The 56400-nt window shown below is 63.3% G+C and carries 55 protein-coding genes, 2 pseudogenes and 1 riboswitch (1 of these 58 only partly in view); of the genes and pseudogenes, 30 read left to right on the plus strand and 27 right to left on the minus strand.

Annotation, left to right across the window (positions count from 1 at the left end):
- Positions 1 to 67: 67 nt before the first annotated feature.
- From nhaD to gph, 7 genes and pseudogenes are all read right to left on the minus strand, one after another.
- Complete coding sequence (nhaD, locus tag OZ411_RS26375) at positions 68 to 1348, minus strand: sodium:proton antiporter NhaD (protein ID WP_282530304.1); 1281 nt, start codon at positions 1346 to 1348, stop codon at positions 68 to 70.
- A 42-nt stretch (positions 1349 to 1390) separates the two neighbouring features.
- Positions 1391 to 3046 (minus strand): TRAP transporter large permease subunit, encoded by a 1656-nt coding sequence (locus OZ411_RS26380; RefSeq protein ID WP_282530305.1) that lies wholly within the window; start codon positions 3044 to 3046, stop codon positions 1391 to 1393.
- Positions 3047 to 3072: 26 nt separating this feature from the next.
- On the minus strand, positions 3073 to 3654 hold the full coding sequence (locus tag OZ411_RS26385; RefSeq protein WP_130578955.1) for a TRAP transporter small permease subunit: 582 nt from the start codon (positions 3652 to 3654) through the stop codon (positions 3073 to 3075).
- A gap of 247 nt (positions 3655 to 3901) precedes the next feature.
- A pseudogene (locus OZ411_RS26390) lies at positions 3902 to 4918 on the minus strand (TRAP transporter large permease subunit); the annotation flags it as partial.
- A 204-nt stretch (positions 4919 to 5122) separates the two neighbouring features.
- Entirely contained in the window at positions 5123 to 6157 is a 1035-nt protein-coding gene (gene moaA, locus OZ411_RS26395; RefSeq protein ID WP_282530306.1) for a GTP 3',8-cyclase MoaA, read from the minus strand.
- 131 nt (positions 6158 to 6288) lie between these two features.
- A complete protein-coding gene (locus OZ411_RS26400; RefSeq protein ID WP_282530307.1) occupies positions 6289 to 6762 on the minus strand; it encodes a hypothetical protein in 474 nt (157 codons plus the stop codon).
- A gap of 151 nt (positions 6763 to 6913) precedes the next feature.
- Positions 6914 to 7600: a phosphoglycolate phosphatase gene (gph, locus tag OZ411_RS26405; protein ID WP_282530308.1), complete on the minus strand. Its 687-nt coding sequence runs from the start codon at positions 7598 to 7600 to the stop codon at positions 6914 to 6916.
- A gap of 81 nt (positions 7601 to 7681) precedes the next feature.
- Between gph and OZ411_RS26410 the strand changes: the two genes are divergently transcribed.
- The 6 genes from OZ411_RS26410 to OZ411_RS26435 all read left to right on the plus strand — a co-directional run bounded on the left by OZ411_RS26410 (position 7682) and on the right by OZ411_RS26435 (position 12118).
- Positions 7682 to 8515, plus strand: coding sequence for an SDR family NAD(P)-dependent oxidoreductase (locus tag OZ411_RS26410; protein WP_282530309.1), 834 nt, complete (start codon positions 7682 to 7684; stop codon positions 8513 to 8515).
- 251 nt (positions 8516 to 8766) lie between these two features.
- Positions 8767 to 9459, plus strand: coding sequence for a ribose-5-phosphate isomerase RpiA (gene rpiA, locus OZ411_RS26415; RefSeq protein WP_282530310.1), 693 nt, complete (start codon positions 8767 to 8769; stop codon positions 9457 to 9459).
- A gap of 25 nt (positions 9460 to 9484) precedes the next feature.
- Positions 9485 to 10027, plus strand: coding sequence for a DUF2059 domain-containing protein (locus OZ411_RS26420; RefSeq protein WP_130578961.1), 543 nt, complete (start codon positions 9485 to 9487; stop codon positions 10025 to 10027).
- A gap of 24 nt (positions 10028 to 10051) precedes the next feature.
- Positions 10052 to 11437, plus strand: coding sequence for a glutathione-disulfide reductase (gene gor / locus OZ411_RS26425; protein ID WP_282530311.1), 1386 nt, complete (start codon positions 10052 to 10054; stop codon positions 11435 to 11437).
- An 80-nt stretch (positions 11438 to 11517) separates the two neighbouring features.
- Positions 11518 to 11796, plus strand: coding sequence for a type II toxin-antitoxin system RelE/ParE family toxin (locus OZ411_RS26430; RefSeq protein ID WP_282530312.1), 279 nt, complete (start codon positions 11518 to 11520; stop codon positions 11794 to 11796).
- A 10-nt stretch (positions 11797 to 11806) separates the two neighbouring features.
- Positions 11807 to 12118: a HigA family addiction module antitoxin gene (locus OZ411_RS26435; protein WP_282530313.1), complete on the plus strand. Its 312-nt coding sequence runs from the start codon at positions 11807 to 11809 to the stop codon at positions 12116 to 12118.
- 28 nt (positions 12119 to 12146) lie between these two features.
- On the opposite strand, the gene crcB is transcribed toward OZ411_RS26435, so the two are convergent.
- The 3 genes from crcB to OZ411_RS26450 all read right to left on the minus strand — a co-directional run bounded on the left by crcB (position 12147) and on the right by OZ411_RS26450 (position 14396).
- Positions 12147 to 12527 (minus strand): fluoride efflux transporter CrcB, encoded by a 381-nt coding sequence (gene crcB / locus OZ411_RS26440; RefSeq protein WP_130578965.1) that lies wholly within the window; start codon positions 12525 to 12527, stop codon positions 12147 to 12149.
- 12 nt (positions 12528 to 12539) lie between these two features.
- Positions 12540 to 12728: a hypothetical protein gene (locus OZ411_RS26445; RefSeq protein ID WP_282530314.1), complete on the minus strand. Its 189-nt coding sequence runs from the start codon at positions 12726 to 12728 to the stop codon at positions 12540 to 12542.
- A gap of 124 nt (positions 12729 to 12852) precedes the next feature.
- A riboswitch (Fluoride riboswitch) is annotated at positions 12853 to 12916 on the minus strand.
- A 55-nt stretch (positions 12917 to 12971) separates the two neighbouring features.
- Positions 12972 to 14396: a methyl-accepting chemotaxis protein gene (locus OZ411_RS26450; protein WP_282530353.1), complete on the minus strand. Its 1425-nt coding sequence runs from the start codon at positions 14394 to 14396 to the stop codon at positions 12972 to 12974.
- Positions 14397 to 14767: 371 nt separating this feature from the next.
- Between OZ411_RS26450 and OZ411_RS26455 the strand changes: the two genes are divergently transcribed.
- Positions 14768 to 15172 carry a four-helix bundle copper-binding protein gene (locus OZ411_RS26455; RefSeq protein ID WP_282530315.1) on the plus strand — a complete coding sequence of 135 codons (405 nt, stop codon included), beginning with the start codon at positions 14768 to 14770 and terminating at the stop codon, positions 15170 to 15172.
- Between the two features lie 409 nt (positions 15173 to 15581).
- On the opposite strand, the gene OZ411_RS26460 is transcribed toward OZ411_RS26455, so the two are convergent.
- Positions 15582 to 16340: a Crp/Fnr family transcriptional regulator gene (locus OZ411_RS26460; protein WP_282530316.1), complete on the minus strand. Its 759-nt coding sequence runs from the start codon at positions 16338 to 16340 to the stop codon at positions 15582 to 15584.
- Between the two features lie 477 nt (positions 16341 to 16817).
- Between OZ411_RS26460 and OZ411_RS26465 the strand changes: the two genes are divergently transcribed.
- A complete protein-coding gene (locus OZ411_RS26465; protein ID WP_282530317.1) occupies positions 16818 to 17246 on the plus strand; it encodes a hypothetical protein in 429 nt (142 codons plus the stop codon).
- Positions 17247 to 18099: 853 nt separating this feature from the next.
- On the opposite strand, the gene OZ411_RS26470 is transcribed toward OZ411_RS26465, so the two are convergent.
- Positions 18100 to 19005, minus strand: a complete 906-nt coding sequence (locus tag OZ411_RS26470) for an alpha/beta fold hydrolase (protein WP_282530318.1) — start codon at positions 19003 to 19005, stop codon at positions 18100 to 18102.
- A gap of 171 nt (positions 19006 to 19176) precedes the next feature.
- Here OZ411_RS26470 and OZ411_RS26475 point away from each other — a divergent pair, with 171 nt between their 5' ends.
- The 3 genes from OZ411_RS26475 to OZ411_RS26485 are packed head-to-tail and all read left to right on the plus strand — an operon-like array spanning position 19177 to position 22719.
- Entirely contained in the window at positions 19177 to 20565 is a 1389-nt protein-coding gene (locus OZ411_RS26475) for a 3-deoxy-7-phosphoheptulonate synthase class II (protein WP_282530319.1), read from the plus strand.
- A 3-nt stretch (positions 20566 to 20568) separates the two neighbouring features.
- Positions 20569 to 20922 carry a diacylglycerol kinase gene (locus OZ411_RS26480; protein WP_130581873.1) on the plus strand — a complete coding sequence of 118 codons (354 nt, stop codon included), beginning with the start codon at positions 20569 to 20571 and terminating at the stop codon, positions 20920 to 20922.
- 45 nt (positions 20923 to 20967) lie between these two features.
- Positions 20968 to 22719 (plus strand): NAD+ synthase, encoded by a 1752-nt coding sequence (locus tag OZ411_RS26485; RefSeq protein WP_282530320.1) that lies wholly within the window; start codon positions 20968 to 20970, stop codon positions 22717 to 22719.
- Here OZ411_RS26485 and OZ411_RS26490 read toward each other — a convergent pair whose 3' ends face one another.
- Together OZ411_RS26490 and OZ411_RS26495 are read right to left on the minus strand one after the other, a co-directional pair.
- A complete protein-coding gene (locus OZ411_RS26490; protein ID WP_282530321.1) occupies positions 22720 to 23895 on the minus strand; it encodes a DUF2865 domain-containing protein in 1176 nt (391 codons plus the stop codon).
- A gap of 159 nt (positions 23896 to 24054) precedes the next feature.
- Entirely contained in the window at positions 24055 to 24360 is a 306-nt protein-coding gene (locus OZ411_RS26495; RefSeq protein WP_130581876.1) for a hypothetical protein, read from the minus strand.
- Between the two features lie 290 nt (positions 24361 to 24650).
- Between OZ411_RS26495 and cysS the strand changes: the two genes are divergently transcribed.
- The 4 genes from cysS (at position 24651) to OZ411_RS26515 (ending at position 28685) form a co-directional block, all read left to right on the plus strand.
- Complete coding sequence (cysS, locus tag OZ411_RS26500) at positions 24651 to 26063, plus strand: cysteine--tRNA ligase (RefSeq protein ID WP_282530322.1); 1413 nt, start codon at positions 24651 to 24653, stop codon at positions 26061 to 26063.
- Positions 26063 to 26575, plus strand: coding sequence for a GNAT family N-acetyltransferase (locus OZ411_RS26505; protein ID WP_282530323.1), 513 nt, complete (start codon positions 26063 to 26065; stop codon positions 26573 to 26575). The genes cysS and OZ411_RS26505 overlap by 1 nt, the downstream gene beginning before the upstream one ends.
- Positions 26572 to 28170, plus strand: a complete 1599-nt coding sequence (cimA, locus tag OZ411_RS26510) for a citramalate synthase (protein WP_282530324.1) — start codon at positions 26572 to 26574, stop codon at positions 28168 to 28170. The genes OZ411_RS26505 and cimA overlap by 4 nt, the downstream gene beginning before the upstream one ends.
- Before the next feature lie 137 nt (positions 28171 to 28307).
- On the plus strand, positions 28308 to 28685 hold the full coding sequence (locus OZ411_RS26515) for a VOC family protein (RefSeq protein ID WP_282530325.1): 378 nt from the start codon (positions 28308 to 28310) through the stop codon (positions 28683 to 28685).
- 4 nt (positions 28686 to 28689) lie between these two features.
- Here the strand turns inward: OZ411_RS26515 and OZ411_RS26520 are convergent, their stop codons facing one another.
- Entirely contained in the window at positions 28690 to 29295 is a 606-nt protein-coding gene (locus OZ411_RS26520) for a TIGR00730 family Rossman fold protein (RefSeq protein ID WP_165421379.1), read from the minus strand.
- 230 nt (positions 29296 to 29525) lie between these two features.
- On the opposite strand from OZ411_RS26520, the gene OZ411_RS26525 reads away from it, so the two are divergent.
- The 4 genes from OZ411_RS26525 to OZ411_RS26540 all read left to right on the plus strand — a co-directional run bounded on the left by OZ411_RS26525 (position 29526) and on the right by OZ411_RS26540 (position 34211).
- On the plus strand, positions 29526 to 31499 hold the full coding sequence (locus OZ411_RS26525) for an ABC transporter ATP-binding protein/permease (RefSeq protein WP_282530326.1): 1974 nt from the start codon (positions 29526 to 29528) through the stop codon (positions 31497 to 31499).
- Between the two features lie 150 nt (positions 31500 to 31649).
- Positions 31650 to 32348 (plus strand): phosphatidylserine decarboxylase, encoded by a 699-nt coding sequence (locus OZ411_RS26530; RefSeq protein ID WP_130581882.1) that lies wholly within the window; start codon positions 31650 to 31652, stop codon positions 32346 to 32348.
- Positions 32349 to 32428: 80 nt separating this feature from the next.
- The gene (pssA, locus tag OZ411_RS26535) at positions 32429 to 33307 is read left to right on the plus strand and encodes a CDP-diacylglycerol--serine O-phosphatidyltransferase (RefSeq protein WP_282530327.1); all 879 of its coding nucleotides are present in this window, start codon (positions 32429 to 32431) and stop codon (positions 33305 to 33307) included.
- 184 nt (positions 33308 to 33491) lie between these two features.
- The gene (locus OZ411_RS26540) at positions 33492 to 34211 is read left to right on the plus strand and encodes an RraA family protein (protein ID WP_282530328.1); all 720 of its coding nucleotides are present in this window, start codon (positions 33492 to 33494) and stop codon (positions 34209 to 34211) included.
- 27 nt (positions 34212 to 34238) lie between these two features.
- Here OZ411_RS26540 and OZ411_RS26545 read toward each other — a convergent pair whose 3' ends face one another.
- Entirely contained in the window at positions 34239 to 34865 is a 627-nt protein-coding gene (locus OZ411_RS26545) for a TerC family protein (protein WP_282530329.1), read from the minus strand.
- Between the two features lie 200 nt (positions 34866 to 35065).
- A complete protein-coding gene (locus OZ411_RS26550) occupies positions 35066 to 35419 on the minus strand; it encodes a hypothetical protein (protein ID WP_245476419.1) in 354 nt (117 codons plus the stop codon).
- A 192-nt stretch (positions 35420 to 35611) separates the two neighbouring features.
- On the opposite strand from OZ411_RS26550, the gene OZ411_RS26555 reads away from it, so the two are divergent.
- From OZ411_RS26555 to OZ411_RS26590, 8 genes are all read left to right on the plus strand, one after another.
- On the plus strand, positions 35612 to 36442 hold the full coding sequence (locus OZ411_RS26555) for an SDR family NAD(P)-dependent oxidoreductase (protein WP_165421256.1): 831 nt from the start codon (positions 35612 to 35614) through the stop codon (positions 36440 to 36442).
- Between the two features lie 207 nt (positions 36443 to 36649).
- Positions 36650 to 37423, plus strand: coding sequence for a MotA/TolQ/ExbB proton channel family protein (locus OZ411_RS26560; protein ID WP_130580623.1), 774 nt, complete (start codon positions 36650 to 36652; stop codon positions 37421 to 37423).
- Positions 37424 to 37457: 34 nt separating this feature from the next.
- The gene (locus tag OZ411_RS26565; RefSeq protein ID WP_130580624.1) at positions 37458 to 38288 is read left to right on the plus strand and encodes a flagellar motor protein MotB; all 831 of its coding nucleotides are present in this window, start codon (positions 37458 to 37460) and stop codon (positions 38286 to 38288) included.
- A gap of 140 nt (positions 38289 to 38428) precedes the next feature.
- Positions 38429 to 40327 (plus strand): potassium transporter Kup, encoded by a 1899-nt coding sequence (locus tag OZ411_RS26570; RefSeq protein WP_282530330.1) that lies wholly within the window; start codon positions 38429 to 38431, stop codon positions 40325 to 40327.
- Positions 40328 to 40475: 148 nt separating this feature from the next.
- Positions 40476 to 42401 carry a potassium transporter Kup gene (locus OZ411_RS26575; RefSeq protein WP_282530331.1) on the plus strand — a complete coding sequence of 642 codons (1926 nt, stop codon included), beginning with the start codon at positions 40476 to 40478 and terminating at the stop codon, positions 42399 to 42401.
- A gap of 112 nt (positions 42402 to 42513) precedes the next feature.
- Positions 42514 to 42843: a rhodanese-like domain-containing protein gene (locus OZ411_RS26580; protein WP_282530332.1), complete on the plus strand. Its 330-nt coding sequence runs from the start codon at positions 42514 to 42516 to the stop codon at positions 42841 to 42843.
- A 7-nt stretch (positions 42844 to 42850) separates the two neighbouring features.
- A complete protein-coding gene (locus OZ411_RS26585) occupies positions 42851 to 44020 on the plus strand; it encodes an aminotransferase (RefSeq protein WP_282530333.1) in 1170 nt (389 codons plus the stop codon).
- Positions 44021 to 44024: 4 nt separating this feature from the next.
- Positions 44025 to 45134: a polyamine ABC transporter substrate-binding protein gene (locus tag OZ411_RS26590; protein ID WP_282530334.1), complete on the plus strand. Its 1110-nt coding sequence runs from the start codon at positions 44025 to 44027 to the stop codon at positions 45132 to 45134.
- 124 nt (positions 45135 to 45258) lie between these two features.
- Here the strand turns inward: OZ411_RS26590 and OZ411_RS26595 are convergent, their stop codons facing one another.
- The 6 genes from OZ411_RS26595 to OZ411_RS26620 form a co-directional block, all read right to left on the minus strand.
- Positions 45259 to 46194: a lipid A biosynthesis lauroyl acyltransferase gene (locus OZ411_RS26595; protein ID WP_282530335.1), complete on the minus strand. Its 936-nt coding sequence runs from the start codon at positions 46192 to 46194 to the stop codon at positions 45259 to 45261.
- Between the two features lie 74 nt (positions 46195 to 46268).
- Positions 46269 to 47546 carry a beta-ketoacyl-ACP synthase gene (locus OZ411_RS26600; protein WP_130580630.1) on the minus strand — a complete coding sequence of 426 codons (1278 nt, stop codon included), beginning with the start codon at positions 47544 to 47546 and terminating at the stop codon, positions 46269 to 46271.
- 31 nt (positions 47547 to 47577) lie between these two features.
- The gene (locus OZ411_RS26605; RefSeq protein WP_130580631.1) at positions 47578 to 48765 is read right to left on the minus strand and encodes a beta-ketoacyl-ACP synthase; all 1188 of its coding nucleotides are present in this window, start codon (positions 48763 to 48765) and stop codon (positions 47578 to 47580) included.
- A complete protein-coding gene (locus OZ411_RS26610; RefSeq protein WP_282530336.1) occupies positions 48758 to 49231 on the minus strand; it encodes a 3-hydroxyacyl-ACP dehydratase FabZ family protein in 474 nt (157 codons plus the stop codon). The genes OZ411_RS26605 and OZ411_RS26610 overlap by 8 nt, the downstream gene beginning before the upstream one ends.
- An 11-nt stretch (positions 49232 to 49242) precedes the next feature.
- A complete protein-coding gene (locus OZ411_RS26615; protein WP_027583603.1) occupies positions 49243 to 49548 on the minus strand; it encodes an acyl carrier protein in 306 nt (101 codons plus the stop codon).
- A gap of 194 nt (positions 49549 to 49742) precedes the next feature.
- A complete protein-coding gene (locus OZ411_RS26620; protein WP_282530337.1) occupies positions 49743 to 50084 on the minus strand; it encodes a hypothetical protein in 342 nt (113 codons plus the stop codon).
- A gap of 296 nt (positions 50085 to 50380) precedes the next feature.
- Between OZ411_RS26620 and OZ411_RS26625 the strand changes: the two genes are divergently transcribed.
- Entirely contained in the window at positions 50381 to 51007 is a 627-nt protein-coding gene (locus OZ411_RS26625) for a ParB-like protein (protein WP_130580634.1), read from the plus strand.
- Between the two features lie 96 nt (positions 51008 to 51103).
- Here the strand turns inward: OZ411_RS26625 and OZ411_RS26630 are convergent, their stop codons facing one another.
- The 4 genes from OZ411_RS26630 to OZ411_RS26645 form a co-directional block, all read right to left on the minus strand.
- Positions 51104 to 51595 carry an MgtC/SapB family protein gene (locus OZ411_RS26630; protein WP_282530338.1) on the minus strand — a complete coding sequence of 164 codons (492 nt, stop codon included), beginning with the start codon at positions 51593 to 51595 and terminating at the stop codon, positions 51104 to 51106.
- A gap of 21 nt (positions 51596 to 51616) precedes the next feature.
- Entirely contained in the window at positions 51617 to 52195 is a 579-nt protein-coding gene (locus tag OZ411_RS26635; protein WP_282530339.1) for a peroxidase-related enzyme, read from the minus strand.
- Between the two features lie 85 nt (positions 52196 to 52280).
- Entirely contained in the window at positions 52281 to 54017 is a 1737-nt protein-coding gene (locus OZ411_RS26640; RefSeq protein ID WP_130580637.1) for an ATP-binding protein, read from the minus strand.
- A gap of 306 nt (positions 54018 to 54323) precedes the next feature.
- Positions 54324 to 54752: an SRPBCC family protein gene (locus tag OZ411_RS26645; RefSeq protein ID WP_130583388.1), complete on the minus strand. Its 429-nt coding sequence runs from the start codon at positions 54750 to 54752 to the stop codon at positions 54324 to 54326.
- 261 nt (positions 54753 to 55013) lie between these two features.
- Between OZ411_RS26645 and OZ411_RS26650 the strand changes: the two are divergent.
- Positions 55014 to 55969 (plus strand): annotated as a pseudogene (locus OZ411_RS26650) (catechol 2,3-dioxygenase).
- Positions 55970 to 56001: 32 nt separating this feature from the next.
- On the plus strand, positions 56002 to 56400 hold the beginning of the coding sequence (locus tag OZ411_RS26655; RefSeq protein WP_282530340.1) for a cytochrome P450. Its footprint extends 810 nt past the window's final position; the window shows 399 of its 1209 coding nt (coding positions 1–399); its start codon is at positions 56002 to 56004; the stop codon falls past the right edge of the window.

A 56400-nucleotide genomic window follows, 5' to 3' on the forward strand; every position in this document is an offset into this window, starting at 1 on the left:
CGAATCGTTCCATCCAAAGCTTGAATCACAGCCAAGCACGAATGAGAATCCTGAATCCCAACAGACCCTAGTGCAGCAGCCTGTACTGGATGATGTAGGCGGCGGCGCCGGCGAGATAGCCGAGCAAGGCAAGGCCGCTGATGCGTCGGACGTACCAGAAGAACTGGATCTTCTCCAAGCCCATCGCGGCAACGCCTGCCGCCGAGCCGATGATCAGGATCGATCCACCGGTGCCGGCGCAGTAAGCGATGAACTCCCACAGGAAACTGTCGGCCGGATACTGCGTCAGGCTGTACATGCCCATCGTCGCCGCCACCAGCGGCACGTTATCGACGACGGCGCTGACCAACCCGAGCGCAATGACAATGATGTCCTGGCGCCCGATCTTCGCCGCCAGCCAGTTGGCCAGCATCTCGAGAACGTGAGTGTGCTCGAGCGCCGCGACCGCCAGCAGGATCCCCACGAAGAAGACGATCGAGCTCATGTCGATCCGCGTCAGCGCGTGGACCAGGGTGAGATGTCGCTTTTCGTCTTCCTCCTTGTGCCGATGGATCAATTCACCGACCATCCAGAGGATGCCGAGGCCGAACAGGATGCCCATGAACGGCGGCAGGTGCGTCGCGGTCTTGAACACGGGCACCGCGATCAGGGTACCGAGGCCGAGATAGAACATCATATTGCGCTCGAAGATGCTGGTTGCCGAGCTTTCGCGGTCCTGCTCACGGAGCGCCGGGATCTCCTTGCCTCTTAACAGGTAGCCGACGACGAGGAGGGGCACGACCAGGTTGATCAGCGAGGCCAGGAAAACCCCTTCGATGATCGAGAGCGGCGTGATCTGTCCGCCGATCCACAGCATCGTGGTGGTCACGTCGCCGATCGCCGACCAGGCGCCGCCGGCATTGGCCGCGATCACGATCACGGACGCGAAGAACAGCCGGTCGCTCGCGCTGTCGAGCAGCTTGCGCATCAGCGATATCATCACGATCGTGGTCGTCAGGTTGTCCAGGATCGCGCTTAGGAAAAAGGTCACGAAACCGATCAGCCACATCAGGGTGACTTGCTTCCTGGTGCGGATCAGCGAGGTGATGACCTCAAAGCCGTTGTGGGCATCGATCACCTCGACGATCGTCATCGCGCCGATCAGGAAGAAGACGATCTGGGCGGTCGCGGAGACGGACTCGTTGAGCTGCTTGTCGATCAGCCCCGGGTCTCCGCTCGCGACGGCATAGACCGTCCAGAGCATTCCCGCGCCGAGCAAGGCCGAGGCCGACTTGTTGATGCCGATCGGATGCTCCAGCGCAATCGCGGCGTAAGCGATGACGAAAATCGCGATGATTGCGGCTAGCAAAACCTGCCCCTGTGAACCCGCAAGGCCGAAAGCAGTTCTTGATCAATTCTTGGGCTGTCCGAAATCCAGCGGCGGCAGCTCGATCTCCGGAACCTCGATCTTGACGGAGTTCGGATCGACGGTCGAAATGGAGCCCTTGTAGTGCATCACCATCGACGGGAACAGGATGACCAGCCCGACCATGATGATCTGGATCACGACGAACGGCACCGCCCCCCAATAGATCTGGCCCGTCGTCACCGGCTCCATGCGCTTGCCGGTGACGCGATCGATAAAGGATTCCTTCGGAGCCACCGAGCGCAGATAGAACAGGGCGAAGCCGAACGGCGGATGCATGAACGAGGTCTGCATGTTGACGCCGAGGATCACGCCGAACCAGATCAGGTCGATGCCGAGCTTCTCGGCCGCGGGCCCGAGCAGCGGGATCACGATGAAGGCGAGTTCGAAGAAATCGAGGAAGAAGGCGAGGACGAAGACGATCGCATTGACGACGATCAGGAAGCCGACCTGGCCGCCGGGAAGCGAGGTCAGGAGATGCTCGACCCATACATGGCCGTTGACGCCATAGAAGGTCAGCGAGAAGACGCGGGCGCCGACAAGGATGAATACCACGAAGGCCGACAGTTTCGCAGTCGATTCCACAGCCTGCCGGATCAGATCCCAGCTCAGCCGGCGCTTGGTGGCGCCGAGAATGATCGCGCCCGCGGCGCCCATAGCGCCGCCTTCGGTCGGCGTGGCAAGGCCGATGAAGATGGTGCCGAGCACCAGGAAGATCAGGAACAGTGGCGGCACCATTACGAACGTGGTTTGCTGTGCCATCGCCGAGAGGAAGCGGAAGCCTGTGAGCTTGTCGATGATCCAGTTAAGGACGGCGACGAAGAACGCGAACAGGATGCCGAAGAGCATGCTGAGCACGACGTAGTCGGCGCCGCTTACGGCGGAGCCCCGCATCATGAACCAACCGAACACGGAGCTCGCAATGAACAGCGCGCCGAGCGACCACAGCCCGCGGCTGCCATTCTTTTCGCGGAAGCCGATGGCTTCTGGAGGAAGGCCGGGTACCGCCTTGGGGAACAGCAGCGTGACCAGGAAGGCGTAGCCGGCATAAAGGCCGGCAAGCACGAGGCCCGGAATGAACGCGCCTTCGTACATGTCGCCGACCGACTTGCCGAGCTGGTCGGCCATCACGATCAGCACCAGGGAAGGCGGAATGATCTGGGCCAGGGTGCCGGAAGCGGCGATGATGCCGGTGGCCATGCGACGGTCGTAGCCGTAGCGGAGCATGATCGGCAGCGAGATCAGGCCCATCGAGATCACGGATGCGGCGACGACGCCGGTCGTGGCGGCGAGCAGCGCGCCGACGAAAACGACGGCGTAGGCGAGGCCGCCGCGAATGGTGCCGAACAGTTGGCCGATGGTGTCGAGCAGATCCTCGGCCATGCCGGAGCGTTCGAGGACAAGCCCCATGAAGGTGAAGAAGGGGATCGCCAATAGCGTGTCGTTGTTCATCACCCCGTAGACGCGTTCGGGCAGCGCCTGCAGGAAGTCGGGGTGGAATTGTCCAAGCTCGATTCCAACGACGGCGAAGATCAGCCCGACGGCGCCGAGCGAAAACGCGGCGGGATAGCCGAGCAGAAGCGTGATAACCAGCGCCGCGAACATGATCGGCGCCATATTGTCGATAAGAAAAGCTGTCATCCAAATTTCCCCGCGATCGCCTGCGATCAGCGCTTTTCGATCGCCTCAACGAGGTGTTCGACTTCGGCCTCGATGGCATTCACCTGCGTGTCGTGCGGATCCGGAATGAGGCCGCGCATCACGGCGATGCGCTTGATCAGTTCGGATATTCCCTGGACAAATAGATAAGCGAATCCGATGACGATCAGCGACTTGGCCGGCCATTGCGGCAGACCGCCGGCATTGCCGGATTGCTCGTTGAGCTCGTAGGACCGCACGAAGAACGGGCCGCCGGTGATGATCATGACGATGCAGAGCGGCAGCAGGAAGAACGCGTGACCGATGACGTCGATGATGTTGCGTACCTTCTTGGGCAGCGCGTTGTTGACGATATCGATTCGGATGTGTTCGTTGTCGAGCAAGGTCCAGGGGGCGCACAACAGGAATACGACGCTGAACAACACCCATTGAAGCTCAAGCCAGGAGTTGGACGACATATCGAGCGTCTTGCGGACGATGGCGTTGACAGCCGAGATGATGACCGCGACCAGGATCAGCCATGCCAGGCGCTTGCCGGTCCAGCGTGTGAACGCGTCAATGCCACGGCTCAATTTCAAGAGCGATTGCAACCGATGATCCTCCCCGCTTCGGACCCCTGCCGTCTTGACTGCGCCCACCGGGCGCAGTGGCTTATCCAGCCAAGCTAGCATGAAGCCCGCCGCACCAAACCAGCGGGCAGAGCCGGCGTCAATCGGAAGTTTGTTGATATTGAAGGGGAATTGGCGGTGCGGTAGGCCGAGCGCCCGTCCTGCGCCAGCCACTTTTAGCAAAGGGGGATTCGAGAAAGAACTTGGCCGGATCGGTCCGACCGTCCGGTTATTGCTTCGGTGTAGGACTGAATTCCAGCGGCGGCAGGTCGATCTGCGGCACCTCGATCTTCACCTTGTTCAGGTCGACGTCGAGGGGCTCGTGAGCAGGGCCGTCACCGTGATCGGGAAGGCGATCACCAGCGCGACCATGATCGCCTGCAATCCGATCCAGGGCATCGCGCCCTAATAGAAGTCGGAGCTCTTCACTTCCTTCGGCGCTACGCCGCGCAAGTAGAACAGCGCGAATCCGAACGGCGGGTGCAGGAACGACGTCTGCATGTTCGCGCAGAGCATGACGCCGAACCAGATCAGCGCCGCGTCGGGGCCGACGACCGGCGCCAGGATCTTCTGCGCGACCGGCGCGATCATCGGCAGGATGACGAAAGCGATCTCGAAGAAGTCGAGGAAGAAGGCCAGGAAGAAAATGAAGAGGTTGATGAAGATCAGGAAGCCCCAGACGCCGCCGAGCAGCGATGTCAGATGGTGCTCGAGCCAGACGTCGCCGGAGACGCCGAGGCACACGACCGAGAAGCAGGTCGAGCCGATCAGAATGAAGGTGACCATGCAGGTGATGCGCATGATCGTCTCATAGCCCTGCTTGATCAGGTCGCGCAGGTCGGGAATGCGCACCGCCTCGAGGCAGATCCAGACCACCGCAAGGTAGGTGATGGCGAACATGATCTTGAAGATCAGGTTCTCGCTGTAGAGGATCGCGACGATGGTGCCGATGCCAGCGGCAACGACGCCGGCTTCGGTCGGCGTCGCAAGCCCCATCATCATGGTGCCGAGCACGACGAAGATCAGCACCGCCGACGGGATGAGGCCGAGCAGGCACTTCTTCCACAATGCCCAGCCGGTCAGCGTGCGCGCTTCCTTCGGCACTGCCGGCACGTGGCTCGGCTTGATGATGCCAAGCAGGAAGGTGTAGCCGGCGAACAGCAGGATCTGGAAGATCGACGGCCCCCCAGGCGCCGAGATACATGTCGCCGACCGATTTGCCGAGCTGGTCGGCAAGCACGATCAGAGGAATCCGAACGAAAGCCCGACTGCGGCCAGCGTGAACGCCACGGGGTAGTGAAAGCTGCCAGTCCATTTCAGCGCGGATTGATAGCGTCAATCGGAAAATGGGCAAATTGACGCGGGGACCAAGCCGCTGCGTGGGCTTGGTGAATCGCGGAGCGATTGGCGCTTGGAGGAGGCCGGTCGGGGCGAGGTGAGGGCGGCGGCCTCAGCCGCCGGTGACGCTCATATGCCGGCTGACGCTGGGGCGGTTGTGGCGGCGGTCGATGATGAAATCATGCCCCTTCGGCTTCAAGCCGATGGCGCGGTCGATCGCGGCGGACAACAGCTCGTTGTCTGTCGACGCCCGCAGCGGTTTGCGCAAATCGGAGGCATCCTCGTGGCCCAGGCAGGTGTGCAGCGTGCCGGTGCAGGTGATGCGCACGCGGTTGCAGGATTCGCAGAAATTGTGGGTCATCGGCGTGATGAGGCCGAGCTTGCCGCCGGTCTCGCTGACCCGGACATAGCGGGCAGGGCCGCCGGTGCTCTCGTCGAGATCGGTCAGCGTGAACTGCTTTTCCAGCCGGGCGCGGACAAGCGATAGCGGCACATACTGATCGATACGGCCGGCGCCGATGTCGCCCATCGGCATCACCTCGATCAAGGTCAGCGCCATGCCCTTGCCGTGCGCCCACTCCATCAGCGAGGGGATCTCGTCCTCGTTCATATTCTTCAACGCCACCGCGTTGATCTTGACCGCAAGCCCTGCGGCCCGTGCCGCCTCGATGCCGGCCAGCACCTTGTCGATGTCGCCCCAGCGGGTGATGGCGCGGAATTTGTCGGCATCGAGCGTGTCGAGCGAGACGTTGATGCGGCGCACGCCGCAATCGGCGAGTTCGCCGGCGAAGCGCGCGAGCTGCGAGGCGTTGGTGGTCAGCGTCAATTCATCGAGCGCGCCGCTCGCAAGATGCCGCGACAGCGAGCGCACCAGCGTCATCACGTTGCGCCGCACCAGGGGCTCGCCGCCGGTGAGGCGGAGCTTGCGCACGCCCTTGGCGATGAAGGCCGAGCAGAGCCGGTCGAGCTCTTCCAGTGTCAGGAGATCGGCTTTCGGCAGAAAGGTCATGTCTTCCGACATGCAGTAGAAGCAGCGCAAGTCACAGCGGTCGGTGACGGAGACGCGCAGGTAGCGGATCGTCCGGCCGAACGGATCGGTCATCGGACGGAACAGGGATTCGGATGGAGGAAGCGAAATCGCGCTCATTCACACGCCTTGCCAACGCCTTGCTCGACGGAGCCGGACGAAAAGGAAGTGACGCTCCGCCAGCACAATCTAGGCAGCTTGTTACCGTCCGACAATGCGCTCCGTCAAACAGTGCAGTGCGAACGTGCAAATCAGCGCTGCACCGGCGCGTTCGGGTCGGGGAAGGCCGAGCCATTGGCCGCGGCGGCCGGTTCGGCCGCAGGTGCTGCCGCAGCGGCTGGCTTCGGCCGCTTCGGCCGCGGCTTGCGCGCCCTGGGCGGCGGAGCCGTGGGCTTCAGTTCCGCAACCACGGGATTTGGATCGACGACGGTCGATGCCGCAGTGGTGAGGTCGCCGGGGTTGCGGACCACCGTGACCGGAACCGTGGCCGATTCATACTTCGGCAGGTTGAAGGTGACGGAGAAGCCGCTGTCGGGCGCTGCCACCGAGACGGTGCAGGGCGTTTTGCAGCCCGGTCCGACCGAGGTCACCGCATCCGCGCCCGGAGGCGTCGATTCGAGCTGAACCTGGACCGGCGCAGGCGCCGACTTGAACGAATCCCAAGAAAAAGACGAACAGCCCGCCAGGCTTGCCCCGGCGACGGCAATCGCGATGACACGACGCATAATTGATCCACCTAACTGTGGCTGAGAGCCACAATCCCCGGGCGGACCATAGGAGGGTGGGCACTGCGGCGCAACGGCGCAGGGCGAATTCGCTAGGCGATGGTTAATAAGGACGCGTGGCGTTGCAAAAAAGCAACGTTAGCTCAGTAGGTTACGAGATATTCACGGTCTTGGCGAGGCTGTCGACAGCCGCCGGCAGCTCCCGCATATGGCCGATCAGCCGATCCGGCTTCAATTCGGCGATAGGTATCTCGGTATAGCCGAATTCAACCCCAATCACCGGGATACCGGCTCGTCGGGCGACCCCGACATCCGGCCCGCCATCGCCGACCATGATTGCGGAGGATAACTGTCCCTCCGCCCGCGCCACCGTTTGCCGGAGGATCGCCGGATCCGGTTTCGAGATCCCAAAGGTGTCAGCCCCGCAGATCGCCGCAAACCGGCCGCTCAGGCCGAGCTGATCGAGCAGGAGCTTTGACAGGAATTCGAGCTTGTTGGTGCAGACCGCGAAGCGGAACCCCTGCACGGCGAGCTCGTCCAGCGCGGTTTCCAGGCCTTCGAACGGGCGCGATTCGTTGGCGATATGGGCGGCGTAATAGTCGATGAAATCCTTGGTCAGCCGGCTGATGTCGTCGGTGCTAGCGTGGCGGCCCTCGAGCTCGAGCGCGCGCTCGATCAATCTGCGTGCGCCGCCGCCGATCATGGTCCGCGCCGATTGCAGCGGCACCGGGGCCAAGCCCTCGCGGTCCAGCACGTAATTGAGCGCGCTGATCAGGTCGGGCGCGGTATCGACGAGGGTACCGTCGAGATCGAAAACGACAATGCCGGGAGAGTTCATCCTCCTTTGGCTATCGTTTCCGGCGCCGTCATGCAAGAGAAGAGGGCGGACTTCGCTGTGAGCGTGATGGGAGGGCGTTCCATGCGTGAACTTGCCGGCAGAACAGCCTTTGTCACGGGAGGGGCCAGCGGCATCGGCCTTGCGCTCAGTCGTGCGTTCGCAGAGGCCGGCATGAAGGTGATGCTCGCCGATATCGAGGCGGACGCGCTGGAGCGCGCCGTCAAAAGTCTGGCTGAGTTTGGCCCGAGCATCAGAGGCACGATCTGCGATGTCGCCGATCCCGCAAGCGTCGAGGACGCCGCGGGCGCCACGTTCGATGCCTTCGGCAATGTCCACATTCTCTGCAACAATGCCGGCGTCGCCGCCGGCGGCGGCATCGACACTATCTCGCTCGAGAGCTGGCGCTGGGTGATCGATGTCAATCTGATGGGCGTCGTGCATGGCATCGCAAGCTTCCTGCCGCATATGCGCAAGCACGGCGAGGGCGGACACATCGTCAACACCGCCTCGATGGCCGGGATGAACGGGGGGCTCGGCTTCAGCCCTTACTCGGCGACGAAATTCGCGGTCGTCAGCATGTCGGAAGGACTGGCCCTGCGGCTCAAGCCGCTTGGTATCGGCGTCAGCGTGCTGTGCCCGAGCTTCGTGCGGACCCGGATCGGCGAGAGCGGACGTAACCGCCCTCCGCGCTACGGTTCGTCACCCGCGCTTGATCCCGCGAGCCCGGCGGCCGCCATGGTCGCGGAGATCGCGCGGCAATTGGAGGCGGGCATCGATCCGGCCGATGTTGCCGCACGCGTGCTTGCCGCCATACGGGAAGATCGCCTCTATGTATTTACCCATCCCGGCATGCGGGCCGAGGTCGAGGCACGGTTTGCCGCGATCCTGGCCGCGATGGACGAGGTCTCAAGTTAATCTTTCGGTTGAGGACGAAGCATCTCGTCGCCGGAAGAAAGCGTGGAAAAACAGCACGCTGGCGGTCGATTCTGATCGAATATTAAAACTGCATTCCGCCGCCGTATAAGGCGCTATTGGCGCTGTCCCTGCGCGCAAAAGGCGGCTAGATATGCGCCGCCGGAGCGGGGATGGGGCCGCTCCCAAGCCTTACGAACTGATCCCGCGAACTAGCCCCGAGAACAAGTCCTGGGAAATCGTCGCACGTGGACATGGACGGATTGAAACGACAGGCCGCTGCGCGCGCCCTGCAAGAAGTGCGCGACGGCATGAAGCTCGGGCTCGGCACCGGGTCGACCGCCAAGCATTTCGTCGACCTGCTCGGCGAGAAGGTGCGGGCCGGCATGAAGGTCGTGGGCGTGCCGACCTCGGAGGCGACCCGCGCGCAGGCGGAAGCCTGCGGCATTGCGCTCGCCACGCTGGACGAGATCGACCATCTCGATCTCACGGTCGACGGCGCCGACGAAGTCGATCCCGCGCTCAACCTGATCAAGGGCGGCGGTGGCGCGCTGCTCCGCGAGAAGATCGTGGCGGCCGCATCCGATCGCATGGTCGTGATCGCCGATGAGAGCAAATGGGTCGATCCGCTCGGCCGTTTCCCGCTGCCGATCGAGGTGATCCCATTTGGGCTCGCGGCGACCAAGGCGGCGATCGCCAAAGCCTTTGTGGAGGCCGGCGTTGCCGGCGAGATGGTGCTGCGGACGGCCAAGGACGGCCACGTTTTTGTCACCGATGGCGGCCACTGGATTGTCGACGCCCATCTGGGACGGATAGGGGATGCGCCGCGCCTGGCGGGACTGCTGAGCGTGATCCCGGGCGTTGTCGAGCACGGGTTGTTCATCGGTCTCGCCGGCACGGTCGTGCTGGCGGGCGCGCAGGGAATTCGCGTTGTTGAACGGCGCTGACGCCGTAAATTCTGGGAGAATTAGAATGACGAGCTTTGTACGGATTTTGTCGGCCACGGGCCTCGGATTGGCTGTGGCCCTGACCGCCGTATCGGTGAGCGCGCAGCAGAAGGCGCCGGCTCCCGCGGCGGCGCCCACGCTGAAGGAAGGCTCGCCCGCGGCGATCGCCGCCGCCAAGGAAATCCTCAAGATGAAGAACGCGAGCGCGATGTACGCCAACGCCGTTCCCAACATCGTGCTGCAGACCAAGGAAAGCCTGGTGCAGTCGAACCTCAACTACCAGAAGGACCTCAACGAGGTTGCCACCATCGTCGCCAAGAACCTGGCCGGCCGCGAACAGGAGATCGGCGACGGCATGGCCAAGGTCTATGCCAACGAATTCACCGAGCAGGAACTGAAGGACCTCGTCACCTTCTACAAATCGCCGTTGGGCCAGAAGCTGCTCGCCAGCGAGCCCCGGGCAATCCAGTTCTCGATGTCCTATATGAACCAGTGGGCGCAGCAGTTCGCCGAGATTGTGAACGCCCAGTTCCGGGCCGAGATGCGCAAGCGCGGCAAGGAGATCTGATTTTCTGGTTTAGGACACAGCGCCATGGCTGAATACGACGTCGATCTGTTCGTCATCGGGGGCGGTTCGGGCGGGGTTCGCGCCGCCCGTATCGCCGCCGGCCATGGCGCCAAGGTAATGGTCGCCGAAGAGTACCGGATGGGCGGTACCTGCGTGATCCGCGGCTGCGTGCCGAAAAAGCTGTTCGTGATCGGCTCGCACGTCCAGCAGGAGATCGAGGACGCCGCCGGCTTCGGCTGGAGCATCCCGCAAGCCTCGTTCGACTGGCCGACGCTCGTCGCCAACAAGGACAAGGAAATTGCGCGGCTCGAGGCGGCCTATACGACCAATGTCGAAAAATCCGGCGCGCATATCGTCAAGACGCGGGCCGTCTTCGAGGACGCGCACACACTCCGTCTTTCGACCGGCGAGACGGTCAAGGCCAAGTACGTGCTGATCGCGACCGGCGGCGCGCCCAACCATGGGCCCGTGATTCCCGGTATCGAGCACGTGATCTCCTCCAACGAGGCATTCCACCTCGCCGAATTGCCGAGGCGCATCGTGATCCAGGGCGGCGGCTACATCGCGCTGGAATTCGCCGGCATCTTCGCCGGCTTCGGCTCCGACGTCACCGTGATCTACCGCGGTGACAATATCCTGCGCGGCTTCGACGAGGACGTCCGAGAGCATGTGCGTGCCGAGATGGAGAAGCGAGGCATCACCATCCTGACCGGCTGCACCGTCACCAAGGTCGACCGTCACGGCAAGGAATTCACCACGCATCTGTCCAACGGCTCGAGCCTTGCCTCCGAGAAGGTGATGTTCGCGATCGGCCGGCATCCGAATGTCGCCAATCTCGGCCTGGAGAAGGCCGGCGTCGCCATCAATCCGGACAATGGCGGCATTGCGGTCGATGCCTGGTCGAAAAGCTCGGTGTCGAACATCTACGCCATCGGCGACGTCACCCATCGCCATAACCTGACGCCGGTCGCAATCCGCGAGGGCCACGCCTTTGCCGACACCGTGTTCGGCAAGCGCCCGGTCATGGTCGATCACACCAGCATTCCGACCGCGGTGTTCTCGCAGCCGGAGGTCGGCACCGTGGGCCTGACGGAGGCTGAGGCGCGCGCGCAGTTCAGCCACGTCGACATCTACAAGACCAGTTTCCGCCCGATCAAGGCGACGATGTCCGGTCGCGATACCCGCGTGCTGATGAAACTCGTGGTCGACGGCGTGAGCGACCGCGTGCTCGGCTGTCACATCGTCGGCGATTGCGCCGCCGAGACCATCCAGGTGGTCGCGATCGCGGTGAAGATGAAAGCGACCAAGGCCGATTTCGACGCGACCTTCGCGCTACACCCCACCGCCGCCGAAGAACTCGTGACCATGCGCACCCCGACCGCGCGCTATGTAAGGCAAGCCGCGGAGTAGCGAAGACCCGTAGGGGCGCCGGGCGCTCCTGGTGTAAAGCATCACTTGACATATGTAAGCTATTACCTTACATCATCGCCATGATCCGCTCGTTCCGGGACAAGGCTCTCGAACGGTTTTTCGCGACCGGGGACGGGCGTCGGCTCAGCGTGCAGAACTCGAAGCGGGTGGCCAATATTCTGCGGGCGCTGGACGATGCGTCGCGGCCCGAAGACATGAATTTGCCGGGGTTCCGCTTTCATGCCCTCGTCGGCCGCGAAAAAGGTCGCTACGCTGTGAACGCGAGCGGAAACTGGCGTATCACGTTCGGCTGGATCGAAGGCGATGCCGTCGACGTCGATCTGGAAGACTATCATTGAGGACAAGTTCATGGCCAGGAAGCTTCCGAAACGAGGTTTACCGCCGATGCATCCGGGCGAACTTCTTCGCGAGGAGATTTTGCCCGCTATCGGTCGGCCCAAGACGGAGATCGCCAAGCTGCTGGGGGTTTCGCGCCAGACGCTTTACGATGTGCTTACGGAAAAGCAGCCGGTGACGCCGATCATGGCGTTGCGACTTGGGAAGCTGTGCGGGAACGGTCCCGATCTCTGGCTCAATTTGCAGAAGCGCTACGATTTGCATCAGGCGCAGCAAGAGCTTGGCGAGAGGATCAAGAATATCCCGACACTGGAAGTTGCCTGAATCGGGGCTTGGCAGTGAAACCAGCCCATCACTGCACAAGACTGCGCACAGCCCATAACCCCACGAACAGCGCGCCGACCGAGCAGGCGAACGACACTGCCACATAGAGCAGCGTCAGGCCGAGCTCGCCGCGTTCATAGAGCAGGGCTGTATCGAGCGAGAACGAGGAGAAGGTGGTGAAGCCGCCGAGGATGCCCGTGGTCAGGAATAGACGCCAGGTCTGGGCGGCTTCCCCTCGGAAGGCGAAATAGCCCGCAAGCAAACCCATCACCAGCGAGCCTACGACGTTGACCGTCAGCGTCCCGTACGGGAAGCCGGTCCCGAACGTGCGGGCGGTGGAGAGATTGACGCCGTGACGCAAGGCGCCGCCAATTCCGGCGCCGACGAAAACCAGAACGTAACCGAGCATATCACCTACTTTCTATTCGTTTGGATGCATGGAGATTTCGGCAAGCGCCGTCGCAACGCCGAGGACCGGCAAGGCGATGACGAGTTCGGCCGCAGCACCGAAGACGAAGGCAAGGATCGAGGCTGCTGACACGGCGCAGAGCAGGGCGCGCGCGAAGCGGTCACCACCGATCAGGCACAGCAGGACGCGCAGCCGCGTCATCGGCTGCCTCTGCGATATGCGCGTTGCTTTGGTTGCATCGCCGCCTCTTTCCTTTTCGAGGCAGCAAAAAACCCGCTGTCAGCGGGTTAGATCCATGCTCCCGCCGCAGCGAGGCTTGCCGCCTCACTCAGCAGGAGTCATTAGCCCACGACGGGCGGGTATCGGGGGACTCCATCCCCATCTGCAGTTGCAGGCTAACACATGATCGACGCCGGTCAAGGAAGCTTGGTCTGGCTCGCCCGGCTACATCGCGCGCACGCTGGCGAGGAACTTGTCGACTTCGATTTCCAGATCGGAGGCGTTTTTTGCGAGGCTTCCCGAGGCGGCGAGCACGTTGCTGGCGGCCTGGCTGGTGTCGCCGATGGCGCGATTGGTTCCGCTGATGTTGGTGGTGACTTCCTTGGTCGCGGCGGCTTGCTCCTCCACGGCGCTCGCAATCGCGGTGCTGATCTCGTTGATCTCTGTGATGGTCTGCGAGATCGCCTTGAGCGCGGCGGCGGTGTCGCCGGTGGCCGCCTGCATCTCCTGGATCTGCGTGGCAATGTCCTCGGTTGCCTTCGCGGTTTGGCCGGCGAGCGCCTTCACCTCCGAGGCCACCACGGCGAATCCTCTGCCCGCGTCGCCGGCACGGGCCGATTCGATGGTCGCGTTCAGGGCGAGGAGGTTGGTCTGGCCGGCGATCTGGCTGATCAAGGCGACGACATCGCCGATCCGCTGCGCGACGGTCACAAGTCCCGTGACCAGCCTGTCCGATTTCTCGGCCTCTTCAACGGCCGCCTTGGCCACGCGGCTGGCTTCGGTGACCTGCCGACTGATCTCGTTGACCGAAGAGGAGAGCTGTTCTGAGGCCGATGCTGCGCTCGATGACCTCTGATTGACGAATTCGGCGGTCGCCGAGAGCGACTGCGCCGTGGTCTGCATCTGGCCGGAAGCTGAGGCCAGCGTGCCCACGAGGCCCTTCACGTTCTTCTCGAAATTATCAGCCAGCTTCACATTGCGGGTGACCACCGCCCAGCTCAGCATCGCGCCGGCATAATTGCCGTTCTTGTCCGACAGCGCGGAGACCCTGAGGTCGAGTGTTTCCGGTCCCAGCTTGATCTTGGCCGCGTGCGGCAAATTCCGCGGATCTCCGACGATGCGGCGCTGGTGCTGTGGATTCCTGTGAAAGATATCGAAGGATTTTCCGAGAATCTGGTCCGGCGGCACCGGGAGCAGGTGCTTGACGGTGTCGAGCGTCTTCAGGCTGGTCTTGTTGATGTAGGTGATCCTGCTATCGGGATCGCACATCATGATGTTGATGGGCATGTTGTCGAGCATCTGCAGTTGCCGTTCGGTCTCGGCCTCGAGCTTCGCCTTTTCAGTCGCCAGTTCCCAGGTCAGCATCGGTCCGGTGTAGCGGCCGCGGCTGTCCATCATCGCGGTCACCGTGAGGTCGAGGGTCTCGCCGCCGATCGTGATGCGCGCCTTGTGCGGCAAATTCTTCGGATTGGAGAGCAGCCGGCGCTGGCGCTGCGGTTCTTTATGGAAGATGTCGATCGATTGGCCGAGCAGGGCGTCGACCTTCACAGGCAACACATGCTCGATCTTCTTGAGATTCTGCCTGGTGGATTCGTTGAGGTAGATGATCTTGAAATCGGTCAGCTCGCAGATCATCACGCTGATCGGCATGTGATCCAACAGTCGAAATTCGCCTTTCGGCTTGAAACCCGAAAAGCATCAGCTCATCCCCCAGCATTGCAACGTCCATGGATGCCCCGCGGCAGCCCTGTAAGCCGCGGAGAATCCGACGAGAAGGCACGGTAATTGATTCGACCGCACGTTTCCAAACTCGTACACTACAACTCTCGTCGCACGGTGCAGGGCGCAAACGAGCCAGCCGCGAGGTCGGGAACCTCATACGCCGCCACGCGAGGCAGTTTCGCTTTCGCCGCCCTGCCTGCGTGCGAGCGCCGAGACCCGTTTCAAGCGCTTGAGAGAACCTTTCTGACGTTCGGCAATTAGGCGAACGAGGAAACACCTCAAAACCTGCGGAGAGTTCCATGCAAGTCCAGGAAATGATCAGCCGGCACCCACGGGCCCATGGCGAGGGCGATGGCCTGCTCGTCCGCTGCATCGAGGAATGCTATTCCTGCGCCCAGATCTGCACCTCTTGCGCCGACGCTTGCCTGGCGGAGGACATGGTCAAGTCGCTGACGCAATGCATCCGCCTCAACCTCGACTGCGCAGATGTCTGCAATATCACGGGCAGGATGGCCACGCGTCAGACCGGCTGGGATGACGAAATGATCCGCCGCATGCTGCACACGTGCATTGCGGCCTGCCGGCTTTGCGCCGACGAATGCCAGAAACACGCAGGCGAGCACGAGCATTGCCGCATCTGCGCGGACGCCTGCCGCCGCTGCCTGCAGGCCTGCGACGAGGCCGGACGCAGCATGGCGCATTGAGGGGATTGGCAAATCTCGCGGCGCAGCAGCGAAGACATTCCTCTTGCTATAATCGCCGGTTCCAGAATTAACCTGAAACCGCGGCATCAAGCTTAATTCTGGTATTCTGCTGCACTCGGGAAATCTCGGCACTAGGTTGCGGTATGCCAAACCGCAACCGCCGCAACGAGCCGCCATCAGCGCCCTGGATCAGAAACGATCTCCGCGCGAGGTACGAAGAGATTCTTCGCCTGCGAGCCAAGTTGAAGCGCTTGCTCGCAAAGAAAGCCCGTGGCCAATCGAAGCGACGGTCCAGCCACCATTAAAGCGAAGGACGAGCGTGATGTGCTCTTGCACATCAGAGAATACATTGGGCCACAAGCGTGAACGGCGAAATGGACTCAATGCCGGACTTGGGCAAAATGGGATCTCACTCTCGTGGAATTTGTGCACCCGGCGCGGCGTGACTGTGAGGCCTCCTTTCCGGCGGCGACACAATGCGATCGATTCTGCGGCACATAGCCTTGTAGCAATCGCATGCCGCTGCTTCGAGCCGCGGTCTGTCAATCTCAATCAGACCCCGTCGATTGGACCGGATGGCGCGCGACATCCGAAGCTTGTGCACGACCTGCGTCACGGTCGTTCGCCGGACGCCGAGCAAGATCGAAAGTTCCTCCTGCGTCACCGGCAGGGTGTCACCATGAATTCTATCGTGGATGTGGAGCAGCCACCGCGCCAAGCGGGCGTCGACCGAGTGCAGCGCATTGCAGGCGCCCACGTACTGGAATTGCGTCATCAGGACCCCGGTGTGGGCCCAAACCAAATCCCTGATCGCGCCACTGTGGCTGAAGGCCGCATGAAATCGTGCAGGAGAAATCTGCAACGATGTCCCAGCGACGAGCACGATCGCGGTCGCCTCAGAGCGGGTGGGGCCCAGCGCCGACAACAGCCCCGCGGCTGCCTCATTCCCGATGACAGCGGTTGCCACCGTTTGTCCGTTGGGCATGTCCAGCATGAACGAAATCGTCGCGCTGCATGGGAAATAGATCTGCTCAATTCGCTCCATCGATCGTATCAGAACCTCGTCGCGTTCAAGCGATACGTTTCGGAGGTAGGGAGCGAGCAAATTAAAATCTGCCGGCGGCAGTGCAGCTAACAGTCGATTACCAACCCTGGTAGGGTGCTCCATCACGGGAAAGCTCCTTCCCTCGACGGACGCGCGGCTCTCTGCAGAAAATTTCGGGGGCCAGGCTGCGGTGCCGCGCCTGATGGTCTTTCATTTCGCTAAGTTGTCCTGCTTGAAACGCAGTGGTGGTAGCTTGGCAGCCTCTTCGCGAAGCGCCTTAGCCTCCGCAACCGGCGGGAGCACAACCGATCTCTCGGTTACCGACGCCCGCGAATAAACGCCACCAGCAATGCTAAAATTATGCGCCTAAATCCAAAATCGCGCTAGTCCTCCACGATGAACGATTTCGTAAGAACCTCGGGGCGTTTTGATCTGGATCAAGCTCGGCGGATGGGGCGGTGAACTCGTGGAAGGCTTTGATCCAAGTCAAACGAAATGCAGGCTCGCGACGAAAACTGTGGGCGGTGCTGGTCGCCGTTGGCGCGGGCATCTCTGCCGGAGCTATCGGATCGACGGCACTCCATAATCGGGAGGATGCCCATGGCTCGTTACGGTCTCATCGGCTTCGCGGCAGCCATTCTTGTCGCTGCCAGTTTGGTTCCACATGACGCTTTTGCCCGCCGTGGTGGAGGTGGAGGGCTCCGTGCCGGTGGATTTCATGGCGGCGGCATGCGCGGCGCTCAGTTCCGGGGCGGGGCCGTTCATGCCGGGCGCGTCGGCGGATACGGGGTCGCCGGACGTGGATACGGGTATCGGCCAATAGCGGGGCGGCCGGTTGCCCGAGGGGTTTACGGCAATGCGGCTTATCGTGGGGCGTGGACAGGAGCGGCCTATGGTCTGGGTGCGGCAGCGGTCGGAGCCGCCGCAGCCGGGGCCTACGGCTACTACGGCGGCGGCTACAACAACTGCTCCTATGACACCTACGGCAATTGGGTCTGCCCGGGTCAGTATCCCTATGGATATCGGTAGTGACGAAATCGATTGCGGACGGTAGTGCGCCAAGGCGGCTGCCGCCCGCTCTCAGATTTGTCGCCGCTTCCACCGGGCCTGACGCATCGCAATGGCAGCCGCTGCTGCAATCGCCCGATGTTCGCGAGAGTGCGCGCCATTCTCGAAAGGTCCTACGTCGTGCCCGTCGCTTCTCACCATGAGGGGCTAGTGTCGCGTGCGCGGCGAGACGAATTATGCAAGCGATTCTAACGTGATTTGCCCCGTCTAGCCTTGCCGCGAAAAATAAACCGCTTAACCCGTCGGGCAAATCAGTGATTTAACTCCGCGCGTCTCACGGCGGATGAGGGGCGGCTCGCGATCGTCACGAACGTTGCGGTGAGATGCGATGGACGCAGGTGTTGCGAACGACGAACGCAACATCAGCGGACGGCGAAGTCGTGTGGTTCTGGCGCCCCGACGCTGGCGCTAAGTTTTTTGCGCAAACAAAATTTGCGCGAGAGATGACGGTGGCAAGAAAGCCCGGTCACCGGGAAGAGCACGAAGTAAGCCGTAACACCATCGCGCAGGGAAAGCCGGAATGCTTCGGTTGAACCTGTGGTCCTACCCCCGTGCTTTTTGTTGCACGGGACCCACGGGTGCAACCAGCACCCGGCTTTCCCTGCGCCCTCTGTTCGATGAGAGGGTGGAAATTGACGCAAAGCTCGGGCAGTTCATGCCGCGAGAACGCGGACTCACATCCTCTCCGCTGTTTGAAATTTGAATCATAGCTCGCGGCGATGCTGTAGGGTGGGCAAAGCGAAGCGTGCCCACCATCCACGGGCGGTGCAAGAAAGGTGGGCACGCTGCGCTCTACCCATCCTACGGCCTGACCTCACTCGCTCGCCTCGAGCCATTCCGCGGCACCGCGCCAGAGCGTGTCGCGGTGCTCGGGGCGGAAGAAACCGAAATGGCCGATCTTCGCAACGCCTGCGTCCGCCGGTGTGATCGCGATGATCTCCGGCCTGGCGGCGCCAAATCCCGAGCACAGCAATTCGACCGCGGGCCGCGTTGCCCAGGGATCGTCGCTGATGCAGAGCGCGCGCAAGGCGCCCTTGAACTTCGCGAAATTCGACACCGCGGTGAGCGCGGCATCATCGAACAAATAGCACGGGCTGTTCACCCAATTCGTCCATTGCTCGAACACGCCCTTCGGCAAATCCATGCCGAGCCCCGCCCAGCCGGGTGTGTAGCCGAGCATGCGGGTCAACGGCAGAAGGACGTAATTCATGGCGGCGTAGACGCGGTAGCGTTCGGGCGAGGCCATCAATCGCCAGGTCGCGGCTTGCGAAGCGACCAGGAGCGCGCGCGACACCTCGATATTGTTCGGGATCAGCCCCAGCGCCTGGCCGCCGAAGGAATGGCCGACATAGGCGAGCGGCAGCGCCTGGTAGCGTTCGCGCATCCACGTCACGGCAGCGGTAACGTCGAGCGCGGCCCAGTCCGACATCGAGGCCTTGAAGCCGACCAGCGATTTCCGCGGGTTGTCTCCGCTCAGGACCTTCGGCCTGGAATCGCCGGTGCCGCGATAATCGTAGGTGAGGACGACAGAGCCGCGCTTGGCGAGATAGGCGCCAAAACCCTTGTAGACCTTGCGCGGCACGGCGGTCGCCGAATTGATCAGGACGGTTTGCCGCTTGGCGCCGCGGGGCAGGAACAGCGTCGCTCCGAGAGGATAGCCGTCGATGGCAGGTACAGTGATGTCGTCGGTGAAGACGTCGTCGAGCGCAGCCTCAGCCACTTACGGAATTTCCTTAAGCGTTAACGTTTTGCTCTAACAAATGCGAATTCGGCTGTTGTCGCAAGAGGTTGAGCGGGCAGGTGGAAATCCGGCTGGCGGTCTTTCAACAGCCTGTATATATAGCTTCGCTTTCCCGGATAAGTAGCGGTTTTTGCTCAGGAGTTAACGCCCATGTCCGAGCGCTGGACACCCGACAGTTGGCGCACCAAGACGGTCTTGCAGATGCCGGACTATCCGGATGGCAAGGTATTGGCCGACGTGGAGGCGCAGCTTGCGACCTTTCCGCCGCTGGTGTTCGCGGGCGAAGCCCGCAACCTGAAGAAGGCGCTGGCGCGCGTCGCCGCGGGCGAGGCCTTCCTCTTGCAGGGCGGCGACTGCGCGGAGAGTTTTGCCGAGCACGGCGCCAACAACATCCGCGACTTCTTCCGCGTGCTGCTGCAGATGGCGGTGGTCCTCACTTACGCCGGCGCGCTGCCGGTGGTGAAGGTCGGCCGCATCGCCGGACAATTCGCCAAGCCGCGCTCCTCGCCAACCGAAAAAGTTGCTGGCGTCGAACTGCCGAGCTATCGCGGCGACATCATCAACGACATCGCCTTCACCAAGGAGGCGCGCACGCCCGACCCGGGCCGGCAGTTGAACGCCTACCGGCAGTCGGCGGCGACCCTCAATCTGCTGCGGGCGTTCGCCACCGGCGGCTTCGCCAATCTCGGCAGCGTGCATCAGTGGATGCTCGGCTTCCTGAAGGACTCGCCGCAGTCACGCCGCTACAAGGAGCTGGCCGACCGCATCTCGGAAGCGTTGAACTTCATGCGCGCCTGCGGCCTCGACCTCGAGAGCCATCCGGAACTGCGCTCGACCGATTTCTATACCAGCCACGAGGCGCTGCTGCTCGGCTATGAGCAGGCGCTGACCCGGGTCGATTCGACCACCGGCGACTGGTACGCGACCTCCGGCCACATGATCTGGATCGGCGACCGCACCCGTCAGCTCGAGAACGGCCATGTCGAATATTTCCGCGGCATCAAGAACCCGATCGGCCTGAAATGCGGCCCGTCGCTGAAGCCGGATGAGCTGTTGAAGCTGATCGACGTGCTGAACCCCGACAATGAGCCCGGGCGGCTGACGCTGATCGCCCGCTTCGGCGCCGACAAGGTCGGCGAGCATCTGCCGGCGCTGATCCGGGCGGTGAAGCGGGAAGGGCGCACCGTGGTGTGGTCCTGTGACCCCATGCATGGCAACACCATCACCTCGACCTCGGGCTACAAGACCCGCCCGTTCGACCGGGTGCTGTCGGAAGTGAAGTCGTTCTTCGCCATCCACCAGGCCGAGGGCAGCCATGCCGGCGGCGTTCATCTGGAGATGACGGGGCAGGACGTCACCGAGTGCATCGGCGGCGCGCGCGCGATCACCGACGAGGATCTCAACGACCGCTACCACACGGTCTGCGATCCCCGCCTCAACGCCGAACAGTCGATCGACATGGCCTTCCTGATCGCGGAGCTGTTGAAGCAGGAGCGCGCCGGCAAGGTCAAACCGATGCCGGCAGCCGCGGGGCTCTAACACTTGCTGCGGTTCTGGCGGGCCACCATCAACTCGTGGAACGGCCTTGGCTTTGCGATCCGCTCCGAGCAGGCGGTTCGCGAGGAGGTGGTGGCGCTGCTGTTGTCGGTGCCGGCGGCGTGGCTGATCGGCGCCACGGTAATGCGCCGGGTCGAGCTCGTTGCAGCGGTGGTGCTGGTGCTCGTGGTCGAGCTGCTCAACACCGCCATCGAGAAGCTCGCCGACCGCCTGACCATGGACCATGATCCGCAGATCGGGCGGGTCAAGGACATGGGCTCCGCCGCGGTCGGCGTGACGCTGGTGATGGCCGGGCTGTTCTGGCTGTTCGCCCTCGCCGAGCGCATGGGCATGATCTAACGCAGGCGATTGCAGTTTACATGAGTGCAAGGCACCATTGATGTCATGAGCGAACCTGAGTTCATTATTACACTGGCGCAATTGAATCCGACTGTCGGCGACGTCGCCGGCAACGCCGCGAAGGCGCGCGCCGCGCGGCAGACGGCGAAGGCCGCTGGCGCCGATCTGATGGTGCTGTCGGAACTGTTCATCGCCGGCTACCCGCCGGAGGACCTGATCCTGAAGCCGGCGTTCCAGGCCGCCTGCCGTGCCGCGGTCGAGGAACTGGCGCGCGAGACGGCCGATGGCGGTCCGGCTGTCCTGATCGGGACGCCCTGGGTCGAGGACGGCAAGCTCTACAATGCTTGCGCGCTGCTCGACGGCGGCCGCATCGCCGCCCTGCGTTTCAAGGCCAATCTGCCGAACTACGGCGTGTTCGACGAGAAGCGGCTGTTCGCGCGCGGACCCGCGCCGGGCCCGGTGACGGTGAAGGGCGTCCGGGTCGGCGTGCCGATCTGCGAGGACATCTGGCTCGAGGAGTCCGAGGACTACGAGAACGTCGTCGAATGTCTCGCCGAGACCGGCGCGGAAATCCTGGTGGTGCCGAACGGCTCGCCCTATGCGCGCGACAAGAACGACCTCCGGCTTTCGATCGCGGTCGCCCGCGTCACCGAAAGCGGTCTGCCGCTGATCTATCTGAACGAAGTGGGCGGGCAGGACGAACTGGTGTTCGACGGCGCCTCGTTCGCGCTCAATGCCGATCTCACGGTGGCGGCGCAGTTGCCGGCCTTCGAGGAGAGCGTCACGACGCTGCGCTGGACCAGAGGCGAGGCGGGCTGGCGCTGCAACGGGCCGATCACGCCGCTGCTCGAGGGCGACAAGGCGGACTATGCGGCCTGCGTGCTCGGCCTGCGCGACTATGTCCGCAAGAACGGCTTCCCGGGCGTGCTGCTCGGCGTTTCCGGCGGCATCGATTCGGCGCTATGCGCGGCGATCGCGGTGGATGCGCTCGGCGCCGACAAGGTTCACGGCGTGATGCTGCCGTTCCGCTACACCGCGCGGGTGTCGCTCGATGATGCGGCAAGCCTGACCAGGATGCTAGGCATCCGCTACGAGGTGCTGCCGATCGCGGATGCCGTGAACGGGTTCGAGAAGATCCTGTCCGAGCCGTTCAAGGGCCTGCCGCGCGACATCACCGAGGAGAATCTGCAGGCGCGCACCCGCGGCACCTTGTTGATGGCGCTCTCCAACAAGACCGGCGCGATGGTGGTGACCACCGGCAATAAGTCGGAAATGTCGGTGGGCTATGCCACGCTGTACGGCGACATGAACGGCGGCTTCAACCCGATCAAGGACATCTACAAGACCGAGGTGTTCCGGCTGTCTGCCCTGCGCAACACCTGGAAACCGGAAGGCGCGCTCGGCCCGTCGGGCGAGGTGATCCCGCCCTCGATCATCACGCGGCCGCCGACGGCTGAACTGCGCGAGAACCAGACCGACCAGGACTCGCTGCCGCCTTACGATGTGCTCGATGCGATCCTGGAACGGCTGGTGGAGCGCGAGGAGCCGTTAGCGTCGATCATCGCTGCCGGCTTTGATCGCGAACTGGTGGCGCGGATCGACCGCCTGCTTTCCATCGCCGAATACAAGCGCCGGCAGGCTGCGCCCGGCGTCAAGGTCACGCGTAAGAATTTCGGCCGCGACCGCCGCTATCCCATCACCAACCGCTTCCGCGATCGCGGCGAGGCGTTGCCGCAGCCGGACGAGAAGCTGGTCACCCGTGGCACGCGCGCCTCGGTGGAGGCGTTCGAAGGCTAGCTATTGTTGTTTCTTCGGGAGGAAAGTCGGGCCGACGGTGCGGATCGGCCGATCTCCCGGCGGGGTTTGATCAACCGGCGCCGCCGGTGCGTCGGGTGCAGGAGTCGCATTCGCCGACGTCGCGCCCTTCTTACCGGCCGGCGCCTGCTTGGTGGACTGCTGTTGCGCGCGCTGCTGCATCTTCCGCGCGCTCTCCTCGGTGACGATGATGTCGCCCTGCTGCTCGACGGTGGCCTTGTCGTCGACCGATTTCAGCGCCTCCGCCCAGGTCTGGCCCGCCGGCTTGCAGGAGCAGGACGGATTGAACTCGGTGCGGAACTTGAACGCGTTCGGCAGCGACGTATAGGGCTGGCCATTGACCGAGACCGCCTGGTTGATGTCCTCGCCGGGATTGCGATAGGCGAACAGGGTTGCTTCCGCCGCCGGGCACTGCGCCTTGCAGGTCTTCTCGTCATCGGCAAAGCGCCCCTGCACGGTCGCGAACGAGATCGGGAAATAGGCGCCGTCGCAGCTCCGCACGCAGACCGTACGGTAGGTGCCGGATTGCGGGGCGAGGTCGCCGGCCGGCGGCGCAATGGTCACGTTGTCGTCGTTACGATTGCCGAAGAGATTGTCGAGGAAATTGCCCGGACCCCGCCCGGCATTGGCATATTGCGGGCCGCAATTGTTCTGCGCGAGCGCAGTCAACACCGAGCGGCGCTGGTTCTCGCGGTCGGCGCCGCCGAGGCCGCCGCTGCGCATCCGCTCCAGGGTCATCATGATTTGATCGAGGTTGCCGCGCATCTGCTGGATCTGGGTGTTGATCGGGCCGCATTGCGCCGGGCCGTTGTTGAACAGCGAGAAGAAGCCGGAGCCATCGCAGCCCATGCGCCGCCCCTGCGCGATCACACGGTCGAGCTCGGCCTGCTGTCTCGAGGCGGCTTCCTGGTAGCGGCGGATCTGGTCGTCCCTGATCGAATCGCCGCCACCGCGGTCGATGGTCGCAAGCTGGCCCTCGAGCCGGATGCAGATCGGGTTGGACGGCCCGCCCTGTTGCGGCGGCGCGTCCTGAGACATCTGCGCGTAAGCATCGTCAGGCGTCTGCGCCAAGGCATCAGTGGCCGGCAGGGCAGTGCCGAGCAGGAGGGCGCACCTCAAAATCCACGGGGCGAAGCAAGAGTTCAGGCGATTGGGCATGTCCAGTCACAGAATGACGCCGCGCAGCGGGCAAGCCCGAAAGGCGCGGCAAAGGCCGCCTGCAATAGCCGTTTCTCGGGGCAGCGTCACGTCGTTTCCGGGGCCCCGATGTGGCAAAACCCCGTGAGAATACCGGCCCTTGGCTGCCCCTTGGCCGGATCAGCGCTGGCAGGTGATGGCGATATATTCGCCGCAGGCGCCGCCGCTGCAGTTTCCCGTGGCCTTCGGAACGGCGCCGGTAATTTCGTCAGGGTCGACGCGGCGATAGGCGGTGGCTTGGGCAAAATCTCGTGACTGGCAATAGGAGCGGGCGGCGTGAGCCCCGCATTTGTCGCCTCGCGCGAGGCATTCGTCGACACCGTAACCGTCATCGTGGTTGGCGATGATGAAGACGCGGCTGTCGGCCAGTGCGGCGGAGGTGGCTAAAATGAATGTGCAGGCAAGAAATGCGGATCGAAATCGCATGGGGCACCGAGTGGGGAAGGGAACCAGTGCCTATCCGATTACGCCCAATACATTAATAATGATTAACCATGGTGCGCTTGGAATCATCGCAAGGGTCGAAATCGCCTTCAGAACGGGCGCAAACAGCCCTTGACGCCGTCCCCAGGATGGCGCCATGGTGGAACCATGAACGGCCACCTCGCCATCTGCAGCATTTGCCGCGAGATTATTAGCTAGCGATTCGCTGGCTGAGGCCGTCTTTTCTCACATCGAGATCACGTGACGCCCCGGCCACAAGGGACGGGTATTCCATGCAATTGCGTCTGTACGATACGTTGACCCGGGAAAAGCGGCCCTTCGTGCCGCTCGATCCCAACAATGTGCGCATGTATGTCTGCGGGCCGACGGTCTACGACTTCGCCCATATCGGCAACGCGCGCCCGGTGATCGTCTTCGACGTGCTGTTCCGCCTGCTGCGGCATGTCTATGGCGAGAACCACGTCAAATATGTCCGGAACGTCACCGACGTCGACGACAAGATCAACGACCGCGCCGCTCGGGATTATCCCGGCCTGCCGCTGAACGAGGCGATCCGCAAGGTCACCGAGCAGACGGAGCGCCAGTTTCAAGAGGACGTCGACGCGCTAGGCGCCTTGCGCCCCACGGTCGAGCCGCGCGCGACCGAGCACATCGCGGAGATGCGTGTGCTGATCGAGAAGCTGGTCACAGACGGTTTTGCCTATGTCGCCGAAGATCATGTGCTGTTTTCGCCGCAGGCGATGAACGCGGCCAATGGCGTGCTGCCGCGTTACGGCGTGCTCGCCAACCGCTCGCTGGACGAGATGATCGCGGGCGCCCGCGTCGATGTCGCCCCTTACAAGCGCGACAACACCGATTTCGTGCTGTGGAAGCCGTCCAAGCCCGGCGAGCCGTCCTGGCCGTCGCCATCAGGCATCGCGGTGCCGGGCCGCCCGGGCTGGCATATCGAATGCTCGGCGATGGCGTGGAAACATCTCGGCGAGCAGTTCGACATCCATGGCGGCGGTATCGATCTCGTGTTCCCGCATCATGAGAACGAACTCGCGCAAAGCTGCTGCGCCTTCCACGAAGCGCGCATGGCGAACACCTGGATGCACAACGGCTTCCTGCAGGTCGAAGGCGAGAAGATGTCGAAGTCACTCGGCAACTTCGTCACGATCAGGGAGTTGCTGGCGGACTGGCCGGGCGAAGTGCTGCGCCTCAACATGCTCAGGACGCATTATCGCTCGCCGATCGACTGGACGCTGAAGGGGCTGGAAGAGAGCGCCAAGACGCTCGACGACTGGTACGCCGTCGCGGCCGATGCCGCGGGCGATCGGCCGGCGGAGGCCGTTGTCGAGGCGTTGTCCGACGACCTCAACACGGCACAGACGATTACGGCGCTGCACGGGTTGCGGAATGCGGCTGCAAGCGCTGAACAGGCGCGCGGCACCTTCGCGGCATCGCTTCGGTTCCTGGGCTTCCTCGGCCAGAGTGCCGCGGAATGGAAGGGCCGCAAGCACCAGGCGAGTGGTATCGACCCGAAATGGGTTGAAGGGCTGATCTCGGATCGGGCAGCAGCGCGCGCGCGGAAGGATTTCAAGGAGTCCGATCGTATCCGCGACGAGCTCGCGGCCAAGGGCGTCGTGCTGAAAGACGGCAAGGGTGCCGACGGCAAACCCGTGACCACATGGGAGTTGGCATGATGGCACAGGCACTCCCACAACCCGGACTGCGACCGTTCCTGCCGGCGGATACGCCGATATTGGCGGCGATCTTTGTGGCCGCGATCCAGGAACTGACCGGGGACGACTACGGCGAGACGCAGCAGGAAGCTTGGGCAGCCGTCGCCGATGACGAGGTGGCCTTCGGCAAGAAGCTCGCTGGGGAGTTGACGCTGATCGCAACCATCCAGAATTCGCCGGTCGGCTTTGCTTCGCTGAAGAACAACAACCACATCGACATGCTCTATGTGCATCCGAGCGTGGCCGGGCAGGGTGTCGGCGCGATGCTGTGCGACGCGCTGGAAAAGCTCGCCGGCGCGCGCGGCACCAAGACGCTTTCGGTCGATGCCAGCGACAACGCGCTCGATTTCTTCCGCAAGCGCGGCTACGTCGCCAAGCAGCGCAACAGCGTGACCATCCAGGGCGAATGGCTCGCCAATACGACGATGGAGAAGGCGCTAGCGAATGGTACCGCCGCGGGAGGCACGCCGTGAGCCGCGAACGCCTCTATCTCTTCGACACCACCTTGCGCGACGGCGCGCAGACCAATGGCGTCGATTTCACGCTGCAGGACAAGCAGGTGATCGCGCAGATGCTGGACGAACTCGGCATCGACTATGTCGAGGGCGGCTATCCCGGCGCCAACCCGACCGACACCGAGTTCTTCTCGGCAAAGCCGAAATTCGACCATGCACGCTTCACCGCCTTCGGCATGACGCGGCGTCCGGGCCGCTCGGCGTCCAACGATCCCGGATTGGCGACGATCCTGGAGGCGAAGGCGGACGCGATCTGCTTCGTCGCGAAGTCGAGCGCCTATCAGGTGCGCGTCGCGCTGGAGACCACGAACGAGGAGAATCTCGCTTCGATCCGTGACAGCGTCGCTGCGGCGACGGCTGCCGGGCGCGAGGTGATGGTCGATTGCGAGCATTTCTTCGACGGCTACAAGGAGAATGCCGAGTTCGCGCTGTCGTGCGCCAAGGCCGCCTATGAGGCCGGCGCGCGCTGGGTGGTGTTATGCGACACCAATGGCGGCACCATGCCGCACGAGATCGAAACCGTCGTCGGCAATGTCGTGCGCCACATCCCCGGCAGTCACGTCGGCATCCACGCCCATAACGACACCGAGCAGGCCGTGGCGAACTCGCTTGCCGCGGTGCGCGCCGGCGCGCGCCAGATCCAGGGCACGCTGAACGGGTTAGGGGAACGTTGCGGCAATGCCAATCTCTGCTCGCTGATCCCGACGCTGAGGCTGAAGAAGGAGTTCTCGGAGAATTTCGAGATCGGCGTCACCGCCGAGAAGATGACGACGCTGATGAAGGTGTCGCGCACGCTCGACGACATGCTCAACCGCGCGCCGAACCGGCACGCAGCTTATGTCGGCGAGAGCGCCTTCGTCACCAAGACCGGCATCCATGCGTCCGCCGTGCTGAAGGACCCGCAGACCTACGAGCACGTGCCGCCGGAATCTGTCGGCAATCACCGCAAGGTGCTGGTATCAGACCAGGCCGGACGCTCCAACGTCATCGCCGAGCTCGACCGCGCCGGCATTCCCTACGAGAAGAACGATCCGAAGCTGACGCGGCTCGTCGCTGAGCTGAAGGAGCGCGAGGCCGCGGGCTTCGCCTATGAATCCGCCAACGCCTCGTTCGAGCTGCTGGCGCGGCGCACGCTCGGGAAGGTGCCGGAATATTTCAAGGTCGAGCAGTTCGACGTCAACGTCGAGCAGCGCGACAATGCGCTCGGCCAGCGCGTCACGGTCGCGCTCGCGGTGGTGAAGGTCAACGTCGCCGGCGAGCGGCTGATCTCGGCCGCTGAAGGCAACGGCCCCGTCAACGCGCTCGACGTCGCCTTGCGCAAGGACCTCGGCAAGTATCAGAAATATATCGAGGGATTGAAGCTGATCGATTACCGCGTGCGTATCCTCAATGGAGGCACCGAGGCGGTGACGCGCGTCCTGATCGAGAGCGAAGATGAGACCGGCGAGAGCTGGACCACAGTCGGCGTATCGCCGAACATCATCGATGCCTCGTTCCAGGCGCTGATGGATTCAGTGTTCTACAAGCTGGTGAAATCAGGCGCGTCTGGGTGAAGCTCGCGGCGACGCATCGCCAAACGCCGTCATTGCGAGCGAAGCGAAGCAATCCATCTCTCCGCGCAAGCGGACGCATGGATTGCTTCGTCGCTTCGCTCCTCGCAATGACGGTGAACCTGGGGTGAGGGCCACGCATGATCGACCATATCTCTGTCGGCGTCAGCTATCTCGAACGTTCCGCGCGTTTCTATGAGGCAACGCTCGCGCCGCTTGGCCTCTCGCGTCTGGTCACCCGTCCGGCCACGATCGGGTTCGGCAAGAGCTATCCCGAATTCTGGATCAACCTGCGCGCCGGCATGAAGCCGGTCGCCTCCGACAGTGGCAGCCACGTCTGCCTGCGGGCAAAATCAACTGCCGACGTCGATGCCTTCCATGCTGCGGCGCTGAGTGCCGGCGGCCGCTCGGACGGCGCGCCTGGCCTGCGCCCGCACGACCGTGTCAGGTACTACGCGGCCTTCGTCACCGACCCCGATGGCAACCGCATCGAGGCGGTGACGTTTCCGAGCGAGTGAGCTCTTACAGTCGCCGCGCCACGTCTGGCGCGAGTTCCTTGCCGGCCTCGGGCGAGCGCGCGGCAGCGGCGCGCAGGCGAGGCACGATATCCTCGACGCGGTCGGCCGTCAGCACCTCGAGCGGCAGCGTCGCGCGGATGAAGGCCGTCGAGCGCATATGATCGAGCAACGCGAGCAGCGGCTCCCAAAAACCGTCGATATTGGCGAGCAGCACCGGCTTCGTATGCCGGCCAAGCTGCTGCCAGGTGAGCTGCTCCACCAGTTCCTCAAGCGTGCCGATGCCGCCGGGCAGTGCCACGAAGGCATCCGACCGTTCGAACATCAGCCGCTTGCGCTCGTGCATGTCGGGCGTGACGATCATCTCCTGGACGCGCGTGAGCGCGTTCTCGCGGGCGCGGAGAAAATCCGGGATGATGCCGGTGACCTTGCCGCCATGGTCGAGCGTCGAGGTCGCGACCGCGCCCATCAGTCCGATTGAGCCGCCACCATAGACGAGGCGGATGTCACTCTCGGCAAAGATCCTTCCGAGCGTGTTGGCTGCTTCGACAAAGCTGGGGCTGGTGCCGGGGCCGGAGCCGCAATAGACGCAGACGGTCTTGATCTGGTTCATTGGTCTGATTTGGTTCATCCGCTCATGTGGCACTGCAACGAAAAAAACGTCAAGCCCGGCATTTCACGTGGCGTGGCGTAAAAGTGGCGTAAATCGCTGAAAATCGTGAAAGATCCACTCCATGAGGGTTTCCGCGAGATCAAAATCGCCTATATGACGGGCACAATGCGGATCCATGCAAATCACGTGACAGCGAACCGGCGCGCCGTCCTGACGGCGGCGATGGGTTAATGTCGTCCCAACCCCAACTGCGCCTGAACGATATGTCATCTGCCGATGCAAGCAGCGCCGAGAAGGCTACCCTGATCGGCACGCTTGCGCATCTGTGGCCCTACATCTGGCCAGGCGACCGCGCTGATCTGAAGATGCGCGTAGCGTGGTCGATGGTGCTTCTGCTCCTCGCCAAGCTCGCGACGCTGTCAGTGCCCTTCACCTTCAAATGGGCGATCGACGCGCTGAACGGCACGCCCAGCGCACCGGTGCAATCGTCGAACTGGACGATGTGGCTGATCGCTTCGCCGCTCCTGATGACGGCGAGCTATGGCGCGGTGCGTGTCCTGATGGCGGTGCTGACGCAATGGCGCGACGGCATCTTTGCCCGCGTCGCCATGCATGCGGTGCGGCGGCTCGCCTATCTCACTTTCGTGCACATGCACGAATTGTCGCTGCGCTTTCACCTGGAACGCAAGACCGGCGGACTGACGCGCATCCTCGAACGCGGCCGCACCGGCATCGAGACCATCGTGCGGATGGTGATCCTGCAATTGATCCCGACGGTGGTCGAGGTTGCGCTGCTGACGGCCGTGCTGCTTTGGCAGTTCGACTGGCGCTATGTCGGCGTCGTCGTGATCACCGTCGCGGCGTTCATGTACTACACCTATGTCGCGACCGAGTGGCGGATCGAGATCCGCCGCAAGATGAACGACTCCGACACGGAAGCGAACACCAAGGCGATCGACTCGCTGCTCAACTACGAGACCGTGAAATATTTCGGCGCCGAGGCGCGCGAGGCCGAGCGCTACGACCGCTCGATGGCGCGCTACGAGCACGCCAGCACCAAGACCTATACGTCGCTCGCGATCCTCAACACCGGGCAGGCGATCATCTTCACCGCCGGCCTGACGGCGATCATGCTGCTGTGCGCGATCGGCATCCGCAATGGCAGCAACACGGTGGGCGATTTCGTGCTGGTCAACGCCATGATGATCCAGCTCTACCAGCCGCTCAACTTCATGGGCATGGTCTATCGCGAGATCAAGCAGGCGATCATCGACATCGAGAAGATGTTCGGCGTGCTGGCGCGCAAGGCGGAGATCAAGGATGCGCCCGATGCCAAACCGCTGGCGGTGACGGCCGGCAGCGTGCGGTTCGAGGATGTGCGCTTCGCCTATGAGCCGGACCGGCCGATCCTGAAAAGCCTCTCCTTCGAGGTGCCGGCCGGCAAGACGGTCGCGATCGTCGGCCCCTCCGGCGCCGGCAAGTCTACGATCTCGCGGCTGTTGTTCCGCCTCTACGACGTCTCCGGCGGCAGGATCCTGATCGACGGCCAGGACATCCGCAACGTCACGCAAGCCTCGCTGCGCGCCTCGATCGGCATGGTGCCGCAGGACACCGTGCTGTTCAACGACACCATACGCTACAACATCCGCTACGGCCGTTGGGATGCTGATGATGCCGAGGTGGAAGAGGCGGCGAAGCTCGCGCAGATCGACGCTTTCATCCGGATGTCGCCGAAGGGGTACGAGACCCAGGTCGGCGAGCGCGGCCTGAAGCTGTCGGGCGGCGAGAAGCAGCGGGTGGCGATTGCGCGTACGGTGCTGAAGGCGCCGCCAATCCTGGTGCTGGACGAGGCGACATCGGCGCTCGACAGCCACACCGAGCACGAGATCCAGGCCGCGCTCGAGCGCGTCTCGCGCAACCGCACCTCGCTGGTGATCGCGCACCGGCTTTCGACCATCGTCGGTGCCGACGAGATCATCGTCCTGGACCAGGGCCGCATCGCCGAGCGCGGAACCCATCCCCGGCTTTTGGCGCAAGGCGGGCTTTATGCCAGTATGTGGAACCGGCAGCGCGAGGCCGAGGAGGCGCGGGAGAAGCTGGCGATGGTCGACGACGGCAGCGAGGCGCCGAACCGCGAGCCGCCGCCGGTCGACGAACCCGAGCCTGATCCGGTCGAGAAAACCTTGCCGACGGCTGCGGAATAGGCTCCATCTCCGTCTGCAGCATGATCCGATGAGACGGAATCGGATCATGCTCTCATCTCTTTGTTTGATTGTTTGAGCATGATCTTTTCGGAAAACCGGTTTCCTCTTTTCCGGATCATGCTCTAGGACTGGGAAACCGAGTGAGATTCGATGTCGATCGCCAATTCCATACGCGCGCAGATTCCGCCCATCCATCCCGAGGGCTATCCGTTCATCGGCGGCTTCGCGCTGGCGAGCCTGATCCTGTTCTGGATCTGGACGCCGCTGGGCTGGATCGGGACCGTGCTGACGATCTGGTGCGCGCTGTTCTTCCGCGATCCGGTGCGGGTGACGCCGGTGCGGGACGGGCTCGTGGTGGCGCCCGCCGACGGGCGCGTCTCGATGATCACCCAAGCCCTGCCGCCGGCCGAACTCGGACTGGGCGATAAGGCGCTGACCCGGGTCTCGATCTTCATGAGCGTGTTCAACTGCCACGTGAACCGCAGCCCGGTCGCGGGGCGGATCGACCGCATCGCCTACCGGCCGGGCGCCTTTATCAATGCGGAGCTCGACAAGGCCAGCGAGGACAATGAGCGCAACTCGGTCGTGATCTCGACGCCCAACGGCCGCATCGGCGTGGTCCAGATTGCGGGCTTGGTGGCGCGGCGGATCGTCTCCTTCGTGCGCGAAGGCCAGTCGATCGGCGCCGGCGAACGGTTCGGCCTGATCCGGTTCGGCTCGCGGCTCGATGTCTACCTGCCCGAAGGCACCAAGCCGCTGGTTTCCGAGGGCCAGACGGCGATCGCCGGCGAGACCGTCCTGGCCGATTTCCGCACCCCCGAGCCGGGGTGGACGTACCGGGCCGATTAACCATCGGCACCGCCAATTGCGGCGCCTTGCCGCTGGAATGGCGGAGGGGGCCGGCGCTTGCTATATAGTCGCGAGCCATGATGCAGATCGATTCCAAACATCCTGAACTGCGCCGCCGGCGGTTTCGCCAGATTCCGGTCCGGTTGCTGGTGCCCAATGTCATCACGCTGCTTGCGATCTGCGCCGGCCTGACCGCGATCCGCCTGTCGACCGAAGGGCGGATGGAGCTTGCGGTCGCCGCGATCGTGTTTGCCGCAGCGCTCGATGGCATCGACGGGCGTATTGCGCGCCTGATCAAGGGCCAGTCGAAATTCGGCGCCGAGCTCGACAGCCTCGCGGATTTCGTCAATTTCGGTGTGGCGCCGGGCCTGATTCTCTATTTCTGGCAACTGCACGAATTGGGCAATGGCGGCTGGATCGCGGCCATGGTGTTCGCGATCAGCGGCGGGCTGCGGCTCGCCCGCTTCAACGCCTCGATCGACGATCCAAACAAGCCGGCGTTCGCGGCAAACTATTTCACCGGCGTGCCGGCGCCGGCTGGCGCCATCACGGTGTTGCTGCCGGTCTATCTGGGCTTCCTGGGCATCACTACGCCGCCGACGATGCTGACGGCCTTCTACACGCTCCTGATCGCGTTCCTGATGGTGTCGCGCCTGCCGGTGTTTTCCGGCAAGACGATGCGCATGCGGGTGCCGCCGGAAATGCTGTTGCCGGTGTTCGTCTCGGTGGTGTTCTTCATCGCGCTGTTGGTCAGCTATCCCTGGCACATCCTCTCCGCGGGCTCGGTGCTGTACCTGATCAGCCTGCCATGGGGCTGGAAGACGTATCGCGACCACGCGCGCGCCGCGGAGGCGCAGGCGGCTGTGCCAGCCGGGGCCTCGACGTCGCCAACTCCGTCGCCGAGCTATCCGGGCGTCACTGACGCCGACCACGACGACCGTCCGGCGCGTCTTAATTGAAGCGCTAGACCCTCATGGTTCGAGACGGCGCGAAGACGCGCCTCCTCACCGTGAGGGGCGAGAGTTGGCTTCCCCCAAATATCAGCCATGAGCGGAAGCTTGGTTGGGTTCACGGCCGATCTCGGCTATAGGCATGGGCCAAGATCGTCTCGCTAAGAAGCGTCAATTTGCCAGGAGAAACGCCGTGAATAAAGCCGTCGCCGCCCCGCTGTCCGCGTCCGTGCTCGAAGCCTTGGCGCGCTATGACACGCCGACGATCTGCAACGCGATGGAGATCGTCGCCCCGGAACGGCGGTTGATCGGCTACACCACGAAGCCGCTGGTCTGCCCGTTTCCGGACCTGCCGCCGATCGTCGGCTATGCCCGCACGGTCACGATCCGTTCCGTCCTTCAATCCGGTCTGCCGGCAGCCGAGCAGGCCAAGCGCCGCATCGAATATTACGAATATGTCGGCACCGGCTTTGGTCCGCGCATCGCCGTGATCCAGGATATCGATGGCGCCGATGTCGGCTATGGCGCGTTCTGGGGCGAGGTGCAGAGCAACGTGCATAAGGCGCTCGGCTGTCTCGGCGTGATCACCGACGGCTCGATCCGCGACATCCCGCAATGGGCGCCGGGCTTCCAGGCGCTCGCAGGATCGATCGGCCCGTCGCATGCCTGGGTGCATGCCGAGAGCTTCGGCGGCGAGGTGCGGGTTGCCGGCATGACCGTGCGCTCCGACGATCTTATCCATGCCGACAGCCACGGCGCGATCGTGATCCCGATCGATGTCGCCGCCAAGCTGCCGGATGCGGCCGAACTCTGCGCGCGTCGCGAGACCCCGATCCTCGAGATCGCGCGCAGCCCGGACTTCTCGCTCGAGAAGCTGAAGGAAGCGCTGAAGCGCTCGGCCGAGATCCACTAGGGCTTCGTCAGATCGGCCAGGGCTTCGTCATATCGGCGCGACTTTGGCGACGTCGTGGGCGCCGCGAATGACCATGTCGATGGCGACATAGAGGATGACGGCCAGGCCGACATAGGCGATCCAGCGATGCTTCTGCAGCAGCCGCGCGATGAAGGTCGCGGCTGCGCCCATCAATGCGATGGAGAGGATCAGGCCGAAGATCAGCACGCTCGGGTGCTCGCGCGCGGCTCCCGCGACAGCCAGGACGTTGTCGAGCGACATCGAGACGTCGGCAACGATGATCTGCGTCGTGGCCTGGAAGAGCGTCTTCCGGGGTGCCCCGTCTGCAGACGCGCCACCGAGCTCTGCGTCGGCTTCTTCCTTCGCGGCAGCGCGCAGCTCGCGCCACATTTTCCAGCACACCCACAACAGCAGGATTCCGCCGGCCAGCAGGAGGCCGACGATCTGCATGATCTGCGTCGCCACGACGGCAAACAGGATGCGCAGCACGGTCGCCGCCAGAATGCCGATCAGGATCGCCTTGCTGCGTTGCTTCTCGGGCAGCCCTGCTGCGGCGAGGCCGATCACGACGGCATTGTCGCCGGCGAGGACCAGGTCGATCAGAACGACCTGCAGCAGCGCGGACAGGAATTCAAAGCCAAGAAATTCGGACACGGGTCATGCTCCCCTTCTGGTCTGGAGAGTGACCCCGGATTAGATGCCGGCTTGATGGCGATGCATATCGGTGAGGGATTCACCGATATGTCCCGCGATCAATGCCGCAGATCAAAGCAGGGCCACTCCAACTTAACTCCAGTCCGACATCGCAGCCTGTCGGCTGCCAGAGGGGCCCGGCCTGGTACGCTCTAGTATGGTTACTGTCGCGAATTCGCACGCGCGACGGCTTCTTCCTCGAAGAACAGCGCCGCCTGGTCCGGTTCGCCAAAGATTGCCGCTGCACACCCCATGAAGGTGAATGCACCGGCAAAGTCCCACCACGTGACTTTCCCTGAGTTTTCCTGAGCCTTGATCAGGCGCGCCAAGATGGCGGCCACTGCCGCCTCCGCGAACAGCAGGATGCTAAATGCGGGCAGCACGAGCTCAGGTTCGAGCACGCGGATCATCAGGATGGCAGGGAACACGGTCAGGACGCCGAACAGCGCGAACAGCCCGAAAGGCTCCAGCGCCGGAGTATTTCGCATGATCCAGTTTGAACTGGAGGCCAACATCTGTTCCCCTGAATGAACGAACGCCCAATAGCAGCCGCGCGGCATCTGCTGACGCCCAGCTATCGGCGGCAACCAATAGCAAAACACTCTTGCGTGCGGGAGGTTTCTGACCCGTGGCGCAGCGCCGCAGACGGGTGTAGTTGTCGCTCGACCGCGATGTGGAACCCACGAGGCAGGGACGGGAGGTGCGCGATGGAAATGCGCGACAAGACCGTGTTCATCACCGGCTCAACCGACGGCGTCGGCCGCTATGTTGCGAAGAGGCTCGCCATCGGCGGCGCCAGCGTGCTGGTCCATGGACGCGACAAAGCGCGCGGGGCATCGCTGATCGAAGAGATCAGGCGGGCAGGGGGCCACGAGCCTATTTTTTTCCAGGCCGACCTGTCCTCGCTTGCCGAGACGCGAAAACTTGCGGAGGCCGTGCTCGGAAACCACACGCGGCTCGACGTCTTCGTCAGCAATGCCGGGATCGGTACGCAGAGCGAGGGGCCGGCGCGGCAGACCAGCAGGGACGGCTACGAGCTGCGCTTTGCCGTGAACTACCTCGCGGGTTTCCTGCTCGCGCGTCTCTTGCTGCCGCTGTTGAAAGCGAGCGCGCCGTCGCGGATCGTCAATGTCGCCTCGCTCGGCCAGCATCCGATTGACTTCGACGACGTCATGATCACGAAGAACTACAGCGGCTCGCGAGCTTACGCCCAGAGCAAGCTTGCGCAGATCATGTTCACGATCGATCTCGCGCAAGAGCTGAAAGGCTCGGGCGTCACCGCGAACTCGCTGCACCCGGCGACCTACATGAACACCACGATGGTGCGCGCCGGCGGCGTTACGCCAATCTCCACTGTTGAGCAGGGCGGCGAAGCGATCCTGCATCTGGTGTCGGGCGACGATGTCGCCGACGAGAGCGGGCTGTTCTTCAACGGCATGAACGAGGCCAGGGCCAATCCGCAAGCCTATGACGCATCGGCGCGGAGACGGCTGCGCGCGCTCAGTCTCGAACTCACGGGGCTCGATGCCGGTCACTGAGCTGCGCCGGCGATTATGGTTAGCGAAACATTGAGACCGGCGCCGCGCCTAACTCCACGCGTCCAACTCGGGATTTTACGGGTTCCTCTTCGGCTTAACCTTTACGGGTCTTTAATGGCGCCCACGTAGGGTTTTCCGGCGCGGTCCGGGAGTGGGTCGTGCACCGTCCAGGACAGGCGGTGTATTGCGTACGCGTTGGAGTTTCCCATGGATATTATGACGGGCGCCGGGCTCTTGGCGGGCATTATCGTCATTTCAGTGATGATGCTCATGGGCGGCGACCTGCACATGTTCATTTCCGAACATGCGATGATCATCATTTTCGGCGGATCGGTCGCGGCCACGATGATCCGCTTTCCATTGGGCGCGATCCTGCATGGCCTGCCGCTGGGCGCCAAATTCGCCTTCACCGTGAGCCGGCTGTCGGCGCGCGATCTGGTCGACGAACTGGCCCGGATCGCCGAGATCGCCCGCAAGCAGGGGCCGGTCGGCCTTGAAAAGGTCGAGACCAACGAGCCCTTCCTGGCTAAGGGAATCCGCTACGTCGCCGACGGCTACGACCTCGAATTCATCCGCGACAATCTCGAGCGCGACCGCGACAATTTCCTGATGCATCTCGACGAGGGCAGCAAGATCTACCGCGCGATCGGCGACTGCGCGCCGGCCTTCGGCATGATCGGCACCTTGATCGGCATGGTGCAGATGTTCGCCAACATGACTGATCCCTCAAAGCTCGGTCCGTTCATGGCGACAGCGCTGCTGGCCACGCTCTACGGCGCGCTGGTTGCGAACCTGTTCTGCCTGCCGATCGCCGACAAGCTGCACGGCAAGCTGCTGGACGAGGAGACCAACCGCACCCTGATCATCGACGGCATCCTGATGATTCGCGATTCGAAGAGCCCGGCGCTGGTTCGCGAAATGCTGCTCGCCTATCTGCCGGAAAAGCACCGCGAAGGGGAGGGCGAGCCGGTGCCGGCCTGACCTTCGGCCTGGCAGCGATCCGGAGCTTCACGCGATGGCCAAGAAAAAGCGCGGCGATGCACATACCGGAGGGCACGGCTGGTTCGTGACCTTCGCCGACTTGATGGGGCTGATGATGAGCTTCTTCGTGATGCTCGTCGCCTTCTCCAGCATGGACAACAACAAGCTGAAGATCGTCGCAGGTTCGATGCGCGACGCCTTCGGCTCGCAGACCAATGTGCGCTATTCCGGCATCATCGAATCCGACGGCCTGCCGACGCGGCCGAAGTTGAAGAACGTCGAGCATATCTCGCCGGAGGAGACCTCGGACAGGCCGACGCCCGACGAGAAGGAGCGCAATCAGGAGAACGGCGCCAAGCTGCACACCGACCGCGCCTTCGCGCTCGCGTCCGCTTCGCTCCGGCAGGCGCTGCAGGACATGCCGGAATTGACCGAAATGTCCAAGCACATCATGTTCGAGGAAACCAAGGAGGGCCTCAACCTCGAGATCATCGACCAGGACGGCCGCTCGATGTTCGCCGACGGCTCCAAGGTACCTTACGACCGCACGCGGCGGCTGATCCAGAAGCTTGCCGGGCCGCTCAAGGCAACGCCGCTGCGCGTATCCATCGTCGGCCACACCGCCGCCGGTTTCGTGCCGGCGCGCAGCGAATACGGTGCGTTCGACCTGTCGGCGGACCGTGCCAATGCGGTGCGCCAGATCCTCGAGCGCGAGGGGCTGCCCCCCTCGCACATCTTCGCCGTCTCGGGCAAGGCGGACAGCCAGCCGTTGTTTCCGGACGATCCTTCGCTCGCGGCAAACCGTCGCGTCACCATCACCTTGATGCGTGAGGACCCGCCGCTGCCGCCCGGCTTGAAGCCGTAATCTGCCGAATTTACTATCTGCCGCCTGTCCAGCCGGGGACCGTTACGCGCTTGTCGCGGCCGCCGCAACCGTTGACAGGGAACGCGGAAGCGTGGATAGCCGCGCCGGATCAAACTAGCAGATTGGGCGTTCCCCCCGCCATGGCTGTCAGCGTCTCATCCAGCGAGGTCCAAGAGGGGCCGGTTACGTCCAACTTCTGGGCCTTGACGCTGGGCAGTATCGGCGTGGTGTTCGGCGATATCGGTACCTCGCCGCTCTATGCGTTCCGCGAGGCAGTCGCCGGCGCGACGCATGGGCAGCCGGTATCCCGAATCATCGTCCTCGGCGTGCTGTCGCTGATCCTGTGGGCGCTCTTCATTGTCGTCACCTCGAAATACGTGCTGCTGCTCCTGCGCGCCGACAACAACGGCGAGGGCGGCACGCTCTCGCTGATGGCCCTGGGGCAGCGGGCGCTGGGGCGGAGAAGCTGGCTGTTGCTGGCGCTCGGCGTGGTCGGCGCCTCGATGTTCATCGGCGATTCCATGATCACGCCGGCGATCTCCGTGCTGTCGGCGGTCGAAGGCCTCAAGCTCGCGACGCCCGCACTTCAACATTACGTGGTGCCCGTCACGATCGTCATCCTGGTCGTCCTGTTCTCGGTCCAGCGCATCGGCACCGGGCGGGTTGCTTCCGCCTTCGGGCCTGTGATGGTGGTCTGGTTCGCTACGCTTGCCGTGATGGGGCTGGTCCACATCAAGGATGACCCGTCGGTGCTGGCGGCGATCAATCCCTATTACGCGCTCCAGTTCCTGCTCACCCATGGCACCATCGGGCTGGTGACGCTGGGCGCAGTGTTCCTGGCCGTCACCGGCGGCGAGGCGCTCTATGCCGATCTCGGCCATTTCGGCCGCAAGCCGATCCAGTCCGGCTGGCTGTTCTTCGTGCTGCCGTCGCTTCTGCTCAATTATTTCGGGCAGGGGGCGCTGGTGCTCTCCGATCCATCCGCGATCGAGAATTCGTTTTATCGGATGGTTCCCGACTTCCTGCTGCTGCCACTGGTGGTGCTCGCGACCGCCGCCACTGTGATCGCGAGCCAGGCCGTCATCACCGGCGCCTATTCGCTGGTCCGCCAGGCGGTGCAGCTCGGCCTGCTGCCGCGCTTCGAGGTCCGCTACACCTCGGAGTCCCATGCCGGGCAAATCTATCTGCCGCGCGTCAACCGGCTGCTGCTGGTCGGCGTCCTCTTGCTGGTGCTGATGTTCCACACCTCGAGCGGACTGGCATCGGCCTACGGCATTGCCGTTTCCACCACCATGGTCGCCGACGGCATCATGGGCTTTGTGGTGATCTGGAAATTGTGGAACTGGCGCGCAGCGACCGCGGCCGCGGTGATCGTGCCGTTCGTGGTAGTCGACATGACGTTCCTGAGCGCCAATCTCCTCAAACTGTTCGAGGGCGCCTGGGTGCCGCTTTTGTTCGGCGCAGCCATGGCGGCCATGATCTGGACCTGGCGGCGCGGGACGGCCATCCTGATCGCCAAGACCCGGCGCATCGAGGTGCCGCTTGACGACCTGATCAAGAGCCTGGAGAAGCGGCCGCCGTATATCGTCAAGGGCACCGCGGTGTTCCTCACCAGCGATCCCGGCTTCGTACCGACCGCGCTGCTGCACAATCTCAAGCACAACAAGGTCCTGCACGAGCACAATGTCATCCTGACCATCGAGACGGCGCAGACGCCGCGCGTCGATGTCTCCGAGCGCGTCTACATGGAACGCGTCAGCGACAAGTTCTCCAAGGTGCGCCTCAGGTTCGGCTTCATGGAATCGCCGAACGTCCCGAAGGCGCTGGTGATCGCCCGCAAGCTCGGCTGGCAGTTCGATATCATGGCGACGTCATTCTTCGTGTCGCGGCGGTCTCTCAAACCCGCGGCGCAGTCGGGCATGCCGCTATGGCAGGATCACCTGTTCATCGCCATGAGCCGCTCCGCCAACGATGCCACCGACTATTTTCAGATTCCGACGGGGCGCGTGGTTGAGGTCGGCACCCAGGTAACTATCTGACCGGCGCACGATTGTGGCTGGTTAAACGATTGACCTATGTGTAAAATGCATGGCGGCAGCCCATTTCTCGCCTAACCTATGCATTCGAGCGAGGATATAGCCCTGCCGCGCTGTTTCATTGTGCAGTGAACAATAGAGGCTCCCTCCCATGTCGTCCGAGAGTGCGGTCACCGCGGCGGAAACGCCCGCGGCCAGTGGACATGGAGAGGCGCATTCCACGGCGGGGTTCGGAGCGCTGACGCTCGGCAGCATCGGCGTCGTCTACGGAGACATCGGTACCAGCCCGCTCTACGCTCTTCGCGAAGCCGTTGTGGCGGCAAGCGAGCATAGTGGCGTCGCCACGACGCAGGCCGTGCTCGGCGTGCTCTCCCTGATCCTGTGGGCGCTGATCGTCGTCGTCACGCTTAAATATGTGGTGATTCTGCTGCGCGCCGATAACCACGGCGAGGGCGGAACGCTGGCGCTGATGGCGCTGGCCGAACGCGCCGTTACCAAGGGCGCCGGCGCGGTCGTGATGCTCGGCATCATCAGCGGGGCCTTGTTCTACGGCGACGCGGTGATCACGCCGGCGCTGTCGGTGCTGTCGGCGATCGAGGGCATCAAGCTCGTCACCGCGACCTTCGAACATTATGTCGTGCCGCTCACGGCGTTGATCCTGGTGGCGCTGTTTGCCGTGCAGTCCCACGGCACCGCCCGGGTTGCTGCGTTTTTCGGACCCATCATGTGTGTCTGGTTTGCTGTGCTGGCGATCGCAGCCGTGCCGCAGATCATCAGACATCCTGAGGTCCTTTTGGCCTTCAATCCGCTCTACGCGGTCTCCTTCATGCTCCATCACGGTGTGATCGGGTTCGTCACCCTCGGCGCGGTGTTTCTCGCCGTCACCGGCGCGGAAGCGCTCTATGCCGATCTCGGGCACTTCGGCAAACGGCCGATCCAGGTCGCTTGGCTGTTCATCGTGCTGCCGGCGCTGGTGCTGAATTATATGGGGCAGGCGGCGCTCGTCATCGTCGACCCCAAGGCGATCGAGAATCCGTTCTTCCTGATGTTCCCGGATTGGGCGCTGATCCCGATGGTTGTGCTCGCCACCATCGCGACCGTCATTGCAAGCCAGGCCGTCATCACCGGCGCCTATTCGCTGACGCGCCAGGCGATCCAACTCGGCCTATTGCCGCGCTTCGAGATTCGCCACACCTCGGAGGCCCATTCGGGGCAGATCTTTATTCCCCGCATCAACCGGATGCTGCTCATCGCGGTGTTGTTGCTGGTCGTGATGTTCCGCTCCTCCAGCGCGCTGGCCTCGGCCTATGGCATCTCGGTGACCGGCACCATGGTGGTCACGGGCATGATGGGCTTTGTCGTGGTGTGGAAGGTCTGGCGATGGTCGCCGCTCGCCGCCGCCGCATTGATCGCGCCCTTCCTGTTTCTCGATCTCACCTTCCTGACGGCAAACCTGCTGAAGGTGCTGGAGGGCGGTTGGGTGCCGCTGGCGCTCGGCGGCGCCGTGATGCTGCTGATGTACACATGGCGGCGCGGCAGCCGGCTGCTGTTCGAGAAGTCGCGCAAGCTGGAATTCCCGCTCGCCGACCTCATCGCGATGCTGGAGAAGCGGCCGCCGCAGCGCGTCTCCGGCACGGCGGTGTTTCTGACCAGCGATCCCGCCAGTGCGCCGACCGCGCTGATGCATAGTCTAAAACACTACAAAGTGCTGCATGAGAAGAACGTCATTCTCACCATCGAGACCGCGCCGACGCCGCGGATCGACCCGTCCGAGCGAGTGCGAATGGAGCAGATCAGCCCGACCTTCTCCAAGGTGACGCTGCGCTTCGGCTTCATGGAATCGCCGAACGTGCCGAAAACGCTGGCGATCGCCCGCAAGCTCGGCTGGCAGTTCGACATCATGTCGACCTCGTTCTTCCTGTCGCGGCGCTCGCTCAAGCCCGCCGCGCATTCCGGCATGCCGCGCTGGCAGGACCATCTGTTCATCGCGCTCAGCCGCGCCTCCAACGACGCCACTGATTATTTCCAGATTCCGACCGGCCGCGTCGTCGAGGTGGGAACGCAGGTGACGATCTAGCCTTTTTGCCGGCCCTAAGCCGTTCGCGGTGCTTGATTTTCCCTGCGCAAGAGGCGACTTTGCCCCCGAAACAGGGGGCTGGCTGAGCCCATGAATTGTCTGGAGAACGCGCGTGGCCGACCACAAGGTGCATGATCTAACGCCCCAGGAGGTGTCGAAGGGAATAGCGGATGGACGCTATCTCCTGGTCGACGTCCGCGAGCCCAACGAGGTCGCTTCCGAGGCCTATCCTGATAGCGTCGTGGTGCCGCTGTCGACGTTCGATCCGGACGAGATTCCCGATCCGCAGGGCAAAGAGGTCGTGTTCGCCTGCCGCTCGGGCAAGCGTTCGGTGACGGCATCGCTTGCGGCGCAGTCGGCGGGGTTGCCGTACGACCAGCATCTGGCAGGGGGCATGTTGGCCTGGAAGGCGGCGGGATTGCCGACCAAGACGGGCGGCTGACCTTTCCATGACTTCCATGAACAAGGTCTTCTCGGACCTTCCCGTCACCATTTTCGAAGCGATGTCGCAGCTCGCGCGCGACAACAACGCTATCAATCTCGGCCAGGGTTTTCCGGACGATCCCGGTCCGGAGGACATCCGCCGCGCGGCCGCGGACGCTTCCGTCAACGGCTACAATCAGTACCCGTCGATGATGGGTATCCCCGAGCTCAGGCAGGCGATCGCGACCCATTACGGCCGCTGGCACGGACTTAGCCTCGATCCCGTGACGGAAGTCATGGTGACCTCGGGCGGCACCGAAGCGCTGACATCATCGATCCTGGCCGTGGTCGAGCCGGGCGATGAAGTGGTCGTCTTCCAGCCGGTGTACGATTCCTATCTGCCGATCATCCGTCAGGCCGGAGGCATTCCGCGCCTGTTGCGGCTGGAGCCGCCGCACTGGCGGCTGAACGAGGAGATGCTGCGGAGCGTCTTCAACCGCAAGACCAAGGCGGTGCTGTTCAACAATCCGCTCAATCCTTCCGCCGTGGTCTATCCGCGCGAAGACCTCGAACTGCTGGCGCGGTTCTGCCAGGAATTCGACGTGGTCGCGATCTGCGACGAGGTCTGGGAGCACGTGATCTTCGATGGCCGCGAGCACATCCCGCTGATCACGCTGCCGGGCATGCGGGACCGCACCATCAAGGTCGGCAGTGCCGGCAAGATCTTTTCGCTCACCGGTTGGAAGATCGGTTTCGTCTGCGCCGCGCCGCCGCTTCTGCGGGTTGCCGCCAAGGTGCATCAGTTCCTCACCTTCACCACGGCGCCCAACCTGCAGGCGGCGGTGGCCTACGGGCTCGGCAAGGCGGATGCGTATTTTCACGACATGCGCAAGGATCTGGCGCGGAGCAGGGATAGGCTGACAAAAGGGCTCGAGAGCCTCGGCTTTCCCGTCCTGAAATCGCAAGGCACCTATTTCCTCACCGTCGACCTGTCGCCGCTCGGTCTGAATGAGACCGACGAGGCGTTCTGCCGGCGCATCGTGACCGACTACAAGGTGGCCGCGATCCCCGTCTCGGCCTTCTACGAAAAGGATCCGGTAACCTCGGTTGTACGTTTTTGCTTTGCAAAGCAGGATGCAACCCTCGACACTGCGCTCGAGCGTCTGTCGGACGCGGTGCGCCGTCGAAAGAGGTAGGGAGATGCACGAGCAGGGCCGTCATTCCATTTGTCTCGCCGCCCTCTTTGCCGCGGCTCTGCTCGTCTCTTCATCCGCCCGCGCCGAGGAACGCACGGTCAATTTCTACAATTGGTCGAACTATGTGGCGCCGGGGGTGCTCGCGGACTTCACCAAGGAGACCGGCATCAGGGTAACTTACGACACCTTCGACGCCAACGAGACGCTGGAAACGCGGCTGCTCGCGGGCAAGTCGGGCTACGACGTGGTGGTCCCGACTGGTTATTTCCTGCAGCGCCAGATCACCGCAAAGGTCTTCCTCAAGCTCGACAAGTCGAAACTGCCGAACCTCACCAATGCTTGGCCGGTGGTGACGAGCGAGCTCGCGACCTACGATCCCGGCAACAATTACGCCGCCAACTACATGTGGGGCACCACCGGCATCGGCTACAATGTCCAGATGGCGCAGAAGATTCTCGGCCCCGATGCCAGGATCGATAGCTGGGACATGGTCTTCAAGCCGGAGAATCTCGCGAAGTTCAGGGATTGCGGCATCCATATGCTGGACTCCGCCGACGACATCCTGCCGGCGGCCTTGAACTATCTCGGCATCGATCCGAACTCCACCAAGCAGGCCGATCTCGAGAAGGCCGCTGACCTCGTCAGCAAGGTCAGGCCTTATGTTCGCAAGTTTCATTCTTCGGAATATCTGAGCGCGCTCGCCTCCGGCGAGATCTGCTTCGTGGTGGGCTGGTCAGGCGACATCATGCAGGCGCGCAGCCGCGCGGTCGAAGCCAAGAACGGCGTCGAAATCGGCTACACCATCCCGAAGGAGGGCGCGCAGATGTTCTTCGACAATCTCGCGATTCCCGCCGACGCCAAGAACGTCGCCGAGGCCCATGAGCTGATCAACTACCTCTACCGGCCGGACGTCGCTGCGAAGAACTCGAATTTCCTGTCCTACGCCAACGGCAACCTGGCCAGCCAGAAGCTGATCGATCCCAAGATCCTCGACGACAAGAACATCTATCCGGACGAAGCGACGCAGAAGAAGCTGTTCGTCATCACCGCGCGCGACCCCGCAACCCAGCGGATCATCAACCGGCTGTGGACGAGGGTGAAGACGGGGAAGTGAGGCTCGCTGTCGCGACGCTCTCCGTCATTCCGAGCGCAGCGAAGCAATCCATAGCGCCACAAGTGGAGGCATGGATTGCTTCGTCGCTACGCTCCTCGCAATGAGGGGCGGTATAGGCTTCAGCTCACCGCCAGCGGCGGTGCAGCCAGAGCCACTGGTCCGGATATTCGCGCACCCAGCCTTCGATCACGTTGGTGACGGCCTGCATCGTGCCCTGGATATCGATCTCTCCGGACGCATTGAACACGGGCTTCACTTCCTCTGACAGTTCGCCGCGGAAGCGGTTATTGGGCAGGCGGATGATGCGGGCGCCGTGGATCGGGCATTCGACCTGACGCCGGAGCCGCGCCAGCGTCGGGTTGGCCTTGGTCTTGCGGCCGAAGAAGGTGACCTGGACGCCGTTGGTCAGATATTGGTCGACCAGCATGGCGACGTGCTTGTTGTCTTGCAGCGCCTGTGCAAGCCGGAGCGGCGCGTCGCGGCCGGCGGGGATCAGCGTGCCCATCTTGATCGCCCGGATCTTCTCGATCGCGCGGTCCGCGGCTTCGCTGTTCGGCCGTCGGAACAGGATCGCGGTGTCGAGCCCGTGCGCGACAGCCGCCAGCGCCGGCAATTCCCAATTGCCGAGATGCGCGGCAAAGATCAGCGCCGGCTTGCCGTCGTCCCTGATCTGGTCGAACAGCTCGATGGTCCGCGGCGGCAATTCGATGCGGCTGTTTTCGGGATGGTCGCGGTCGTAGTCCCAGATATGGTCGAGATGGGCGAACTCGGCGCCGATGCGGCCGAGATTGTCCCAGACGCCGGCCAGGATCTTCTCGATCTCCTCAGGCGATTTTTCCGGAAACGCGGCCTTCAGATTCTCGCGACCGATCCGGTCCTCACGCAGCCTGCGACCGATGAAATGCGCGGCGCGCCCGAAGAAATCGGCGGTCTTGAACGGATCGAAGCAGCGCGTGGTACGCAACAGCGCGATCGTCAGCGCGCCCACCGCCGCGTCGCCCACGGGCTTGACGGCGTCGCGAAGGCGCGCGCGGGCGCGAAGGAGCTGCAGGCGGTTCATCGCGACAAGCGGCGCGGCGTTTGGTTGAGCATGATCTCTTCAGAAAACCGGAGACCAGTTCCTCGGATCATGCTCTAGGCCGGCTCGCGTGTCAGGATCAATGAGGCGTTCTGCCCGCCAAAGCCGAACGAGTTGGACATCACGGCAGTGACGCGGGCGTCGCGCGCCTTGTTGCCGACCACGTCGAAATGAATGGTCGGATCAGGCACGTCATAATTGATGGTCGGCGGAATCCGCTGATGCTCGAGCGTGAGCAGCGAGAACACCGCCTCGACCGCACCGGCCGCGGAGATTGTGTGGCCGACCATCGACTTGTTCGACGACACCGGAATCTTCGAGATCTGCTCGCCGAACACCGCCGAGGTCGTCAGATATTCCATCTTGTCGTTCTCGGGCGTCGCTGTCCCGTGCGCGTTGATGTGGTCGATCTGTTCCGGCTCCATCCCGGCGTCAGCCAGCGTCTTGCGCATGCAGCCGATGATCGGCTTGCCGTCCGGGCTCGAGCGGGTGCGGTGGAACGAATCAGTCAGTTCGCCGCAGCCGGCGACGACGCCCAGGATCGTCGCGCCGCGCGCGGTGGCCGCCTCATAGCTCTCCAGCACCAGCGCGCCGGCGCCTTCGGCCATCACGAAGCCATCGCGGTTCTTGGAGAACGGCTTTGACGCTCCCTGCGGCGGATCGTTCTGCGTCGACAGCGCCGAGAGCAGGGAGAAGCGGACCACGGCTTCCGGATTCACCGAGCCGTCGGTCGCAACGCACAGGGCCGCATCCGCCTCGCCGCGACGGATCGCCTCCACGCCGAGCTGGATCGCGGTTGCGCCGGAGGCGCATGCGGTCGACAGCGAGATCGGCGAGCCCTTGGTACCAAAGTTCTCGGCGAGGTGTTTTGCGACCGAACCGAACATGAAGCGATCATGATAGGGGGCGAATCTGCCGCCGCCGCTCGCGCGCAACATGTCGTAGTAGTCGAACTCCTTCTTGTCGATCGTGCGCCCGAGTTCGAGCCGTTGCGGCCATTCGGTCTCGACCGGCGCGACTGCGAGGAAGAGGGGACCTGGAAAGTCACCCTTGCTGCCAATACCGGATTGCGCCAGCGCCTCTTCGGTGGCGATTTCGGCGATGCGCTCGGAAAGAAGAGTCGAGGTGAAGGGATCGACGGTGACGAAATCCACCGTTCCGGCCATCGTGGTCCTCAGTCCATCGATCGGAAAACGGGTGACCGTCTTGATGCCGGATTCGCCGGCAACGAGCTTGGCCCAATTGTCCGTCTTGCCGCCGCCGAGCGACGTGACGATGCCCATGCCGGTCACGACAACGATCGGCCTGCCAAATTTATCGCGTGGTGTCGCCATGCTTCCCCCGTCGATGCTGCGCGAATGCGCCCTACTTGACGGCCTCAACCAGGGCCATCCCTTCGCCCTGCCAGTGACCGGTTCCCATCACTACAATCTGGGTCGGCGGATCCGACTTTTCAACCTCGAACCCGGTCGGATCGTTCGGCGGAAACAGCGCGCCGCGTGAGACCGAGAGCGCCGCCAGGGCAACGCCGAGCGGGAATTGGGCCTCCACGGTGTGGCCGAACATCGTTCCGGTGGCGCGCACGGCAAGGCCCTGGTGCTGGCGCAGGAACGCGCGCTCTTCCGACGTGACGGGCTCGGCGCCGGTGGCGCCGGTGACGACCACGCCGACATCGTCGCCGACGCCGAGTTTCGACCACAACGCCTCCAGCGACTTCGTCACCGCGCCCGGCTGCTTGCGCTGCGCGAGGTCGGCGACCACCTTGGAGAGCTTGGCATAAGGCTTGGCGCCGCGCGCCTCGGCGTGCTCGCGGGATTCCAGCACCAGGAACGCGCCGGCGGAGCCAAGCGCGAATCCGCTGTTGTTCTCGCGGGCCCAGACCGGCGCGAACTCGCCGGTCAGGTTGAAGTCGCCGAATTCAAACAGGACGAGCAGGTCGAGGCGTTCGCCATTGTAGGCGCCGCCAACCAGCGCAATGTCGCTCTGGCCGGCCTCGATGCGCGCCAGCGCAATCCGCGCCGCGTCGATGCTGGAGGCTTCCTCACCCATGAAAGTGCGCGAGGTGCCGCGGACGCCATGAACGATCGCGATATTGCCGGCGAGCAGGTTGGAGAGCTGCGCCAGGAACAGCGTCGGACGCAGTTCGCTCATCAGGCGCTCGTTGAGGAAGCCGGGGCTGAAGTTGCCGCGCGCGTCGGCGTTCAGGATCGCCGTATCGACCGCGAGGTCGCGCTCGCCGCCGCCAGCCGCGACGATCATGTCCATGCGGGACAGGATTTCCTGATTGCCTTTGACGCCGGCCGAATCCAGCGCCAGCCCCGCGGCATAGGTGCCGATGCGCTGCCAGGCTTCCATCTGGCGCTGGTCGCCCTTCTTCGGGATCTGCGCGTCGAAGCTGACGGGGGCGAGCGGATGGACGATGTAGGGCGCGAACCGCTTGTCGTCGATGTTGATGCGCTTGGCGTTGAGCGCATCCCAATGCGCATCCGGTCCTTCGCCGAGCGACGACAGGACGCCAATGCCGGTGATCCAGACTTCCTTCCGCTCAGTCATGCGTCTGTGCCTGCTGCGGAAAGCCGATCTTCTTGGCCATCGCGTCCATGTGCACGCGCAGATCGGGATGGGGGAAGGGGATGTGGCGGAACGTCAGATCGGCGCTGCATTTCAATTCCTTGCCTACCCGAACCTTGGCCGACGTCACCGCAAAGCCCGAACCTTCATGCTCGACCTTGGCCTCGATCGTCAGCACCTCGCCCGGGTTGACGAAGCCGCGCATCTTGGCTTCCTTGATCATCGCGAGAAAGGGCATCCGTTCGAACTTCATCAGGCCGAGCAGCAGCCAGCCGGACGACTGCGCCATCGCTTCCGTCAGGAGCACGCCAGGCATGATCGGATAGCCCGGGAAATGGCCTTCGAAGATCGTGCTGGTCTGCGGAACGTCAGCCTCCACCACGATCGTCTTGTCGCCGATGTTGAGGTCGACGATGCGATCGATGAGCGTGAAATATTCGAGCTGCATGGGGCGCTCGGTTACGAGCCCGACGCCGTGCCCGTGCCTGCGTTCTTGGCCGCGACCAGTTCGTCGATGCGGTCAGCGAGGTTCTTCAGCACGAAGTACTGCTCGGTCGTGGCCTTGCCGTCGTTGACTTCCTGGGTCCACTTCTCGAGTGGCATCTTGATCCCGAACGCCTTGTCGATCGCAAAGGCGATGTCGAGGAAGTCGAGGCTGTCGATCCCCAGATCGTCGATGGCATGGCTTTCCGGCTTGATCGTGTCGCGCGGGATATCGCAAGTCTCGGCGATAATGTTGGCGATCTGCTCGAATGTGGAAGACATCACTAAGCCTTTGATATATTGGCGGTAAATTCCGGGACGGTCGGGAGGTGGCGGGCGGCGTTGTCCCGAAATGCCCTGTTCCCCCGGGCGGACTCGAGTGCCCGTATATCGGAGCGGGGCCGCGAGTTCAATGGAGCTTGGCCTTGTCTGTGGAGCCGCTTTGCTAGGCAGCAGATACCGCTGCGGTTCCAGCGCTAGCCCCTCGGCATCACTGAAATCCGTGCGCAGTCACGCCGGCCCATCAGGACGCAATCCTGGGTTTTGCGCAGGTCGGCGATGCTCACGGCCAACCAGATGCCGATTGCGGTTAGCGCCACCGTGAAAGCGAAGGCCGCGATATTGGCCAGCATGCGCTGGCGGAAGTCATCGGGCTCCTCGCGCGGGCGCTCGTAACGGGAAAGGTCCTGGGCGACTTGTCCGGGCTTTCCCGCCTCAAGCGGTTGCTCGTGGCGGGCGGGCGGATGGGCGGAGGTGCGCGGTCGGAATTTGAGCACCACGTGCTCGCCGTCCGAGCTGATAGGCCGCTGGATTTTCACTGCCGTCCGTCCGCAGAAGTTGTGATCCTGTTTAGCACGCCGTGCGCGCCTCTCACGTAAAATATTGGTGCGCGTTCTCGCAACGTGACCCCGCGGCACTTCATGGAACTGATGGTGGGGCGATGGGCGCAAGGCATCGCGGCGATGTGTGCGATGCACCCTCGCGCGCGACGTGGGGGATCCTCCGTTCACAGCTCGTCGAGACGGGAGACCGAGGAATTCAATCCCTGGTGGCGCCGTGCCATAGTGGAACCGGCCCTCGATGGTTTCCGTCGGCAGCAATAGGGAGTTGAACCATGGCAAATACGCGTGAGCCGATTCTCAAGCCGGTTACGATCATGTCCCTGCGCCCGACTCAGATGACGGTCGGCATGAGGGAGGTGAAGGAGAAGCGCCAGCGTTGGCGCGAGCACAAGTCGGCGAAGAAGCGCGCCGAAATGCTGGGCCAGCACATGATCCCGGTGGTGCTCGGGCCCGATGAGCGCCACTACGTCGTCGACCATCACCATCTCGCCCGCGCGCTGCACGATGAGGGCGTCAAGGATGTGCTTGTCACCGTGATCGGCGATCTCACCATGGTCCAGCGCGATGCGTTCTGGGGCGTGATGGACAACAAGCGCTGGGTCTATCCCTACGACGCCAAGGGTGATCGCAGGCATTTTCGCGATCTGCCGAAATCGGTGGTCGACCTGAAGGACGATCCGTTCCGCAGCCTCGCCGGCGAACTGCGCCGTGCAGGCGGTTTTGCCAAGGATACTACGCCATTCAGTGAGTTCCTGTGGGCGGATTTCCTGCGTCGCCAGGTGGCGCGCAAGCTCGTGGAAGCTGATTTCGACACGGCAATGGAGAAGGCGCTCGCCGCGGCGAAGAGCAAGGACGCGATCTACCTGCCGGGCTGGTGCGGTCCGGCGTCGGATGAATAGAGCGTTTTCGAGCGAAGTGGACGCCGGTTCGCGTGAAGAAAACGCGTCAGAACAAGAATCTAGAGCTTCGGTTCTGATTCAATCAGAACCGAAGCTCTAGCGGCCTGTCGGCGGCCGCGGTGGCGTGCCGTGTTCGTCCGAATCGCCGTTGCCGCCCAGTGCGCGATGCAGGAAGCGCTCGGTGCGGCGGCCGACGGTCAGGAGCACGAGCGCGATAACCAGGACTGTCGCGACGATCCGCCACTCTCCGGCTCCGGAGACGATACCGATACAAGCGGCCAAAAAGGCGCAGGCGGCGCTCGTCAATCCACGGACGCGGAAGTGTTCTGTCTCATGGACGATGACGCCGGCGCCGAGAAAGCCGATGCCGGTCAGAATGCCCTGGATCACACGGCTGGTCGCGTCGGTGATCCTGCCGACCTCGGTGAACTGCACGGCGACCACCACGACTGCCGCGGTGGACAGTCCGACGATGCCGAGCGTCTTCAAGCCGATCGGCTTGCCTTGCAGGTCGCGGTTGAGGCCGATCAGTCCGCCCGCCAGCGTGGCGACGCCAAGACGCAGGATGATGTCGCTCCATTCAAGCACGCGGCATACCTCGGCGGCCGGCTATTTCGGCAGCCGTCCCATCATGTAGAACTCGTCGTTCGGGCGCATCGCGGTGAAATTCGCCATCCGGTTCGACAGCGCAAAGAAGGCCGCAATTGCCGCGATGTCCCAGATGTCGTCATCGCTGAACCCGTGCGCTTTGAGCGCGCCGAAATCGGCTTCCGAGATCGTGCTCGCCTCGCGGCTCACTTTCATCGCGAAATCGAGCATGGCGCGTTGGCGCGGCGTGATGTCGGCCTTGCGATAGTTGACGGCGATCTGATCCGCGATCAGCGGATCCTTGGCACGGATGCGCAGGATCGCGCCATGCGCGATCACGCAGTAGTGGCATTGGTTGGCGGCGCTCGTTGCCACCACGATCATTTCCCGCTCGGCCTTGGAGAGGCCGCTGTCCTTCTCCATCAACGCGTCGTGATAGGCAAAGAAGGCGCGAAACTCGTCGGGGCGATAGGCGAACGCCAGGAAGACGTTCGGCACGAAGCCGGATTTCTCCTGCACGGCGAGGATACGTTCGCGGATATCCTCGGGCAGTTTATCGAGGGGAGGCACGGGAAAGCGTGTTGCGATCGGCTCAGTCATAGGCAGGTTCCGGCTCAAGGCGGTAAGGCTTGGCCGGAACCATAGTCGATGACGGCGCGAGCGCAAGCGCTCGGCCGCAAGGCGCTCAGCGCAGCGGCTTCTTCAGGAGCGAGAAGCGATCGGGATCGAGCCCCATCGAGGGCTGCAGCATCGGCGCGTCCAGCGTCGTGGCGCGCGCGGCGGGCCGCTCGCTGATCGCGGGGTCGTTGGGCACGTCGCGGTGCGAGGTCGCGCCGCGCCAGCGCTCCAGGACGGCCGAGACGAAATGCATGTCGTGGCCGGCGGCAACCGACGGCACGGTCGCGATGGTGGCTTCGCTGCGCGGAAGCTGATGCGGCGGCACCTCCTTGAAGCGCAGCCGCGTCGGCAACGCCACGCCTTCGCCGAACGCCAGCACCTCGCGGGTGCCGAGCGAGGGCACGAACGACAACAGGTTGGCCGCGGCGTCGGAAACCGCCGAGCGCAACAGCGCCTGGTCGCGGTCGTTGGCGAGCCGCATCGTGAACAGCGTGTTGCACTGGGAGATGATGGTGGCATCCAGCTCGGCCGGGCGCTGGGTGACGAGGCCGAGATAGACGCCGTATTTGCGGCCTTCCTTGGCGATACGGGATACGGCCTTGCGGGTCGGGCCGAAGCCGATATTGCGGTCGGCGGACGCGTAGCGGTGCGCCTCCTCGCAGACGAACAATAGCGGCGAGACGCCGTCGCTCCACAGCCCGAAATCGAATGCCATCCGGCAGAGCACGCTCACGACGGAATCGATGACCTCGGCCGGGAAGCCGGCGAGCTGCATCACCGTCATCGGCTTGCCGTTGGCGGGCAGGCGGAACAGGTGGCTGATGACCTCCGCCATCGTGTCGCCGCCGACATTGGCGTTGTCGAACATGAAGGCGTAGCGGGGATCGTTGCGCACGGTCTCGATGCGCGAGATCAGCTTGTGATAGATGATGCGCGAGGAGCGGTTCTCGAGCTTGCCCATGCGCTCGTCGATCAGCGCGATCAGGTCGACCAGACGATAGGGCACCGGCGTATCGACGGTGTAGCCGATCTGCTTGGGATCGATGCGTTTCAGCCCGATGCGGTCGGCATTCTGGTACTGGGTATAGATGCCCTTCGCCATCGGGATGACTTCGGCAAGGATGTCGAGTTCTTCCGGCACGCCGGGGCGGCCGCCGAACAGCACGTCGACGATCTCTTCGAAGTTGAACAGCCAGAACGGCAGTTTCAGGTTGCGTGGGTTGAGCACCTGCGCGCGCTCACCGAAGCAGCGACCGTATTCGTTGTGCACGTCGAGCAGGAAGATGCGCAGGTTCGGCCGCGACTTCAGGATCTCGTTGAGCAGCAGCGACACGCCGGTGGACTTGCCGACGCCGGTCGAACCGAGCACGGCGAAGTGCTTGGACAGCATTTCCTCGATATCGACATACGCGGTGACCGAACGATCCTGCTGCAGGGTACCGACATTGATCTGGTCGGAGCCGCTCGGCGCATAGATCGTACGCAGTTCCTCTGCGTTGATCAGGTCGACGGTGTCGCCGATGGTCGGGTAGTTGGTGACGCCGCGCTGGAATTTGGGACGGTCGCCGCCGAGAATTTCGCCGAGCAGGTCGACGGAAGCGGTTGCGATATAATTGTCGGACGTCGGCAAGTCCTCGCAACTCACCTCCGTGATCATGGCGACGATCACGGAAGACGCACTCCGGATGCTGACGAAGCGACCGACGGTCGCGCGCACTTCCGAAAATGGCATCTGGCTGGTTGCCAGGAGTCCGACGCGGGCTTGCGAGCCGCGCACCGAAATCACACGTCCAAAGGATGTCACAGTTCCGGACCCGGGATATTGCGAGATTGAGCAGGGGCTCCCACTATGGGAAGCGGGGCTGGACAAAGGGTTAAACCGAAGCGGCTCCAGTTTTGCTAAATCCACACCATCCGGGTGAGGATTTGCTTCGCAAGTTAGAGGCTGGCGGAGCAAGTTGCGCGGGAAACCAGGGTTTTCTCGCCAAAACCTGACCCGACCCCTCGCTGGTTCCGATTAACGATCGATTTACCACTTCGGTAGAGCGCGATACCGCTGGCTGCGCCGTCAACCATTCGCCCCGCACGCGGCGGGGTCGCGAAAGGATGATCACGCCGGAGGCGGGGGGTGGGTGCTGGCAAGATGGTCAAGACCTGCTTTCAGGAATGATTTGACGGCGTCCGTTGCACCGGATGCTTCGTCCGACACCAGGTCGAAATGCGCGGACCATACGACCCTGCTGCTGTGGTCCGGGGCGTCCTCGATGCGGAACTCGCCGACATAGTTGCGGATCGGCATCGCGGTTGCCTCCATCCTGTAGCGATAGAAGCGCTCATTCGGCGCGAATTCGATCAGCCGTTCGGTCTGTCGCTTGCCGTCGTGCGTCTCGGCAACCCGCGTGCAGCCCTCGTGGTCTCCTTCGCTTTCCACCCTCGTCAGCATCGGGTGCCATCGGCCCACCGAGCCGAAAGAACCGATCTCCCGCCAGAGGTCTGTCGATTTCTCGCCGATCGGCACGGATACGATGATTTGCGGCATGCGTCAGTTTCCCCGTCATTCTGCTTGCCTCGTGGCGCAAACTATTTCGCGGCGCAGCAGTTCCGGGGGAACATCTGAAAAAAGAGGAGACGCGTCGCCTAGAGGCCAGGGATGTCGTGGTGCCCGCGTCCATGCCCCTGAAAAATTCATCCAGCGCGCCGCTGGCGCCGTCGCGCTCCTTCGCAAAAGAGGCTAGTGAATCCGAACCGTGACGGACGAGTCGTTCGCTGGCGTGGTCCTCTTGTCAGTTTGGAGACGTCAATGCAGCCGGAGCCGATCTACGACCTTGCTCATCTCGGCCACATGGAACTGCTGACGCCAAAGCCGGAGGAGAGCCTGAAATTCTTCGTCGACGTCATGGGCATGACGGTCAGCGGGCAAAAGGGCGAGTCGGTCTATCTGCGCGGCTGGGACGATTACGAACGCTATTCGCTGAAGCTGACAGGGGCGAAGACTTCAGGCATGGGTCACGTGGCGCCGCGCGCTCGCAGCCCGCAGGCGCTGGAGCGTCGTGTCGCCGCGCTCAAGGACTCCGGCTTCGATCTTGGCTGGATCGATGGCGATATGGGGCAGGGGCCGGCTTTCCGCTGCCGCGATCCTGACGGCCATCTCATCGAACTCTACTACGAGACCGAATGGTACCAAGCGCCACCGGAACTCAAGCCGGCGCTGAAGAAGCAGGCGCAGCGCTTTCCCGCACGCGGCGTCAATGTGCGTCGGCTCGACCATCTCAATTGCCTCGCCGTCGACATCAGGGCGAATCGCCTGTTCTTCGAGAATTACCTTGGCTGTCGGCTCACCGAGCAGATCGTGCTCAACGATGGTACGGAAGCGGCGATGTGGATGACGATGTCGAACAAGAGTTACGACTTCGCCCACACTCGCGACCACTACGGCAAGCCGGCCGCTTCCACCATGTCACCTATGCGCTCGACAGTCGCGAAGAGATCTTGCGCGCGGCCGATATCTTCCTGGAGAACGGCGTCCATATTGAGACCGGCCCACACAAGCACGCAATCCAGCAGACCTTCTTCCTTTACGTCTTTGAGCCCGGCGGCAATCGCGTCGAGGTCGCCAACGCCGGCGCCCGCTTGATCCTGGCGCCGGACTGGAAGCCGATCGTCTGGACCGAGGAGGAGCGCAAGAAGGGCCAGGCGTGGGGATTGAAGACGATCGAGACCTTCCACACTCACGGCACGCCGCCGATTGGCGAATGAGTGTGAATCCGCGCCAAAGCCAGGAATAACCGATGGCGACACGCATCGATTTCACCAGCGAAGAATTCTTCCGTGATCCTGCGACCGCTGTCGCGGCGCTGCGAGCCAGCGCGCCCGTGGTTGCCACGCGATTTCCGATCGTGGGCAAGGTCTGGGTCACCACGACCTATGAGACCACCGCAACGATGCTGAAGGATTCCTCCACCTTCACGCTGCGCAAGGAGGACGGGGCGCTGGCGGGACTTCAGTGGTGGATGCCGAAATCCATCGCAACGATCGCCAACAGTATGTTGACCAAGGACGAGCCGGATCACAGCCGCTTGCGCGGCATCGTCGATGAGGCGTTCCGCCGTCGCGCCGTGCTCGAGATGGAGCCGCATATCCGGGCGATCGCGGACGGCCTTGCGGACGAACTGTTCGCATCCGGTAGC

It is taken from the genome of Bradyrhizobium sp. Arg237L (assembly GCF_029990105.1).
Classification (GTDB): domain Bacteria; phylum Pseudomonadota; class Alphaproteobacteria; order Rhizobiales; family Xanthobacteraceae; genus Bradyrhizobium.

Bases quoted from the DNA above. Each gene is read 5' to 3' on its own strand.
- OZ411_RS26380 (WP_282530305.1), bottom strand. From the start codon at position 3,046: ATGACAGCTTTTCTTATCGACAATATGGCGCCGATCATGTTCGCGGCG.
- moaA (WP_282530306.1), bottom strand. From the start codon at position 6,157: ATGAGCGCGATTTCGCTTCCTCCATCCGAATCCCTGTTCCGTCCGATG.
- OZ411_RS26400 (WP_282530307.1), bottom strand. From the start codon at position 6,762: ATGCGTCGTGTCATCGCGATTGCCGTCGCCGGGGCAAGCCTGGCGGGC.
- gph (WP_282530308.1), bottom strand. From the start codon at position 7,600: ATGAACTCTCCCGGCATTGTCGTTTTCGATCTCGACGGTACCCTCGTC.
- OZ411_RS26410 (WP_282530309.1), top strand. From the start codon at position 7,682: ATGCGTGAACTTGCCGGCAGAACAGCCTTTGTCACGGGAGGGGCCAGC.
- rpiA (WP_282530310.1), top strand. From the start codon at position 8,767: ATGGACGGATTGAAACGACAGGCCGCTGCGCGCGCCCTGCAAGAAGTG.
- OZ411_RS26420 (WP_130578961.1), top strand. From the start codon at position 9,485: ATGACGAGCTTTGTACGGATTTTGTCGGCCACGGGCCTCGGATTGGCT.
- gor (WP_282530311.1), top strand. From the start codon at position 10,052: ATGGCTGAATACGACGTCGATCTGTTCGTCATCGGGGGCGGTTCGGGC.
- OZ411_RS26430 (WP_282530312.1), top strand. From the start codon at position 11,518: ATGATCCGCTCGTTCCGGGACAAGGCTCTCGAACGGTTTTTCGCGACC.
- OZ411_RS26435 (WP_282530313.1), top strand. From the start codon at position 11,807: ATGGCCAGGAAGCTTCCGAAACGAGGTTTACCGCCGATGCATCCGGGC.
- crcB (WP_130578965.1), bottom strand. From the start codon at position 12,527: ATGCTCGGTTACGTTCTGGTTTTCGTCGGCGCCGGAATTGGCGGCGCC.
- OZ411_RS26445 (WP_282530314.1), bottom strand. From the start codon at position 12,728: ATGACGCGGCTGCGCGTCCTGCTGTGCCTGATCGGTGGTGACCGCTTC.
- OZ411_RS26450 (WP_282530353.1), bottom strand. From the start codon at position 14,396: ATGCCGATCAGCGTGATGATCTGCGAGCTGACCGATTTCAAGATCATC.
- OZ411_RS26455 (WP_282530315.1), top strand. From the start codon at position 14,768: ATGCAAGTCCAGGAAATGATCAGCCGGCACCCACGGGCCCATGGCGAG.
- OZ411_RS26460 (WP_282530316.1), bottom strand. From the start codon at position 16,340: ATGGAGCACCCTACCAGGGTTGGTAATCGACTGTTAGCTGCACTGCCG.
- OZ411_RS26465 (WP_282530317.1), top strand. From the start codon at position 16,818: ATGGCTCGTTACGGTCTCATCGGCTTCGCGGCAGCCATTCTTGTCGCT.
- OZ411_RS26475 (WP_282530319.1), top strand. From the start codon at position 19,177: ATGTCCGAGCGCTGGACACCCGACAGTTGGCGCACCAAGACGGTCTTG.
- OZ411_RS26485 (WP_282530320.1), top strand. From the start codon at position 20,968: ATGAGCGAACCTGAGTTCATTATTACACTGGCGCAATTGAATCCGACT.
- OZ411_RS26490 (WP_282530321.1), bottom strand. From the start codon at position 23,895: ATGCCCAATCGCCTGAACTCTTGCTTCGCCCCGTGGATTTTGAGGTGC.
- OZ411_RS26495 (WP_130581876.1), bottom strand. From the start codon at position 24,360: ATGCGATTTCGATCCGCATTTCTTGCCTGCACATTCATTTTAGCCACC.
- cysS (WP_282530322.1), top strand. From the start codon at position 24,651: ATGCAATTGCGTCTGTACGATACGTTGACCCGGGAAAAGCGGCCCTTC.
- OZ411_RS26505 (WP_282530323.1), top strand. From the start codon at position 26,063: ATGGCACAGGCACTCCCACAACCCGGACTGCGACCGTTCCTGCCGGCG.
- OZ411_RS26515 (WP_282530325.1), top strand. From the start codon at position 28,308: ATGATCGACCATATCTCTGTCGGCGTCAGCTATCTCGAACGTTCCGCG.
- OZ411_RS26520 (WP_165421379.1), bottom strand. From the start codon at position 29,295: ATGAACCAGATCAAGACCGTCTGCGTCTATTGCGGCTCCGGCCCCGGC.
- OZ411_RS26525 (WP_282530326.1), top strand. From the start codon at position 29,526: ATGTCGTCCCAACCCCAACTGCGCCTGAACGATATGTCATCTGCCGAT.
- OZ411_RS26530 (WP_130581882.1), top strand. From the start codon at position 31,650: ATGTCGATCGCCAATTCCATACGCGCGCAGATTCCGCCCATCCATCCC.
- pssA (WP_282530327.1), top strand. From the start codon at position 32,429: ATGCAGATCGATTCCAAACATCCTGAACTGCGCCGCCGGCGGTTTCGC.
- OZ411_RS26550 (WP_245476419.1), bottom strand. From the start codon at position 35,419: ATGTTGGCCTCCAGTTCAAACTGGATCATGCGAAATACTCCGGCGCTG.
- OZ411_RS26555 (WP_165421256.1), top strand. From the start codon at position 35,612: ATGGAAATGCGCGACAAGACCGTGTTCATCACCGGCTCAACCGACGGC.
- OZ411_RS26560 (WP_130580623.1), top strand. From the start codon at position 36,650: ATGGATATTATGACGGGCGCCGGGCTCTTGGCGGGCATTATCGTCATT.
- OZ411_RS26565 (WP_130580624.1), top strand. From the start codon at position 37,458: ATGGCCAAGAAAAAGCGCGGCGATGCACATACCGGAGGGCACGGCTGG.
- OZ411_RS26570 (WP_282530330.1), top strand. From the start codon at position 38,429: ATGGCTGTCAGCGTCTCATCCAGCGAGGTCCAAGAGGGGCCGGTTACG.
- OZ411_RS26575 (WP_282530331.1), top strand. From the start codon at position 40,476: ATGTCGTCCGAGAGTGCGGTCACCGCGGCGGAAACGCCCGCGGCCAGT.
- OZ411_RS26585 (WP_282530333.1), top strand. From the start codon at position 42,851: ATGACTTCCATGAACAAGGTCTTCTCGGACCTTCCCGTCACCATTTTC.
- OZ411_RS26590 (WP_282530334.1), top strand. From the start codon at position 44,025: ATGCACGAGCAGGGCCGTCATTCCATTTGTCTCGCCGCCCTCTTTGCC.
- OZ411_RS26595 (WP_282530335.1), bottom strand. From the start codon at position 46,194: ATGAACCGCCTGCAGCTCCTTCGCGCCCGCGCGCGCCTTCGCGACGCC.
- OZ411_RS26600 (WP_130580630.1), bottom strand. From the start codon at position 47,546: ATGGCGACACCACGCGATAAATTTGGCAGGCCGATCGTTGTCGTGACC.
- OZ411_RS26605 (WP_130580631.1), bottom strand. From the start codon at position 48,765: ATGACTGAGCGGAAGGAAGTCTGGATCACCGGCATTGGCGTCCTGTCG.
- OZ411_RS26610 (WP_282530336.1), bottom strand. From the start codon at position 49,231: ATGCAGCTCGAATATTTCACGCTCATCGATCGCATCGTCGACCTCAAC.
- OZ411_RS26615 (WP_027583603.1), bottom strand. From the start codon at position 49,548: ATGTCTTCCACATTCGAGCAGATCGCCAACATTATCGCCGAGACTTGC.
- OZ411_RS26625 (WP_130580634.1), top strand. From the start codon at position 50,381: ATGGCAAATACGCGTGAGCCGATTCTCAAGCCGGTTACGATCATGTCC.
- OZ411_RS26635 (WP_282530339.1), bottom strand. From the start codon at position 52,195: ATGACTGAGCCGATCGCAACACGCTTTCCCGTGCCTCCCCTCGATAAA.
- OZ411_RS26645 (WP_130583388.1), bottom strand. From the start codon at position 54,752: ATGCCGCAAATCATCGTATCCGTGCCGATCGGCGAGAAATCGACAGAC.